53 protein-coding genes (2 of these 53 only partly in view) are annotated in these 56,922 nt (G+C 67.9%); 13 read left to right on the plus strand and 40 right to left on the minus strand.

Annotated features, from left to right (window positions below):
* The 3 genes from K9D12_RS03910 to K9D12_RS03920 all read left to right on the plus strand — a co-directional run.
* A protein-coding gene (locus K9D12_RS03910) for a hypothetical protein (RefSeq protein WP_223059544.1) crosses the window boundary here: on the plus strand, positions 1-201 show its end. 741 nt of this gene lie to the left of the window's left edge; 201 of the gene's 942 nt are visible here — the last part of the coding sequence; its start codon lies off the left edge, out of view; the stop codon is at positions 199-201.
* A 134-nt stretch (positions 202-335) separates the two neighbouring features.
* On the plus strand, positions 336-923 hold the full coding sequence (locus K9D12_RS03915; protein ID WP_223059545.1) for a hypothetical protein: 588 nt from the start codon (positions 336-338) through the stop codon (positions 921-923).
* Positions 924-1,021: 98 nt separating this feature from the next.
* Positions 1,022-1,240, plus strand: a complete 219-nt coding sequence (locus K9D12_RS03920; RefSeq protein ID WP_223059546.1) for a hypothetical protein — start codon at positions 1,022-1,024, stop codon at positions 1,238-1,240.
* 6 nt (positions 1,241-1,246) lie between these two features.
* Here the strand turns inward: K9D12_RS03920 and rdgB are convergent, their stop codons facing one another.
* From rdgB to K9D12_RS03955, 7 genes are all read right to left on the minus strand, one after another.
* A complete protein-coding gene (gene rdgB, locus K9D12_RS03925; protein ID WP_047311341.1) occupies positions 1,247-1,855 on the minus strand; it encodes an RdgB/HAM1 family non-canonical purine NTP pyrophosphatase in 609 nt (202 codons plus the stop codon).
* Positions 1,852-2,613, minus strand: coding sequence for a ribonuclease PH (gene rph, locus K9D12_RS03930; RefSeq protein ID WP_047311340.1), 762 nt, complete (start codon positions 2,611-2,613; stop codon positions 1,852-1,854). Before rph ends, rdgB begins: the two co-directional genes overlap by 4 nt.
* Positions 2,614-2,671: 58 nt before the next feature.
* Positions 2,672-3,703, minus strand: a complete 1,032-nt coding sequence (locus tag K9D12_RS03935) for a S66 peptidase family protein (protein ID WP_223059547.1) — start codon at positions 3,701-3,703, stop codon at positions 2,672-2,674.
* 52 nt (positions 3,704-3,755) lie between these two features.
* Positions 3,756-4,118: a gamma-glutamylcyclotransferase gene (locus K9D12_RS03940; RefSeq protein WP_047311338.1), complete on the minus strand. Its 363-nt coding sequence runs from the start codon at positions 4,116-4,118 to the stop codon at positions 3,756-3,758.
* Complete coding sequence (locus K9D12_RS03945) at positions 4,115-4,888, minus strand: MBL fold metallo-hydrolase (protein ID WP_129662823.1); 774 nt, start codon at positions 4,886-4,888, stop codon at positions 4,115-4,117. The genes K9D12_RS03940 and K9D12_RS03945 overlap by 4 nt, the downstream gene beginning before the upstream one ends.
* Positions 4,885-5,682, minus strand: a complete 798-nt coding sequence (gene murI, locus K9D12_RS03950; RefSeq protein WP_223059548.1) for a glutamate racemase — start codon at positions 5,680-5,682, stop codon at positions 4,885-4,887. The genes K9D12_RS03945 and murI overlap by 4 nt, the downstream gene beginning before the upstream one ends.
* A gap of 127 nt (positions 5,683-5,809) precedes the next feature.
* On the minus strand, positions 5,810-6,598 hold the full coding sequence (locus tag K9D12_RS03955) for a fumarylacetoacetate hydrolase family protein (RefSeq protein WP_223059549.1): 789 nt from the start codon (positions 6,596-6,598) through the stop codon (positions 5,810-5,812).
* A gap of 78 nt (positions 6,599-6,676) precedes the next feature.
* Between K9D12_RS03955 and K9D12_RS03960 the strand changes: the two genes are divergently transcribed.
* Positions 6,677-7,615, plus strand: a complete 939-nt coding sequence (locus K9D12_RS03960; protein ID WP_370633448.1) for a 3-methyladenine DNA glycosylase — start codon at positions 6,677-6,679, stop codon at positions 7,613-7,615.
* An 11-nt stretch (positions 7,616-7,626) separates the two neighbouring features.
* On the opposite strand, the gene K9D12_RS03965 is transcribed toward K9D12_RS03960, so the two are convergent.
* The 3 genes from K9D12_RS03965 to K9D12_RS03975 all read right to left on the minus strand — a co-directional run bounded on the left by K9D12_RS03965 (position 7,627) and on the right by K9D12_RS03975 (position 10,756).
* Complete coding sequence (locus K9D12_RS03965) at positions 7,627-8,472, minus strand: HAD family hydrolase (protein WP_223059550.1); 846 nt, start codon at positions 8,470-8,472, stop codon at positions 7,627-7,629.
* A 5-nt stretch (positions 8,473-8,477) separates the two neighbouring features.
* A complete protein-coding gene (locus K9D12_RS03970) occupies positions 8,478-9,572 on the minus strand; it encodes a branched-chain amino acid aminotransferase (RefSeq protein ID WP_223059551.1) in 1,095 nt (364 codons plus the stop codon).
* A 149-nt stretch (positions 9,573-9,721) separates the two neighbouring features.
* The gene (locus K9D12_RS03975) at positions 9,722-10,756 is read right to left on the minus strand and encodes a 3-isopropylmalate dehydrogenase (protein WP_047311332.1); all 1,035 of its coding nucleotides are present in this window, start codon (positions 10,754-10,756) and stop codon (positions 9,722-9,724) included.
* 197 nt (positions 10,757-10,953) lie between these two features.
* Here K9D12_RS03975 and K9D12_RS03980 point away from each other — a divergent pair, with 197 nt between their 5' ends.
* Positions 10,954-11,523 carry an acyltransferase gene (locus K9D12_RS03980; protein WP_223059552.1) on the plus strand — a complete coding sequence of 190 codons (570 nt, stop codon included), beginning with the start codon at positions 10,954-10,956 and terminating at the stop codon, positions 11,521-11,523.
* 24 nt (positions 11,524-11,547) lie between these two features.
* Positions 11,548-12,870 (plus strand): acyltransferase family protein, encoded by a 1,323-nt coding sequence (locus tag K9D12_RS03985; protein ID WP_223059553.1) that lies wholly within the window; start codon positions 11,548-11,550, stop codon positions 12,868-12,870.
* 84 nt (positions 12,871-12,954) lie between these two features.
* Here the strand turns inward: K9D12_RS03985 and ilvD are convergent, their stop codons facing one another.
* The 21 genes from ilvD to K9D12_RS04090 form a co-directional block, all read right to left on the minus strand.
* Positions 12,955-14,793, minus strand: coding sequence for a dihydroxy-acid dehydratase (ilvD, locus tag K9D12_RS03990; protein ID WP_129662804.1), 1,839 nt, complete (start codon positions 14,791-14,793; stop codon positions 12,955-12,957).
* 247 nt (positions 14,794-15,040) lie between these two features.
* Positions 15,041-16,075 (minus strand): ketol-acid reductoisomerase, encoded by a 1,035-nt coding sequence (ilvC, locus tag K9D12_RS03995; protein ID WP_047311330.1) that lies wholly within the window; start codon positions 16,073-16,075, stop codon positions 15,041-15,043.
* Positions 16,076-16,179: 104 nt separating this feature from the next.
* Complete coding sequence (gene ilvN / locus K9D12_RS04000) at positions 16,180-16,692, minus strand: acetolactate synthase small subunit (protein WP_047311329.1); 513 nt, start codon at positions 16,690-16,692, stop codon at positions 16,180-16,182.
* A complete protein-coding gene (locus K9D12_RS04005) occupies positions 16,689-18,542 on the minus strand; it encodes an acetolactate synthase large subunit (RefSeq protein ID WP_223059554.1) in 1,854 nt (617 codons plus the stop codon). The genes ilvN and K9D12_RS04005 overlap by 4 nt, the downstream gene beginning before the upstream one ends.
* A 239-nt stretch (positions 18,543-18,781) precedes the next feature.
* Entirely contained in the window at positions 18,782-19,309 is a 528-nt protein-coding gene (locus K9D12_RS04010; RefSeq protein ID WP_129662802.1) for a histidine phosphatase family protein, read from the minus strand.
* Positions 19,310-19,390: 81 nt separating this feature from the next.
* Positions 19,391-20,125, minus strand: coding sequence for a class F sortase (locus K9D12_RS04015; RefSeq protein ID WP_223059555.1), 735 nt, complete (start codon positions 20,123-20,125; stop codon positions 19,391-19,393).
* Between the two features lie 97 nt (positions 20,126-20,222).
* On the minus strand, positions 20,223-20,894 hold the full coding sequence (locus K9D12_RS04020; protein ID WP_165357826.1) for a hypothetical protein: 672 nt from the start codon (positions 20,892-20,894) through the stop codon (positions 20,223-20,225).
* A gap of 154 nt (positions 20,895-21,048) precedes the next feature.
* On the minus strand, positions 21,049-21,654 hold the full coding sequence (locus K9D12_RS04025; protein WP_129662797.1) for a class F sortase: 606 nt from the start codon (positions 21,652-21,654) through the stop codon (positions 21,049-21,051).
* Between the two features lie 2 nt (positions 21,655-21,656).
* A complete protein-coding gene (gene gatB / locus K9D12_RS04030) occupies positions 21,657-23,168 on the minus strand; it encodes an Asp-tRNA(Asn)/Glu-tRNA(Gln) amidotransferase subunit GatB (protein ID WP_223059556.1) in 1,512 nt (503 codons plus the stop codon).
* Positions 23,168-24,676, minus strand: a complete 1,509-nt coding sequence (gene gatA, locus K9D12_RS04035) for an Asp-tRNA(Asn)/Glu-tRNA(Gln) amidotransferase subunit GatA (protein ID WP_223059557.1) — start codon at positions 24,674-24,676, stop codon at positions 23,168-23,170. The genes gatB and gatA overlap by 1 nt, the downstream gene beginning before the upstream one ends.
* Before the next feature lie 22 nt (positions 24,677-24,698).
* Entirely contained in the window at positions 24,699-24,995 is a 297-nt protein-coding gene (gatC, locus tag K9D12_RS04040) for an Asp-tRNA(Asn)/Glu-tRNA(Gln) amidotransferase subunit GatC (RefSeq protein WP_223059558.1), read from the minus strand.
* Between the two features lie 102 nt (positions 24,996-25,097).
* Entirely contained in the window at positions 25,098-25,334 is a 237-nt protein-coding gene (locus tag K9D12_RS04045) for a glutaredoxin domain-containing protein (RefSeq protein WP_047311322.1), read from the minus strand.
* Complete coding sequence (ligA, locus tag K9D12_RS04050; RefSeq protein ID WP_223059559.1) at positions 25,331-27,550, minus strand: NAD-dependent DNA ligase LigA; 2,220 nt, start codon at positions 27,548-27,550, stop codon at positions 25,331-25,333. The genes K9D12_RS04045 and ligA overlap by 4 nt, the downstream gene beginning before the upstream one ends.
* Before the next feature lie 53 nt (positions 27,551-27,603).
* Positions 27,604-28,653, minus strand: coding sequence for a methionine synthase (locus K9D12_RS04055; protein ID WP_223059560.1), 1,050 nt, complete (start codon positions 28,651-28,653; stop codon positions 27,604-27,606).
* A 2-nt stretch (positions 28,654-28,655) separates the two neighbouring features.
* Complete coding sequence (mnmA, locus tag K9D12_RS04060; protein ID WP_047311319.1) at positions 28,656-29,738, minus strand: tRNA 2-thiouridine(34) synthase MnmA; 1,083 nt, start codon at positions 29,736-29,738, stop codon at positions 28,656-28,658.
* Positions 29,738-30,880 carry a cysteine desulfurase family protein gene (locus tag K9D12_RS04065; RefSeq protein ID WP_225910924.1) on the minus strand — a complete coding sequence of 381 codons (1,143 nt, stop codon included), beginning with the start codon at positions 30,878-30,880 and terminating at the stop codon, positions 29,738-29,740. The genes mnmA and K9D12_RS04065 overlap by 1 nt, the downstream gene beginning before the upstream one ends.
* A 167-nt stretch (positions 30,881-31,047) precedes the next feature.
* Entirely contained in the window at positions 31,048-32,004 is a 957-nt protein-coding gene (locus K9D12_RS04070) for an electron transfer flavoprotein subunit alpha/FixB family protein (protein ID WP_223059562.1), read from the minus strand.
* Between the two features lie 35 nt (positions 32,005-32,039).
* A complete protein-coding gene (locus K9D12_RS04075) occupies positions 32,040-32,819 on the minus strand; it encodes an electron transfer flavoprotein subunit beta/FixA family protein (RefSeq protein ID WP_129662780.1) in 780 nt (259 codons plus the stop codon).
* 113 nt (positions 32,820-32,932) lie between these two features.
* Positions 32,933-33,460, minus strand: coding sequence for a hypothetical protein (locus tag K9D12_RS04080; RefSeq protein ID WP_187035644.1), 528 nt, complete (start codon positions 33,458-33,460; stop codon positions 32,933-32,935).
* Positions 33,461-33,465: 5 nt separating this feature from the next.
* Positions 33,466-34,254 (minus strand): enoyl-CoA hydratase/isomerase family protein, encoded by a 789-nt coding sequence (locus K9D12_RS04085; protein WP_223059563.1) that lies wholly within the window; start codon positions 34,252-34,254, stop codon positions 33,466-33,468.
* A gap of 4 nt (positions 34,255-34,258) precedes the next feature.
* Entirely contained in the window at positions 34,259-34,786 is a 528-nt protein-coding gene (locus tag K9D12_RS04090) for a hypothetical protein (protein WP_047311314.1), read from the minus strand.
* 33 nt (positions 34,787-34,819) lie between these two features.
* Between K9D12_RS04090 and glgX the strand changes: the two genes are divergently transcribed.
* The gene (gene glgX / locus K9D12_RS04095; protein WP_223059564.1) at positions 34,820-36,946 is read left to right on the plus strand and encodes a glycogen debranching protein GlgX; all 2,127 of its coding nucleotides are present in this window, start codon (positions 34,820-34,822) and stop codon (positions 36,944-36,946) included.
* A gap of 61 nt (positions 36,947-37,007) precedes the next feature.
* Here glgX and K9D12_RS04100 read toward each other — a convergent pair whose 3' ends face one another.
* Both K9D12_RS04100 and K9D12_RS04105 read right to left on the minus strand, forming a co-directional pair.
* On the minus strand, positions 37,008-37,469 hold the full coding sequence (locus tag K9D12_RS04100) for a hypothetical protein (RefSeq protein WP_370633449.1): 462 nt from the start codon (positions 37,467-37,469) through the stop codon (positions 37,008-37,010).
* Positions 37,466-37,831 carry a hypothetical protein gene (locus K9D12_RS04105; protein WP_223059565.1) on the minus strand — a complete coding sequence of 122 codons (366 nt, stop codon included), beginning with the start codon at positions 37,829-37,831 and terminating at the stop codon, positions 37,466-37,468. The genes K9D12_RS04100 and K9D12_RS04105 overlap by 4 nt, the downstream gene beginning before the upstream one ends.
* 178 nt (positions 37,832-38,009) lie before the next feature.
* Here K9D12_RS04105 and K9D12_RS04110 point away from each other — a divergent pair, with 178 nt between their 5' ends.
* The 4 genes from K9D12_RS04110 (at position 38,010) to pgm (ending at position 48,188) form a co-directional block, all read left to right on the plus strand.
* The gene (locus K9D12_RS04110) at positions 38,010-40,187 is read left to right on the plus strand and encodes an alpha-1,4-glucan--maltose-1-phosphate maltosyltransferase (protein ID WP_223059574.1); all 2,178 of its coding nucleotides are present in this window, start codon (positions 38,010-38,012) and stop codon (positions 40,185-40,187) included.
* 4 nt (positions 40,188-40,191) lie between these two features.
* Positions 40,192-41,982 (plus strand): maltose alpha-D-glucosyltransferase, encoded by a 1,791-nt coding sequence (gene treS, locus K9D12_RS04115; RefSeq protein WP_047311311.1) that lies wholly within the window; start codon positions 40,192-40,194, stop codon positions 41,980-41,982.
* The gene (gene glgB / locus K9D12_RS04120) at positions 41,982-46,409 is read left to right on the plus strand and encodes a 1,4-alpha-glucan branching protein GlgB (protein WP_223059566.1); all 4,428 of its coding nucleotides are present in this window, start codon (positions 41,982-41,984) and stop codon (positions 46,407-46,409) included. Before treS ends, glgB begins: the two co-directional genes overlap by 1 nt.
* 135 nt (positions 46,410-46,544) lie before the next feature.
* Positions 46,545-48,188, plus strand: a complete 1,644-nt coding sequence (gene pgm, locus K9D12_RS04125; protein WP_223059567.1) for a phosphoglucomutase (alpha-D-glucose-1,6-bisphosphate-dependent) — start codon at positions 46,545-46,547, stop codon at positions 48,186-48,188.
* Between the two features lie 153 nt (positions 48,189-48,341).
* On the opposite strand, the gene K9D12_RS04130 is transcribed toward pgm, so the two are convergent.
* From K9D12_RS04130 to K9D12_RS04140, 3 genes are all read right to left on the minus strand, one after another.
* Positions 48,342-49,409, minus strand: a complete 1,068-nt coding sequence (locus K9D12_RS04130) for a co-chaperone YbbN (protein WP_129662762.1) — start codon at positions 49,407-49,409, stop codon at positions 48,342-48,344.
* A gap of 99 nt (positions 49,410-49,508) precedes the next feature.
* Positions 49,509-51,275, minus strand: a complete 1,767-nt coding sequence (locus tag K9D12_RS04135) for a methylmalonyl-CoA mutase (protein WP_129662760.1) — start codon at positions 51,273-51,275, stop codon at positions 49,509-49,511.
* A gap of 54 nt (positions 51,276-51,329) precedes the next feature.
* Positions 51,330-51,863: a GNAT family N-acetyltransferase gene (locus tag K9D12_RS04140; RefSeq protein WP_129662758.1), complete on the minus strand. Its 534-nt coding sequence runs from the start codon at positions 51,861-51,863 to the stop codon at positions 51,330-51,332.
* 79 nt (positions 51,864-51,942) lie between these two features.
* Between K9D12_RS04140 and K9D12_RS04145 the strand changes: the two genes are divergently transcribed.
* Complete coding sequence (locus tag K9D12_RS04145; RefSeq protein ID WP_129662756.1) at positions 51,943-52,293, plus strand: hypothetical protein; 351 nt, start codon at positions 51,943-51,945, stop codon at positions 52,291-52,293.
* A 15-nt stretch (positions 52,294-52,308) separates the two neighbouring features.
* Here K9D12_RS04145 and K9D12_RS04150 read toward each other — a convergent pair whose 3' ends face one another.
* The 3 genes from K9D12_RS04150 to K9D12_RS04160 form a co-directional block, all read right to left on the minus strand.
* Positions 52,309-52,614, minus strand: a complete 306-nt coding sequence (locus K9D12_RS04150; protein WP_129662754.1) for a thiamine-binding protein — start codon at positions 52,612-52,614, stop codon at positions 52,309-52,311.
* Between the two features lie 161 nt (positions 52,615-52,775).
* Complete coding sequence (locus K9D12_RS04155; RefSeq protein ID WP_129662752.1) at positions 52,776-53,426, minus strand: response regulator transcription factor; 651 nt, start codon at positions 53,424-53,426, stop codon at positions 52,776-52,778.
* Positions 53,423-54,613: a hypothetical protein gene (locus K9D12_RS04160; protein ID WP_129662750.1), complete on the minus strand. Its 1,191-nt coding sequence runs from the start codon at positions 54,611-54,613 to the stop codon at positions 53,423-53,425. The genes K9D12_RS04155 and K9D12_RS04160 overlap by 4 nt, the downstream gene beginning before the upstream one ends.
* A gap of 222 nt (positions 54,614-54,835) precedes the next feature.
* Here K9D12_RS04160 and K9D12_RS04165 point away from each other — a divergent pair, with 222 nt between their 5' ends.
* Positions 54,836-55,591: a CHAP domain-containing protein gene (locus tag K9D12_RS04165; RefSeq protein ID WP_129662748.1), complete on the plus strand. Its 756-nt coding sequence runs from the start codon at positions 54,836-54,838 to the stop codon at positions 55,589-55,591.
* 133 nt (positions 55,592-55,724) lie between these two features.
* On the opposite strand, the gene K9D12_RS04170 is transcribed toward K9D12_RS04165, so the two are convergent.
* A protein-coding gene (locus K9D12_RS04170; protein WP_370633450.1) for an NAD(P)/FAD-dependent oxidoreductase crosses the window boundary here: on the minus strand, positions 55,725-56,922 show its 3' portion. It continues 89 nt past the right edge of the window; only the last 1,198 of its 1,287 coding nucleotides appear in the window; its start codon lies beyond the right edge, outside the window — the gene reads right to left on this strand; it ends in the stop codon at positions 55,725-55,727.

Raw genomic sequence — 56,922 nt, forward strand, 5'->3', positions numbered from 1 at the left:
TCCCGAAAGCGCGCCGGGGCTCAGGAGAACCTCTACGAGATCGAGTGCTCCGCCGGGTACACACGCCTCGACCTCACCCTGACGGCGATGAGAACCAGGGCCAAGGTCGGGGAGCCTCCGAGCTACGAAGCCGCCCAGGTATCGCTGCCACCCGCCAAGGAAGGGAAGTCGACCGCTTCCTCGACGGCGTCGACGCGATAGGCCGGTCGTCGCGGGTGGACGGGCGCCGTCGCTGACAGGACCTTCCGAACGTGCCTACGCTGAGCGCATCGAGGCACCACGGTCACGCTCGAACCGTCGGCCCCTCGGGTGACACTTCGGCAGGCGGGGCGCGTATGACGTGGTCAGGGCACACGAAGCGCACGTTCCCGCGCACGGGAGTCTTCCTCGCCGCACTTGTCGGGCTCGTCGGCCTCGTGCCCCTTGTGGGCTGCACCTCTGCACCGAGCTTCCCCCGTTCGTCATCCAGCACCACTCGCATGGTCGTCCCGAGCGAGGTGCCGCGGTTGGACGAGGGCTTCCTCGAGCGCCCCGTCGCCGAACCGCGGACTCGCGCCGATCGTCGCACCGAGTTGTGGGTGCGGAGCGTGCACCTCACATCACGCGGCCGCGCCCACACGGTCACCGTCGCATCCGCTGCGAACGGATCGTTCTCCCTCACGGACGGGCGGCCGACGACAGCGACCACTCCCTTCGACACGCCGGGGCGACCATCCTGCCGGATCATGAGCGAACGTCCTCTCGCGGCTCCTGTCCGGGGTGCCGCCTCGACGACCGACACCCTCTACGTCCTGCACTGTGCCGGTGGCGCGATGAACCTGCCCATCCTCACCGGAACGTGGAGCGGTGGAGGCTCCACGCATCAGATCAGGCGGTCGTCGGAATCGGTGGCCCTGAGGCACAGGGACAGCCCACGCCCGTAGCAGGACCCGATTCGACCACCCGCCCGACGATCGAAGTTGTCACGGCCACGCACCAAGGCAACCGCGCCACACTCGTCGTGCGAGCCACGGAGGGATCGGTGCTCACACTCTCGAGCTACGCGACGCGCTGCACGACGCGCCTTTCTGGCCCGGCTCAGAAGGCTCCGGGGTCCGACATCCGCACCCTGCAGTACCGAATGGACTGCATGAAGGTGACCGGACTGGCCAACGCCCAGGTGATGGCCACACGGACCACCGGCGTACCCGGCGCCGAGCCCCGTGTCGACGCCGCCTTCGCGCCCGTTCCGAACCGGTGACGGCCGTCAGCCCAGCGCTGCCACCGCCGGAAGGATGGAACGGAACGCCACGCCGCGGTGACTGATGGCCGCCTTCTCCTCGGGGCTGTGCTCGGCCATGGTCCGCCCGCTGGGCAACTCGAAGATCGGGTCGTACCCGAAACCGCCCTCACCGCGACGATCACGCGTGAGGCGTCCCTCGACGGCGCCGTCGGCCACCTGCGTCGCCTGGCCGGGCACCGCGAGCGCAACGACGCAGTGGAAGCGCGCGGTCAGCCTCTCGAGGGGCACGTCGCCGGTCTGTGCGAGCAGGAGCTCCAGGTTCGCTTCGTCGTCACCGTGGCGTCCGGCCCAGCGCGCCGAGAACACCCCGGGTGAGCCGCCGAGCACATCGACGGAGAGCCCGGAGTCATCGGCGAGCGCCGGCAGCCCCGTGGCTCGACTGACGTCGTCGGCCTTGAGACGAGCGTTCTCCTCGAAGGTGACGCCGCTCTCCACGGTGTCCACGAGATCCGGAAACTCACTCACGCCGACGACGTCGATGGCCAGGCGGGCGTCGTCGAGCAGGTGCTGGAACTCGGCGATCTTGCCGACGTTGCGCGTCGCGAGAACAATGCGCGTGCGCTCCCCCGTCACTGGATGCGCTCCCGCGCGTCGGCCTCGAGGGCTTCGCTCTGCTTCTGTGTGAGCGTCGTGATGCCACCCGCCGCGAGGTCGAGGAGCGCGTTCAGCTCGTCACGGCTGAACGGTGCGCCCTCGGCAGTTCCCTGCACCTCGACGATGCCGCCCGAACCCGTCATGACGACGTTCATGTCCGTCTCGGCCGTCGAGTCCTCTGGGTAGTCGAGGTCGAGGACGGGGCGCCCTTCGACGATGCCGACGCTGATGGCCGCGACCGAGTCGGTGAGCGGCTTCGCGGAGCTCTTGATGAGACCGCGCTCCTGCGCGTCCCGAATGGCGTCCGCGAGCGCCACGTAAGCACCCGTGATCGACGCGGTACGGGTACCGCCGTCCGCCTGGAGCACGTCGCAGTCGATGACGATGGTGTTCTCGCCCAGGGCCTTCGTGTCGATGACGGCGCGCAGGCTTCTGCCGATGAGGCGCGAGATCTCGTGCGTGCGCCCGCCGACCTTGCCCTTGCGGGCCTCACGGTCGCTGCGCGTGTTCGTCGAGCGCGGCAGCATCTCGTACTCACTCGTCACCCAGCCGGTGCCCTGGCCCTTGAGCCAGCGCGGCACGCCCTCGGTGAACGAGGCGGCGCACAGCACGCGCGTGCGACCGAACTCGACGAGGCAGCTGCCTTCGGCGTGGTCGAGCCAGTTGCGGGTGATGCGCACCTCGCGCAGCTGGTCGGGGGTACGTCCGTCGTGGCGGGGTGAGCTGGCGTCAGTCATGGGCACCACCCTATCGAGAGGACGCGAAGCTGCCGACGCCCTCGACGGGCGGACGGGGTCAGACGAAGCTCTGCCGGATCTCGTGACGCGGGCCGTCCATCGTCACGCGGGCGAGTGCTCCGTTGACGAGGACGTTCCCGGGCGGCACGTGGCCGAAGTCGACGTCACGCACGACGGGAACGTCCAGCTGTCCCAGGGCGTCCTCCACGGCGTCGTCCTGGGTGAAGTCGCCACTCGCCTTCGCTCCCGTTAGGCCGAGCAGCACGGCACGAGCGCCGTCGAACCAGCCCGCCAGCCGCAGGCCGTGCAGCATGCGTGCCGCGTCGAGAGCGGGGGCCTCGCAGTTCTCGAGGTAGACGATCGTGCCTTCCGGGCACCGCTCGGCGAACCGTGGCACGTCGCCGAACGGCGAGCCGGCCAGGTGACACACGACGTCGAGGCACCCGCCGATGAGCCTTCCCGTGACGTCGAGGCTTCCGCCGTCATAGCGCCAGCTCGCGGGTTCGCTCAGGTCGACGCGGGTGACGGCGGGCAGCCTCGACCAGTCGTCCCAACCACCGCGACGGCGCACACCCGGGTCCTGCTGCACGAGCTCCTCGCCGCGCTCGCGTGCGACGACATCGAGCCAGTGCGCCGTTCCGCGCGGCAGGTCGTAGGGCGTGTCCATGAGGTTCTGGCCGTGGAGGGTCGCCACGCCCGAACGGAGCGTCAGCGGCAGAAGCAGCGTCGAGATGTCGCTCCACCCGACCACCCAGGTGGGGTCGGTTGCGAGCGCGTCGGCGTCGAGCAGATCGACGATGTCGATGGCTGTCTCCCCACCCCACGGTGGCACGACGGCGCGCACCGACGGATCGCGCACGAAGGCGTTGAACTCGTCCGCGCGATCCTGCGCGGGCGCACTCACGACGCTCTCGCCGCGCAGACACTCCCCTTCGACGACACGGTAGCCACGGTCACGAAGCCACCCGATGACGAAGTCGAGGCGCCCCTCGTGTTCGGGGCGCACGGGCGCGGACGATGCCGTCACCGCGATCGTGTCGCCGGGACGCAGGGGCCGCGGATAGGCGATGCCGGAAGGGGGACCGTTCATGCTTTCACCCTGTCAGAGGGGGCGGGCGCGGTCACCCGACTTTCCGGTCGGCTCAGAGGCCGGACAACTCGTAGACGTACGCCTCGACAACGCGCCCCTCGGCGCGTACCTCGACGACAACGCGGCGATACCCCGGCCCCTCGAAGTGATCGAGGCGCGGCCAGTGGCGCGGCAGCTCGGCCGACTCGAACAGGACACAGTTGACGTCGTCGGCGTCGTCGAGCGTCAGCCCCGGGTATCCGAACGCTGCGCCCCGGCCTGAGTCGACGCGCGTGCCGCGAACAACGGCGGGCGTCCATCTGCCGGGGATATCCGCCATGACGTGCTCGTTCGGCTCGCCGGGCGCGAGCGTCCCGTAGACGACGAGGCGGTGTTCGACGTCGAGTTCCTCTGGCGTCGCGGACGAACTCGTCATGCGCGCAGCTCGTAGCGCTGGCCCGCGCGAGCAACCTCGACCTCGCCCGCCCAGACGGTCTTGGCGTCGCGCACACAGTCCTCCACGGGCGTCCAGGCCGGAATGTGCGTGAGCACGAGTCGCTTCGCTCCGGCGTCCTGGGCGGCCTTCGCAGCGCGTGACCCGGTGAGGTGGACGTCCTTGAGGTCGTCGTCGCGTCCGTCGACGAAGGCGGAGTCCGTGAGCACGAGGTCGGCGTCGCGCTCGAGGTCGACGAGGGCGTCACACGCGTCGGTGTCGCCGGTGTAGGCGAGCACGGCTCCGTCGGCTTCGACGCGCAGGCCGTAGGCCTCGACGGGGTGGTTGACGAGGAACGGGGTGATGTTCAGCGGTCCGACCGAGAACGTGGCGCGGTCGGCGAGATCGACGAACTCGTACGCGCCCGAGAGGTCCTCGTACTTGTCCACCATGTAGGCGCGCGTGATGCGCTCCTCGGCGCCGGGCGGTGCGAACACGGGCAGACGCGAGTCGAAGCGGCCGTGCGGGTCGTAGTTGCGCACGACGAAGTAACTACACAGGTCGAGGCAGTGATCGGGGTGCAGATGGGAGATGACGACGGCATCGATGTCATCGACCTCGCGGTAGTTCTGCAAGGCGCCGAGCGAACCGTTGCCGAAGTCGAGCAACACCGACCAGGTACGGCCCTCGCTCTCGGCCTCGACGAGGTAGCAGGACGCGGGGGAATCGGGGCCCGGGAAGGAGCCCGAGCAGCCGACGACGGTCAGCTTCACAGCACCGCCCCGTGCGTCACGGCGCTCACCTCGGGGCCGAGGAAGCGTCGGGCGAGATTTTCGAAGACCTGCGGATCGCCCGTCGTCGTCCACTGGTGCTGCGGCGGAGTGTCGTCCTCACGCAACTGACCGATGTCGGCCAGCACGCGGTAGACGTCCTTCGCCGTCTCCTCGGCGGAGGAGACGAGCGTGACCGTCGAGCCCATGACGTAGCTGATGACACCGGTGAGCAGCGGGTAGTGGGTGCAACCGAGGATGAGAGTGTCGACGCCCTGGTCGACGAGACCGTCGAGGTACTTGTGCGCCACGGTGAGGAGTTCGGGCCCGGACGTCGTGCCGGCCTCGACGAACTCGACGAAGCGCGGGCAAGGAACGCTGGCAACGGTCACCTGCGGTGCCGCGGCGAAACTGTCGACGTAGGCCGCGCTCTGGTGAGTGGCCTGTGTCGAGATGACGCCGACGCGGTTGTTGCGCGTCGCAGCGGCGGCGCGGCGGGTGGCGGGGCGGATCACCTCGACCACGGGAACGTCGTAGCGTTCGCGAGCGTCGTGCAGGACGGCGGCGCTCGCCGAATTACACGCGATGACGAGGGCCTTGACGCCCTGCTCGACGAGCGAGTCGAGGCACTCGAGCGCGTACTGGCGAACCTCGGCGATGGGACGCGGACCGTAGGGCGCCCGGGCGGTGTCACCCAGGTAGATGATCTTCTCGTGCGGCAGCTGGTCGAGCACGGCGCGGGCAACCGTGAGGCCGCCGTAGCCGGAGTCGAAGATGCCGATCGGTGCGTCATTCACATCTTTCAGCGTAAGTCCAGAACGAGCGCCCAGCGAAAACCCAGGCATGTGACAACACTCATGTTCGCCGCCATAGCGCCGGACTTTCCTCCGTCACAGGCCGATTCGCGCCCGGCCAGCGGTTTCGTCAGGCTTCTTCCGACTCCTCGAGCGCGACGTAGGTGTTGGCCAGGACACCGATCTCCGGCACCTCGACCTCGACGCGCTGACCGGCCTTGACCGGACCGACACCCTCCGGCGTTCCGGTGAGGATGACGTCACCGGGCAGGAGGGTGAACGCGCGGCTCGCGTGCGAGATGAGTTCGGCGACGCCGAAGATCATGTCGGAGGTGGGGCCGTCCTGCACGACCTCGCCGTCGAGGCGGGTGGTGACTCGGCTGGCGGCCGGGTCGAGGTCGGTCTCGATCCACGGGCCGAGCGGGCAGAAGGTATCGAAGCCCTTGGCCCGTGACCACTGACCGTCGCTCTTCTGCAGGTCGCGCGCGGTGACGTCGTTGCTGATCGTGTAACCGAAAACGACCTTCTTCGCCTCCTCGGGCGAGACGTCCTTGCACATCCGGCCGATGACGACGGCAAGTTCGCCCTCGTAGTCGACGCGCTCGCTGATCTCCGGCATGACGACGGGGTCACCCGGGCCGATGACGGCGGTGTTCGGGATGAGGAACATGAGGGGTTCGGCGGGCACCTCGTTGCCCATTTCCTTGGCGTGGTCGGCGTAGTTGCGGCCGATGCCGATGATCTTGCTGCGCGGGATGACCGGTGCGAGCAGGCGAACGTCCTCGACCTGGTGCACAGTGCCGGTCAGCTCGATCTTCGTGTAGAGCGGATCTCCGGTGATCTCGGCGATCTTCTCGCCGGCCCCGTCGACCAGACCGAACATCGGGTCGTCGCCCGTGGTGAACCTCGCGATACGCATGCAGTCATCCTATCGACGCGGCGCCGGTTGCCCACGTCCGCCGTAGTCGCGCAACGGCGGCGTCCCTACGATGGTCCGGTGCAGGACTCAGCCACCACCCGCCCCACGCAAGTGGACTCCCAGGACGTGAGAGCTGTTCTCACCCCGGACGAATGGAGCGCCTCCGAAGCGGCCCACGTCGCGCGCGTCGAACCGCACATCGCCCCGCACCTGGGACGCCGCAAGGAGAACCGCAAACACCCGGTCGAGGACTTCCTCTTCGTCTACTACTCGCACTCGCCAGGCAAGCTGCGCCGCTGGCATCCCGGCGCCGGTGTTGCGCTCCTCGTCGACGACGCAGGACGCACCCCGATCACGGACGACAAGTACACCCGTCGTGTCGACCTGGCGAACGGCCCCGCCGAGATTCTCGACGTCGGTGCTTTCTCGCAGGCGCGCGACCGCACCATCGCGTTCGTCCGCTCACTGTTGACGGCCACCCTCGACCGCCCTGCGCACCTCGGCTGCTTCGGCATGCACGAGTGGGCGATGGTCTACAAGCTGCAGCCCGGCGAGCAGCGTCACGAACAGCTCCCCCTGCGTCTGAGCCAGGCCGCGACCGACGCTGTCGTCGACGCCGCCGACATCCGCTGCACCCATTTCGACGCCTACCGTTTCTTCACGCCGGACGCCGTGGACCTCAACCGCGAGCGCCCCACCCGCGAACGTCAGGTCGACTTCGAACAGCCCGCCTGTCTGCACGCCGGCATGGACGTCTACAAGTGGGCTCACAAGCTGTGGCCGCTCGTGCCGAGCGAACTCGTCGTCGATGCCTTCGAGTTGGCCAAGGAGATCCGCGCCCTCGACATGGAGGCGAGCCCGTACGACGTGCGCGACCTCGGCTATGGCGTCGTGCCGATCGAAACCCCTCGCGGTCGCGCCGAATACGTGCGTCGCCAGAGGGAGTTCGTCGACAGGTCACAAGCTCTGCGTCGTCGCTTGCGCGACGCCCTTCCCAGCGACCGCGCCCAAGCCTGATCTCGCGTCAGTCAGAGAAGGCGGCGGGCGAGGTACTCGGCCACGCCGTCCTCGTCGTTCGCAGCGCACCTGTCGTCGGCGGCCGCGAGCACGTCCTCGTGCGCGTTGGCCACGGCCACGCCGCGGCCCGCCCAGTCGAGCATCGGTAGGTCGTTGGGCATGTCGCCGAACGCCCAGACCGCCTCACGACCGATGCCGCGCTCGAGGCACCACGCCTCCAACCGGACGGCCTTCGTCACCCCGGGCGCCGAGATTTCTGCAAGCCCGCCCGCACCGGAGTAGGCCAGCACGCCACGCTCCCCCAGACACTGCGTGACGTCGGCGACGAACGCGTCGTCGCTCCAGGCCTCGTCGCGAATGAGGATCTTGCCGACGACGAGGTCGTCGGGCAGTTCCGCGAGCTCGCAGTCGGTGACGTCACCAACGGCTGTGTCATGGCCGGGCTCACCGACGTGCTGATCGGGATAGGCGCGCGTGCGATACATGCCCCGGTCGGTCTCCACGGCAGCACCCGCGTTCGGGAACTCCCGCAACAGATCACCGACGAGGCCGCGCGCCACGCCCGGTTCGAAGCCGTGCGACTCGAGCACGACGCGATCGGCGACGTCGTAGACGAAGGCGCCGTTGCCACAGATCGCGACGCTGTGCGCGTCACGCGTACCGCCGACGATGTCGCTCAGGTGATGGAGCCATCGCGGCGGGCGCGCGGTGACGACGACCGTCTCCACGCCCGCACCCGCGAGCGCCGACCACACCTCGCCGGTGCGCGCGCTGACGGAGCCGTCGCTGCGCAGCAACGTTCCGTCGAGATCGCTCGCGACGAGATGCGGTCGCTCGTCGTCGTGTGAACTTGCCATGCCGATCAGGCCAGGCGCGTCATCCAGCCGCGCTTGTCCTCGACCTTGCCCTTCTGGATGGCGAGCAACGCCTCACGGATCTTCGTGGCCATCGGGCCGGCTTCGCCCTCGGGGCCGGACGTCACCTCACCGTCGGCCCACACGAGGCGACCGACCGGCGTGACGACGGCCGCGGTGCCGCAGGCGAAGATCTCGGTGATCGTGTCGTCGTTGCAGCCGTCGATCCACTCGTCGATCTTGATGCGACGCTCGACCGGCTTAAGGCCGAGGTCGGTGGCGAGTTCGAGGATGGAGTCACGCGTGACGCCCTCGAGGATGGTGCCCGTGAGCGCCGGCGTGATGAGTTCGCCGTCCTTCGTCACGAGGAAGAGGTTCATGCCGCCGAGCTCTTCGATGTAGGTGCCCTCGACCGAGTCGAGGAAGACGCTCTGATCGCAGCCGCGCTCGTTCGCCTCGATCTGCGCCGCGAGGGAGCTGGCGTAGTTGCCACCGCACTTGGCAGCACCGGTGCCGCCGACGCCGGCGCGCGCGTAGTCACGCGAGAGCCACAGCGACACGGGCTTCACGCCGCCCTTGAAGTACGCACCGGCCGGCGAAGCGATGACCGAGTAGGTCACCTCCTTGCTCGGACGAACCCCGAGGAAGGCCTCGGACGCGAACATGAACGGACGCAGGTAGAGGCTCGCTTCGCCGTCCTCGAACGCGGGCACCCACGACTCGTCAGCCGCGACGATGGCCTTGAGCGACTCGACGAAGTCGGCCTCGTCGATCTTCGGCAGCGCGAGACGGTCGGCGCTGCGGTTGAAACGCTGAGCGTTCTTCTCGGGGCGGAAGGTCCAGACCGAACCGTCCTCGTGGCGGTAGGCCTTCATACCCTCGAAGATCTCCTGCGCGTAGTGCAGAACGGCCGCGGCCGGGTCGATCTGGAAGGGGCCGTACTCCTTGACCTTCCCATCCCCCCAGCCCGACTCCTCACGCCACGTCGCGACGACCATGTGGTCGGTGAAGGACTGCCCGAAACCCGGGTTGCCCAGGATCTCGGCCCGCTCCGCGTCAGCGCGCGGGCTTGGGTTGGGCGTCATCGAAAAGGTCAGAGCCATGGTTCCTCCAGAGAAAGTGGTCCGGGTCACTGCGGATCAGGATATCGCCGCACGGGAGGTGTGCGGACAACGGGCAACGCGTGAAACGGCGGGCGGGGCGCCTCGTCCGAGGTGCCCCGCCCGCCGCCGTCCGCGGATGGTGATGTCGCTCAGAGCCGCCCGGCGATCGCGTCGCCGATTTCGGTGGTCGAGCGCGGCTGCGAGCCGCGGGCTGCCAGGTCGGCGACGACGGCCTCCTCGATGCGTCGGGCCTCGTCCTCCCGGCCGAGGTGAGCCAGGAGCAACGACGTGGACAGGATGGTGGCCGTCGGGTCGGCCTTGCCCTGACCCGCGATGTCGGGGGCCGAGCCGTGCACGGGCTCGAACATGCTCGGCGCCGCGCCCTCGGGATTGATGTTTCCCGAGGCCGCAAGGCCGATGCCGCCGGTGACCGCGGCCGCCAGGTCCGTGACGATGTCGCCGAACAGGTTGTCCGTGACGATGACGTCGAAGCGCGACGGGTCGGTGACCATGTAGATCATCGCCGCGTCGATGTGCGCGTAGTCGTGCGTGACGTCGGGGTACTCGCGCCCGACCTCCTCGACCGTACGGCGCCACAGGTGGCCCGCGTAGGAGAGCACGTTGTGCTTGTGCAGGAGCGTGACCTTCTTGCGCTCACGCTTGTTCGCGCGCTCGAACGCGTCACGAACCGTGCGCTCGATGCCGAATCGGCTGTTGACGCTCACCTCCGTCGCCATCTCGTGCGGGGTGCCCACACGCAGGGCGCCGCCGTTGCCGGTGTACGGACCCTCGGTGCCTTCGCGCACGACGACGAAGTCGATTCCCTTGGCTGTGACGCTCTCGGCGAGCGGCGTCGTCACGCCCGGCAACAACTTGGACGGACGCAGGTTGATGTAGTGGTCGAGTTCGAAGCGGATGCGCAGCAACAGCTCGCGCTCGAGCAGGCCGCTGGGGGCGCTCGGGTCGCCGATGGCGCCGAGGAGGATGACGTCGTGGCCGCGCAGCTCCTCGAGGACGGAATCCGGGAGCGTTTCACCGGTGGCGTTCCACCGACGGGCTCCGAGGTCGTACTCGGTTCGCTCGACGTCACCGTTCGTCACGGCGTCGAGCACCTTCAGCCCTTCGGCCACCACCTCGGGGCCGATTCCGTCACCTGCAATGACTGCCAGATCGATCGCGCTCATACGAGCAGAGTAGCGGACGTCTTGCAGTGTGAAACGCAAATCTCGCAATATGAGCAGACAGGGCGGGAGTGGCGCCTCGCGAAACGACGAACGGCCCCGCCGAGCCCGCCTGCGCACCTATGCTGACGTAGCTCTTCCCCTTACTTCGAGGTAACCGCGTGACCCAGCCGACCACCACCGGGTAACAGCACCACGAGGTGCCCGCTCTGGCGCGCAGCAAGCGACGTCCCGCGCTGGACGGTATCCGCGCGCTGTCCGTCGTGGCCGTGATGATCTATCACGCCAACCCGGAGTGGATTCCGGGCGGCTACCTCTCGGTCAACGTCTTCTTCGTGCTCTCCGGCTACCTCATCACCGGGCTGCTGCTCAAGGAGGCGTCGCGCTGGGGCTCGATCGACCTCGTGAGCTTCTACAAGAACCGCGCACGACGCCTCCTTGCGGCGCTGTTCGTCGTCGTGGCCGTCGTGACGCTCATCGGGGCGCGAATCCTCACCGAGAGCGCCAAGGCGAACCTGCGCGGCGACGGTCTCGCGACCCTCTTCTACGTCGCCAACTGGCGCTTCATTCTCGAGGGCGAGTCCTACTTCGCGAGCACCGGCGACCCCAGCCCGTTCCGCCACATGTGGACGCTGGCCATCGAGGAGCAGTTCTACCTCGTCTTCCCGATCCTCCTTCTCGGCCTCATGACGATGGCAAACGGGCGCCGGCAGCGCATCGCGCAGGGGCTCGTCGTCCTCATCGTGCTGTCGGCCATCGTCCAGGCCTGAATCTACACCTCGCAGATCAAGCCGATGCCGACGCCCGACCCGTCGCGCATCTACTACGGCACCGACACCCGCGCCAACGAGTTGCTGCTCGGCGCAGCGCTCGCCGTGGCCATGACGTACTGGCGCAAGCGCACCTTGCGCGCGAACGCCGAGAAGCTGACGTGGATCGGCATCGCCTCGTTCGGCGGCATGCTGGCCTTCTTCTTCGGCCCCAACGAGACGTCCGCCTGGGTCTTCCTCGGCGGCAGCGTGCTCTTCTCGATCCTCATCTGCCTCATCATCGTGGCCATCGAGGTCTGGCCCGGGTCGGTCTTCGCCGAGTTCCTCAGCTGGAAGCCCATCGTGTGGATCGGTGAGCTGTCGTACGGCATCTACCTGTGGCACTCGCCGATCTTCGTCTTCCTCAACGAGGAGCGAACGGGCTGGAACGAGCTCGTCCTGCTCGTGGTCCGCCTAACGCTGACCGTCGGGCTCGCGACGATCTCCTACTACTTCATCGAGCAGCCGATCCGCACGCAGAAGCTGCAGAAGCGCCTCGGCCACACGAAGTCGATCGCGGCGTGGAGCCTCGCCCTGCCGGTGACGGTCGCCGTCGTCGTCCTCGCCACGCTCGGCATCAAGCCGGTGACCGACGCCAAGTCGGGTTCGCAGCTCGACACGACGACGGGTTCGGGCGACAAGAAGATCGCGGTTGTCGGTGACTCGGTCGGCTACGGCCTCGCCTTCCAGTTCCCCGCCGGTTCCTACCCGGGTGTCTCCGTCACGGGTAGCGCGAAAATCGGGTGTGGTACCGCCGAGCAGTGGCTCGTCGTCAACGGCGTGCGTCAATCGCAGGACAACCCCGAGTGCCGCGACGTGTTCTCCGGGTGGGAGAACGCCGTGAAGAGTTCGAACGCGAAGGTCGTCGTCTGGTCGATGGGCGGCTGGGACGTCTACGACCACTACGTCGACGGCAAGGTGCTCAAGGAGCAGTCGCCCGAGTACGCGCGCTACTACCGTTCGCGCCTCGAGAAGGGCCTCGCGGCGTTCGGCCCGAAGACGCAGGTCTTCATCCCGAAGGTCGCCTGCTACGACCAGCCGAAGTTCGAGGTCGAAGGCCAGGATCTGGCGCTCGACCGCAACGACCCGGCGCGCGCCAAGGCGCTCAACGCCATTATCGACGACTTCGCGAAGGCGCACCCCGATCGCGTCCACGCCGTCGACCCGTCGTCGTGGCTGTGCAAGGACGGCAAGCCGATCGAGAAGATCGACGGCAAGGTCATGCGCGAGGACGGCGTCCACTACACCTCGGACGGCGCGAAGAAGTTCTGGGCGTGGCTCATGCCGCAGCTCAAGAGCCATCTGTGACGCTGACGCCCATACACGCCGCTGCCCGCCCCGACCGATCAAAGGTTGAGGCGGGCAGCAGCTTACGGAGGGCGCTCCGGGGTGTCAGTCGACGACTCGTGCGGCGCCCTTGTCAGCGCTCTGCGCGAAGCGCGCGAAGATCTTGAGCGCAGCCGAGACGGGGCGGTGACGGCTCACCGGCTCCCAGCCCTTTTCGTCCTGCTCCGCGCGACGGCGCACGAGTTCCTCGTCGTCGACGAGCAGGTTGACGCGACGGTTCGGGATGTCGAACTCGATGACGTCACCCGTGCGCACGAGACCGATGGCGCCGCCCGCGGCTGCCTCGGGCGACACGTGGCCGACCGACAGACCCGACGAACCGCCGGAGAAGCGACCGTCGGTGATGAGCGCACACTTCGGTCCGAGGCCGACGCCCTTGAGGTAACTCGTCGGATACAGCATCTCCTGCATGCCTGGGCCACCCTTGGGGCCCTCGTAACGGACGACGACGACGTCACCGGCGTCGATCTCGCCCTTGAGGATCATCTCGACCGCCTCCTCCTGACTCTCGGCCACCTTGGCCGGGCCGGAGAAGTTCCACTGGTGCTCGGGCACGCCCGCGGTCTTGACGATGCAGCCGTCGGGCGCGAGGTTGCCCGTGAGCACCGCAAGGCCGCCCTCGCTCGTGTACGCGTGCTCGACGGAGTGGATGCAGCCGTTCTCGCTGTCCTCGTCGAGCGACTTCCACCGGTTCGTCGAGCTGAACGCCTCCGTGGTGCGCACGCCACCGGGCGCCGCGAGGAAGAGCTCACGTGCCACCTCGGTGGCCTTGCCACCGCGGATGTCCCAGTCGGCGAGCCACTGCTCGAGCGACGGGCTGTGCACCGCGCGCACGTCACGGTTGAGCATGCCACCGCGGTCGAGCTCACCGAGGATGGCAGCGATACCGCCGGCCCGGTGCACGTCCTCCATGTAGAACTGCGCACTGTTCGGCGCCACCTTGACGAGGCACGGCGTCTCCCGCGACAGGGCGTCGATGTCGTGCTGATCGAAGTCGACCCCGGCCTCGTGGGCCGCGGCGAGCAGGTGCAGGATCGTGTTCGTCGAGCCACCCATCGCGATGTCGAGGCGCATGGCGTTCTCGAAGGCCGGCTTGCCGGCGATGGCGCGCGGCAACACCGAGTCGTCGTCGCCCTCGTAGTACGTCTTGCACAGCTCGACGACGAGCTTGCCCGCGTTGAGGAACAGGTCGCGGCGAGCCGACGCCGTCGCGAGCGTCGAACCGTTGCCGGGCAGCGAGAGGCCGAGCGCCTCCGTGAGGCAGTTCATCGAGTTGGCCGTGAACATGCCCGAGCACGAACCACACGTGGGGCACGCGCTCTGCTCGATCTTGGTGATCTCCTCGTCGGAGACGTTGTCGTCGACCGACTTGATCATGGCGTCGATGAGGTCGAGGCGTGACTCGGCCTCGCCGTCCTTGATGACGGCCTTGCCGGCCTCCATCGGCCCACCGGAGACGAACACCGTCGGGATGTTGAGGCGCAACGCGGCCAGCAGCATGCCGGGCGTGATCTTGTCGCAGTTGCTGATGCACACGAGGGCGTCGGCCTGATGGGCGTTGACCATATACTCGACCGAGTCGGCGATGATCTCGCGGCTCGGCAGCGAGTAGAGCATGCCGTGGTGACCCATGGCGATGCCGTCGTCAACCGCAATCGTGTTGAACTCGCGGCCGACACCGCCGGCCTCGGCGATCGCGCCGGCGACGAGCTGACCCATGTCCTTGAGGTGGACGTGGCCGGGCACGAACTGGGTGAAGCTGTTCGCGATGGCGACGATCGGCTTGCCGAAGTCGCCCTCCCCCATTCCGGTGGCGCGCCAGAGGGCGCGAGCGCCGGCCATGTTGCGTCCGTGGGTTGTTGTGCGTGAGCGAAGTTCGGGCATGTCCCTATTCTCCCAGTCTTCGTCGTGTCGCCGAAGCGGCGTTCGTCAGATGAAAGCGACGTGCCCGGCTCCCCAAGGAGAGCCGGGCATCGAACGTGAAGTCTGTGTACCAGCGTGACCCCGGAATCACGCTCCTACACCAACATCGGGTGGATCCTCAGCGGCACTGTTGTCTCGGCCGCTTCGTCAACGCTTACTTCGGCAGGATCCTCACTACGTTGCGGTCCTACCTCCGTGCGCTTGATCCTCAGCGGCCGGCAGAGCCCTCGACGTAGTCACTGTCCGTGTCCGCGTCCTTGAGCCAGCTCATGAGGCCGCGCAGTTCCTTGCCCGTCTTCTCGATCGGGTGCGAGGCACCCTTCTCGCGCAGACGCTTGAACTCCGGCGCACCGGCGTCCTGGTCCTCGATGAAACGCTTGGCGAACGCACCGCTCTGGATGTCGGCGAGAACGCCCTTCATGTTCTCCTTGACACGCTCGTCGATGACGCGCGGGCCCGAGACGTAGTCACCGAACTCGGCCGTGTCGGAGACCGACCAGCGCTGCTTGGCGATACCGCCCTCGACCATGAGGTCGACGATGAGCTTGAGCTCGTGGAGGCACTCGAAGTAGGCGACCTCCGGCTGGTAGCCGGCCTCGGTCAGCGTCTCGAAGCCGTACATGACGAGCTGCGACGCGCCACCGCAGAGGACGGCCTGCTCACCGAACAGGTCGGTCTCGGTCTCCTCGGTGAACGTCGTCTTGATGCCGCCCGCGCGCAGACCACCGATGGCCTTGGCGTAGGAGGCTGCAAGGTCCCAGGCGTTGCCCGAGGCGTCCTGCTCGACGGCGACGATGACCGGCACTCCACGGCCGTCGACGTACTCGCGACGCACGAGGTGACCCGGGCCCTTCGGGGCGACCATGACGACGTCCGCGTCCGACTCGGGCGTGATGTAGCCGAAGCGGATGTTGAAGCCGTGACCGAACAGCAGGGTCGTGCCCGGCTTGAGGTTCGGCTTGATGTCGTTGGAGTAGACGGTGCGCTGCACCTGGTCCGGCGTGAGGATGACGACGACGTCGGCCTCGGCGACGGCCTCGGCGACCGAGAGAACCTTGAGGCCCTCGTTCTCCGCCTTCTCCTTGGACTTGCTGCCCTCGGCGAGGCCGACGCGCACGTCGACACCGGAGTCGCGCAGGTTGAGCGCGTGGGCGTGACCCTGCGAGCCGTAGCCGATGACGGCCACCTTCTTGCCCTGGATCACCGAAAGGTCGGCGTTGTCGTCGTAGAACATTTCAGCCACGGGATCGCTCCTATTCATCGTGGTCGTCACCTCGCGGGGTGACGTCTGTTGGTTCGATTCTGCCCGCACGCGCCTTCGGCCCGGGCAGTGGGTTGAGGGAAGGCTCAGGCCTTCTTCTTGTCACGGGCGGCGATCGCCTTGGGCCCACGGCCCAGGGCGACGACACCCGACTGCACGAGTTCACGAATGCCGAACGGCTCCAGCGTCGCGAGCAATGCCTCGAGCTTCTCGAGCGTGCCGGTGGCTTCGATGACGACCGATTCGTTCGTCACGTCGATGATGTTCGCGCGGAACATCGTCACGAGGTCGATGATCTGCGAACGGGTGGCCGCATCGGCGCGCACCTTGAACAGCACGAGCTGACGTTCCACCGCAGAGCTGCGGTCGAGTTCGACGACCTTGAGCACCTCGACGAGCTTGTTGAGCTGCTTCGTGACCTGCTCGAGCACCTCGTCGTCGACGTCGACGACGACCGTCATGCGCGAGATCTCCTCGGACTCCGTCTCACCGACGGCGAGCGAGTAGATGTTGAAGCCGCGTCGGGAGATGAGGCCGGAGATGCGGGCGAGCACACCGGGCCGGTTCTCCACGAGCACGGACAGTGTGTGGCGGCTCATGCCTGCTCCTCCTCGTTGGGAATCTGCTCGTCGTCGGCGTCGTCGTCGTCGCGGTCCCACACCGGCGTGATGTCCCGCGCCATGGTGATGAGGTCGTTGCTCACGCCGGCGGGCACCATCGGCCACACCATGGCGTCACGCTCGACGACGAAGTCGATGACGACGGGGCGGTCGTTGATCTCGAGCGCCTTCTTGATCGTGTCGTCGACGTCGTCCGGGTGCTCGCAGCGCAACCCCACGCAGCCGTAGGCGTCGGCGAGCTTGACGAAGTCGGGCACCCGGCTACCGCCGTGACTGGTGTGCAGGTCGGTGTTCGAGTAGCGCTCGTTGTAGAAGAGCGTCTGCCACTGACGCACCATGCCGAGGCTCGAGTTGTTGATGATCGCGACCTTGATCGGGATGTTGTTGATGACGCAGGTGGCGAGCTCCTGGTTCGTCATCTGGAAGCAGCCGTCGCCGTCGATGGCCCACACGGTGCGCTCCGGCTCGGCGGCCTTGGCGCCCATGGCCGCCGGCACCGAGTAACCCATCGTGCCGAGGCCACCGGAGTTGAGCCAGCTGTTGGGACGCTCGTACTGCACGAACTGCGCGGCCCACATCTGGTGCTGACCGACGCCGGCCACGTAGACACCCTCGGGGCCGGTCAGGGCCGACAGGCGTTCGATGACGTACTGGGGCGCGAGGAGCGACTCGTCCTCCGGCGGCGTGTAACCGAGGGGGAACTTGTCCTTCCACTCCGCCGTCGTCGCGTGCCAGGCGTCGTAGTTGCCCAGCTCGACGTTCTCGAGCGCCTTCGCGAGATCGACGACGACCTCCTTGGCGTCCCCCACGATCGGCACGTCGGCGACACGGTTCTTGCCGATCTCCGCAGGGTCGACATCCGCGTGGATGACCTTGGCGAACGGGGCGAAGCTGTCGAGTGCGCCGGTGACGCGGTCGTCGAAGCGGGCACCGATCGTGATGAGCAGGTCCGCGCGCTGCAGCGCCGTCACGGCCGGCACGCTGCCGTGCATTCCAGGCATACCGAGGTGCAGCTCATGGCTGTCCGGGAAGGCGCCGCGCGCCATGAGCGTCGTCACGACGGGGATCTGCGTCTGCTCGACGAGGGCGCGCAGTTCCTCGTGGGCACCGGCACGGATGACACCGCCGCCGATGTAGAACACGGGACGCTCGGCCTCGCGGATGAGCTCGGCCGCAGCCTTGATCTGCTTCGCGTGCGGCTTCGTCACCGGGCGGTAGCCCGGCAGATCGATCGCCGGGGGCCAGGAGAACGTCGTCTTCGCCGTCAGTGCGTCCTTCGTGATGTCGACGAGCACGGGGCCCGGTCGGCCGGTGGAGGCGATGTGGAACGCCTCGGCGATGGCGCGCGGGATGTCATCGGCGCAGGTGACGAGGTAGTTGTGCTTCGTGATCGGCATCGTGATGCCGCGGATGTCCGCTTCCTGGAAGGCGTCCGTACCGATGGTCTTGGAGTTGACCTGTCCGGTGATGGCGACGATCGGCACCGAGTCCATGTAGGCATCGGCCAGCGGAGTGACCAGGTTCGTGGCGCCCGGCCCAGAGGTCGCCATGCACACGCCCACCTTGCCGGTGGCCGCGGCGTACCCCTGGGCGGCGTGGCCGGCGCCCTGCTCGTGGCGAACGAGGACGTGACGAACCTTGACGGAGTCGAGCAGCGGGTCGTACGCGGGAAGGATGGCCCCGCCCGGCAAGCCGAAGACCGTCTCGACACCCTGCGCCTCGAGCGCGAGGACGAGTGACTGAGCACCGGTCACGCTGGGCTTCTGGGGCTCTCGCCGCGCCAGATCACCCGGCGAAGGCGTGCGATCGGTCGTTGCCGCGTCGCTCATCTGTTGTCACCACTTTCGGCTGTTGGTAGCTGCACCGGTCTCGAACATCAAAAAATCCCTCAGCTCTGTGGGAGCGATGAGGGATCAGCGTGCGTCGTGAGTCGTGTTCGACTGCTCAGGACGCACGCTGCGTGAGTACGAGAATCTGTGCCATGCGGAACATTTTGTCGAGGTGAGCAGAGCGAGTCAACGATGTGAGACACCGATCTCACTAAGTGAGATCGGTGTCTCACATCTGGTCACAGGCCACCGGCTCGCACATCGAGGAGATCGCCTGCGCCCCGCGCGACGTCCCCCCAGCCGCCCTCGAACGCGACAACGGCAGCCGACGCCGGGACGAACCCACGCGTCAACGTTTCGAGATCACCGGCGTCACCAGCACCGGCCACCAGCTCGTACGCCAGCGCGGGGATCCCGGGTGCATGGCCGACGATGACCGCAGTCTGCGCCTCGGGGGCCGTCGCGTCGAGGTCGCGCACGACGCTCAGAAGCGAATCGACATCCGCCTCGTAGATCGCCGGCTCCATGGTGATGAGGACGCCATGTCCGGTGGCTTCCTGGATGGCGGCCCAAGTCTGACGGGTTCGCGCGGCCGGCGAACAGAGAACGGCTTCGCCGAGCAGGTCGTTCTCGCGTAGCCACTCCCCTGCTCGGGCAGCCTCGTCGAGGCCGTGGGCCGTGAGCTCTCGGGATTCGTCGCCTTCCCGGCCGTCGGGTTCGGCGGTGGCGTGACGCAGGAGGACGAGTCGGCGCACATTCTCGGACATGCGCCCATCATCGCCCCTTCTACTGCCCGAGTGGAAACCGGAACCCTAACGCGACACCGCCGATGTCGGCCGACGCGTCGATCAGACGGGCTTCGCCCATACGACGTAGTTGTTCGACCGGTGTTGCGCGTTGACCCACTGGCTGTCGGCGTCGCAGGTCACGAGGGCCACCACGGGAGTCGAGCTCCCACCCCACACGCGCATGTCGTTCTGCAGAGCCGTCTTGCCGACGCTCGCCTTGTTCGTGACGACGAAATCCTTGTGGGTGCCGTCGGCGTAGCTGATCGTCACCTTGCCGCCCACGGGGGTGCGGTGCAGGGAGTAGAAGATGTCCGGACCGTTGAGCGTCACGTGCCCGGCGAGCACGGCGATGCCCGGCATGCCCGGCTTGACGCGCCCGTATCCCGTGAACTGTTGGATGACGCCCCCGGGCGGATTGAGAACACCGTTGTTGAGGCCTCCGGGTGTGATCGCGTTGTTGAGGCCGATGCTCGGAATGGAGATGCGAACGGCCGCGGCTCGCGGCACACCGACAGACTTTCCGTTCGGCGTCTGAGTGCCGGAGGCCTTCGGCGCAGTGGCCGAGGTGGAAGCAGCCTTCTTCGATGCGGGACTCGAGGCGGAGCGCGATCCGGACGACGATGACGATGACGTTTTCGCAGACGGCCCGCTCCTCGTCGACGAACTGGACGCACTGGACGAGGTGGACGCCGCCACGGGCTCGGACGACGAGTCGTCACTGCCGCCACAGCCGGAAAGGCCGACAGCGCAGACAAGGGCGAGCGAGGCGAGGAACTTCCCCCGAGAGTTCTTCATGGCGATCATCCTACGGGTGAGCGGGACGCGTGATGCCCCACCGGAGCGAACTCCGGTGGGGCATCACGAGCGTCCGGTTCGGGACGATGTCAGCGGGTCACTTACGGCCGCGGCGAACGGCGATCGTGCCGCCGGCGGCGACGATCGCGAACGCACCGAGACCCGCGGCCAGAGCGGCCGTGTTGTCCGACTGCGGTGCGACGCGGTCGGTCTCGACCTTCGGGCCGGCCGTCGAGGTCGGGGCCGACGAGGTCGGCATCGGCGACGTGGTCGTCGAGGTCGGAGCCGGGGTCGTCGTCGTGCTCGTCGGGGACGGCGACGTCGACGTCGGAACGGGCTCAGCCGTCGGCGTACCGGCCGAAGCCCAGTTCATGACGGGCTGCGTCGTCGGCAGACCGGCGCAGGACGTGGGGACCTTGCCCGAGACGTTGAACGACGAGCCCGTGGTCGAGCCGGCGGCGTGGACCGTGATCGAGCGACCCGGAACGCGCGTCAGCGACTTGATCGAGCCACCCGAGGTGTAGGGGCTGACGTTCGTGCGCTCGAGCGGGCGGTAGCCCGACGCGGTGAACGTGACCTTGGCCTCGGTCTTGTTCAGCGTGCGGTAGCTGAACGAGAAGTTGGGGGTGCCGTTGTCGCACCAGTACTGCATGTTCGTGTACTGGAAGTTGCCGCTGATGCTCGTCCGGAACGCCGCCTGCGACGGGGCTGCGGTCGTGGCGACCATGGCGCCGACTCCGACCAGAGCAAGGCCTGCGAACTTCTTCATCGTGTCGTCCCTCTCGTGTGATTTCCCCGATCGGCGGAAAGCCCTGGTCGGGGCTTCACACCCACACGACCGAGACTCCCTCCCCGCCTCACATCGAGGCTAGAGCACATTCAGGGATCACACAGCAATACCCGGGGGTAATTTTAAGGAACGGTCAGTTAACAGGTTTCGTCCACACGACGAAGTTGTTGACGTGGTGCACTCCGACGAGTTCGGAGGCCGAATCGCAGGTGATGAGGGCGAGCACCGGCGTCTTCGAGGAGCCCCACACACTCTGGTCGTGGCGCAGTTCCTCCTTGTCGACCGACTTGACTCGGGTGACCTGGAACTTCTGCGACGACGTGTCGGCAAAGCGGACGGTGAGGCGTTGCCCCACTTTGACCTCGGGCAGTTTGGCGAAGACGTCGGGCCCGTTGAACGTCACGTGCCCCGCGATGACCGAGATGCCGACCTGCCCTGGGCTGACCGTGGCGTTGTACCACTGCGTCACACCCGGGGGCGGCGAGATCTCGCCGCTCTTGGTCAGGCCCATACCCGTGACCTTGCGGTCGAAGCCGATGGACGGGATCGCGAGCGACACGGGCACGCTGCCGCCCCCCTTGGGTGCAGTCGCCGTCGGAGCAGGTGTCGTTGTCGGCGCCTGTGCCGTTTCGACGTCGCTCGCTTCGTCGTCGAAGTCACGTTTGCGTGAACAACCGGCCACGCCGAGCAGACCGACCCCGGCCAACGTCAGCGCGCTGCGGCGGCCCACCTCGTTCATCGTCAGGCCTGGCCCAGCTGTTCGAGGATGATGGAACGCGCCTTGGCCGCGTCGGCCTGGCCCTTCATCTCCTTCATCACCTGACCGATGAGCGCACCAGCGGCCTGAACCTTGCCGTCGCGGACCTTCTGTGCGACGTCCGGGTTGGCCTCGATGACCTTCGTCACTGCGGCCTCCAGCGCACCGTCGTCCTGCACGAGTTCGAGACCGCGGGCGTCCGCAACCTCGGTCGGAGTACCTTCGCCGGTGAGGACGCCCTCGAGCGTCTGACGCGCCATCGAGTCGTTGAGACGACCGGACTTCACGAGCCCGTCGAGCTCAGCGATCGTCTTCGGCGTGACGTGACGCTGAACAGCGAACTCGACAAAGGGTTCACCGGCCTTGTTGGCCAGGCGGGCGATCTCGCCCGTCCACCACTTGCGCGCGCCCGCGGCACTCGCACCCGCCGCGATGGTCTCCTCGATCGTCTCGACCGCGCCCGCGTTGTAGACGTCGCGCATCTCGAGGTCGGAGAAGCCCCACTCGCCCTGTAGACGCTTGCGGCGCTCGGCGGGCGGCTCAGGCAGTGTGGCGCGCAGCTGCTCGACGAGCTCACGGCTCGGAGCGACCGGCACGAGATCGGGCTCCGGGAAGTAGCGGTAGTCGTCGGCGTCCGACTTCGGGCGACCGGAGGTCGTGACGCCGGTGTCCTCGTGCCAGTGGCGCGTCTCCTGCAGAATGGATCCGCCCTCGTTGAGGACGGCCGCGTGGCGCGTGATCTCGTACCGCACCGCTCGCTCGACCGAGCGCAGCGAGTTGACGTTCTTGGTCTCCGTGCGGGTACCGAACTTCTCGGCGCCCTTCGGCATGAGCGAGACGTTCGCGTCGCAACGCATCGAGCCCTGCTCCATGCGGGCGTCGGACACGTCGAGCGCACGCATCAGTTCGCGCAGCGCACCGACGTAGGCCTTCGCGATCTCGGGCGCGCGCCCCCCCGCACCCACGAGCGGCTTAGTGACGATCTCGATGAGCGGGATGCCGGCACGGTTGTAGTCGAGCAGCGAGTGATCGGCGCCGTGGATGCGACCCGTGGCACCGCCGACGTGCAGCGACTTACCCGTGTCCTCCTCCATGTGCGCACGCTCGATCTCGACACGCCACGGCGTACCGTCCTCGAGTTCGACGTCGAGGTAACCCTCGAAGGCGATGGGCTCGTCGTACTGCGAGGTCTGGAAGTTCTTGGGCATGTCCGGGTAGAAGTAGTTCTTCCGGGCGAAGCGGCACCACTCGGCGATCTCGCAGTTGAGCGCGAGGCCGATGCGGATGGCGGACTCCACGCCCTTCGCGTTGACCACCGGCAGCGCGCCGGGCAGGCCCAGGCAGACCGGGCAGGTCTGAGTGTTCGGCTCGGCGCCGAACTCGGTGGCACAGCCGCAGAACATCTTCGTCTCGGTGTTCAGCTCGACGTGCACCTCGAGACCCATGACGGGGTCGTACGTGGCAATCGCCTCGTCGTAGTCGACAACGGCATCCATCAGTTGTTCTCCTTCAGTGCCGGTGCCTGCGCGAGGAGCGGTGCGCCCCACTTCTCTTCGAGTGCGCGCTCGAGCGCGGCACCGACGCCGTACATGCGCTCGTCCTTCGTTGCCGGGGCGAGAATCTGGAAGCCGACCGGAAGGCCGTCGTCCGAGAGGCCCGCAGGCAGCGACATACCGGGCAGACCGGCGAGGTTGGCCGGGATGGTGGCGACGTCGTTGAGGTACATCGCCATCGGGTCCTCGAGCTTCTCGCCCAGCTTGAACGCGGTGGTGGGGCTCGTCGGGCTGACGAGCACGTCGGCCGACTCGAAGGCACGGGCGAAGTCGCGCGCGATGAGCGTGCGCACCTTCTGCGCCTGCCCGTAGTACGCGTCGTAGTAGCCGCTCGAGAGGGCGTAGGTGCCCAGGATGATGCGGCGCTTGACCTCGTTGCCGAAGCCCGCCTCACGCGAAGCGGCCATGACCTGCTCGGCCGACGGCGCGTCGACCCCCTCAGGCGCGACGCGCAGGCCGTAGCGCATGGCGTCGAACTTGGCCAGGTTCGAACTGACTTCCGACGGCATGACGAGGTAGTAGGCAGCGAGCGCCTGCTCGAAGCTCGGGCAGGAGACGGTGACGACCTCGGCGCCGGCGTCGGTGAGCGCGGCGACGGCCTCGTCGAAGCGGGCCTTGACGCCAGGCTGGTACCCCTCGCCGTCGAGCTGGGAGATGATTCCGATCTTCATGCCCTTGACGTCACCGCGACGGGCCGCGTCGACGACCGGCGGCACCGGAGCATCGATCGAGGTGGAGTCCATGGGGTCGTGACCGGCCATGACCTCGTGGAAGAGCGCTGCGTCGAGGACGGAGCGCGTGCACGGGCCCGCCTGGTCGAGCGAGCTCGCCATCGCGATGAGGCCGTAGCGGCTGATGCCGCCGTACGTCGGCTTCGAGCCGACGGTGCCCGTCACCGAAGCGGGCTGACGGATCGAACCACCGGTGTCGGTACCGACGGCCAGCGGCGCCTCGAAGGCGGCGACAGCCGCGGCGGAGCCACCGCCGGAACCACCCGGGATGCGCTCGAGATCCCACGGGTTGTGCGTGGGGCCGTAGGCGCTGTGCTCGGTGGAACTGCCCATCGCGAACTCGTCCATGTTCGTCTTTCCGAGCAGCGGCATACCCGCTGCACGAAGGCGCGTGACGAGGGTGGCGTCGTACGGGGGCACCCAGCCCTCGAGGATCTTCGAACCGGCCGTCGTGGGCTGGCCCTTCGTCGTGACGACGTCCTTGACGGCCACCGGCACGCCGGCAAGTGCGTGCACCGGCTTGCCCGCGCTGCGGTCTTCGTCGACCTGCTTCGCCGCGGCGAGCGCCCCGGAGGTGTTGACGTGGAGGAAGGCGTGCACGTCACCGTCGACGGCAGCGATGCGGTCGAGGTGGGCCTGCGTCAGCTCCACGGCGCTGACGGAACCGTCGGCGAGCCGGGCCGCCATGTCGGCGGCGCTGAGGCGGATGATGTCGCTCAAAATCGAACCTTTGCTCGTCGTGTCAGTCTTCGCTGAGGATGCGCGGCACCAAGAAGCGCTGCTGCTCGTTCGCGGGGGCGCCCGACAGCGCCTCGTCCGCGGTGAGCGACGGGCGCACCTCGTCCGGTCGCGTCACGTTCGTCAGGGGCAACGGGTGCGACATGGGCGGGATGTCGTCGGCCGCGGCCTCATTGACACTGGCCACGAAGCCGACGATGGAGTCGAGCTGCCCGGCGAAGGTGTCGAGTTCCTCGTCCGACAGATGGATGCGCGCCAGGCCTGCGACGTGCGCGACCTCGTCACGGGAGAGAGAAGACATGAGCCTCATTCTAGGTGGTTGTCGTGCGTGGAATCGGCCCGGTGCCGCCGGGCGTTCGGCTCGTGAAGCCAGGCGCCGACGGCGGGCCGAGCCGGGCGGTCGTCAGCCCTTGAGAGCACGCGCCACGAGCGCGGGGTCGGGGTTGGTGTGGGGGCGGCCGTCGATGACGACGGTGGGCACGACCTCGTTGCCGTCGTTGACCATGGCGACGAACTCGCGGGCCTCGTCGTCCTCCCAGATGTTGCGCCAGGTGGCCTTGTTCCTGCTCGCGCCGAGGGCGTTCTCCAGGCGCATGCAGAACACGCAGCCGGGGCGCCAGTAGATCGTCACGTCACTCATGCGTCGTCCTTCTCGTCGGTCGTGTTGTCGTTGTCGGCGATGGGCTGCGCGGTGGCGGCGTCCACATCGTCATCGGTGTCGTCGGCGCCATCACCCAGAGCTGCGGGACCGCCCTCGAGCAGAATCTTGAACTGCTCCTCGTCGAGGATGCGCAGGCCCAGCTCCTCCGCCTTCGTCGCCTTGGAGCCGGCGTTGGCTCCGAGAACGACGTAGTCGGTCTTCTTGCTCACGCTTCCGGAGGCCTTGCCGCCGCGCGCGATGATGGCCTCCTTGACGCCGTCACGCGTGAAGTCGTCGAGGGAACCGGTGGCGACGATGGTGAGACCGTCGAGCGTCTTCGTGATCGACGCGTCGGTCTCGTCCTCCATGCGCACGCCGCTCGTCGCCCACGACGCGACGATGTTCTCGTGCCAGTCGACGCCGAACCATTCCTTCACGGAGCGGGCGATGACGGAGCCCACGCCGTCGGTAGCTGCGAGCGCCTCCTCGTCGGCCCCACGGATGGCGTCGATCGAGCCGAACTGCGTAGCCAGTGCGCGGGCGGCCGTCGGGCCGACGTGCCGGATCGACAGGGCGACGATGACCCGCCAGAGCGGCTGGCTCTTCGCCTTCTCGAGGTTGTCGAGGAGCTTGAGCCCCGTGGCGGAGACGACGCGCCCGTCGCGCACCTTCTCCTCGGGGTCGTTCTTCTTCGCGGCCCGCGTGTAGATGCCTACCCGCGCAATGTCGTCGTAGGTGAGGTCGAAGAGGGTGGACTCGTCGGTGAGCACGCCCGACTCGAGCAGCGCGATGGAGCCCTCCCACCCGAGCGCCTCGATGTCGAACGCACCGCGACCGGCGAGGGAGAAGAGCCGCTCGCGCAACTGCGACGGGCAGGTGCGCGCGTTCGGGCAGCGGATGTCCTTGTTGCCCTCCCGCTCGTAGGCGAGCTCCGTGCCGCACGACGGGCAGTGCGTGGGCATGACGAATTCACGCTCGTCACCGGTACGCGCTTCGACGACCGGCCCGACGATTTCGGGGATGACGTCCCCTGCCTTGCGCAGGACGACCGTGTCGCCGATGAGAACCCCCTTGCGCTTCACCTCGAACGCGTTGTGGAGGGTGGCCATCTCGACGGTCGAGCCCGCCACGGTGACCGGCTCCATGACGCCGAACGGCGTGACGCGACCGGTGCGCCCGACGTTGACGGCGATGTCGAGGAGTTTCGTGTTGACCTCCTCGGGCGGGTACTTGTACGCGATGGCCCAGCGCGGCGCACGCGAGGTGTTGCCCAGCTGACGCTGCACGGCGACCTCGTCGACCTTGACGACGACTCCGTCGATCTCGTGCTCGACGGAGTGACGCTGCTCGCCGCCGTAAGCCGCGACGAACTCCTGCACCTGCTTCATCGTGTCGAGCACCTTGGCGTAGGGCGACGTCGGCAGACCCCATGCGGCGAGCAGTTCGTAGGCTTCGCTCTGACGTGTGATGTCGAAACCGGTGCGTGCGCCGATGCCGTGCACGAGCATCCGCAGCGGCCGTCGTGCCGTCTTCGCCGGATCCTTCTGCCGCAGGGATCCGGCAGCCGCGTTTCGCGGGTTCGCGAACGGCGACTTCCCCTCCTCGACGAGGCCCTCGTTGAGCTTTTCGAATGCCGCGACGGGGAAGAACACCTCACCGCGGATCTCGACGAGCGCCGGCACGTCCTCACCCTTGAGTTCGTGCGGGATGCCGTCGATCGTACGGACGTTGAGCGTGACGTCCTCACCGGTGCGTCCGTCACCGCGGGTCACGCCGCGCACGAGCTTGCCGTTCTCGTAGAGCAGGTTGATGGCGAGGCCGTCGATCTTGAGTTCACACAGGTAGTGGTAGGTGGTGTTCGCCTCTCGGGCGACGCGCTCACCCCACTCGGCCAGTTCCTCGGGGCTGAATGCGTTGTCGAGCGAGAGCATCCGTTCGACGTGGTCGACGGGGGTGAACTCCGTGGAGTAGGTGCCCCCGACACGCTGGGTCGGGCTCTGCGGTGAACGCAGTTCGGGGTGTTCGTCCTCGATCTGCTGCAGCTCACGAAGGAGCGTGTCGTAGGCGCCGTCGCTGACGGTCGGAGCGTCCTTGACGTAGTACGCGAACTGGTGGGCGTCGATCTGCTCGGTCAGCTCGGCTGCGCGCCGACGCACCTCGTCGGGCACCTCACTGCGCAGGGCGTCGGGAGCCTGTTTCGTCGTCTTCTCGCTCACGGGTCAATCCTGCCTCATGTCACCGACAGGGCCGGAACCGCGGGGCGTGAAGCTCAGTCGGACGTGTCGGCGAGCATCTGGACCGCCTCGACGGCGAGGCGCTGCACCGTGACGGCCTGCTTTGGCGCCAAGCCGGCGAGGCCGCACGCAGGGGTGACGACGATGCGGTCGTACTCGCCCGCGCCGAAGCCAATGCGGCGCCACATCCGCTCGAAGGCCTCGACATGGGCGCGCGGGTGGCGCTCGGCCGTCGACGTCGGAACGAGCCCGGCCCAGAGCGTCAGACCGGAGTCGATCGCCTCGCCCAGCGGCTCGAAGGCCGCCTCCGTGAGCAACGACGTGTCGAGGGACACTCCGTCGACACCGAGGCGGTGCAGCAGCGACACCGGTACGTCCGGCGCGCACGAGTGCACGACCACCTGAGCGCCCGCTGCTTTCACCGTGTCAACGACGTGGCCGAGAACATCACGCGCTTCACCGTCGTCGATGCGCCGCAAGCGCCCCACGCCCGACAGTGTCTTGAGTCCGCCGGACAACACGGCAGGAAGGGACGGTTCGTCGAGCTGGGCGATCGGCGACGCACCGGGCACGAGTGTTCGAACGTGCTCGAGGTGAGCAGCGAGTCCCGCCGCCAGAGACTGCCCGAGATCGCGGGTCGCCCCGTGGTCGCTGAGAACGCGGTCACCGCGCGGCAGCCACAGCGAAGCGGCGAGCGTCCACGGTCCGACCACCTGAGTCTTGAGCGGTCCGGTGTAACCGTCGTAGGCCTCGGCCACCTCGTCGAGGTCTTCGCCCAGGTATCCCCCGGCGCGGCGCAGGTCGCGGCTGCGCGACGATCCGGGAGGCGTCAGTCGCCACCCGCTCGGCTGGAGGTCGGCGGACATCTCGACGAGCAGATCGGCGCCGCGCCCGATCATGTCCGCGCCGGGCCCACGGGCGGGCTGCTCGGGAACGTACGGGATGCCGGCGCCGTCGGGCACGTCGCCGACGAGAAGATCACGCACGACGCGTACCGCGTCACGTGCACCCATCTCGGGCAACGAACCGACACCGCTCGCGCGGGGCCCCACCGTCTCGCGCGCGCTGCCCTGCGTCGCACTCATCGTCATCGAGGCGCTCGGGAAGTCGCCGTGATCGTGGCCGACCCGACGACGCGCGTGCCCTCGTAGAGCACGACCGACTGCCCCGGAGCCACACCACGGGTGCGCTCGTCGAGGCGGACGGTGACGCGCTCCCCATCAGCGCTGACCCACGCGGGAAACTCCTCGCCGTGGGCGCGCAACTGCGCTCCGAGGCGCACCTCACCGCTGGGCGGCGGGCCCGGCCAGCGCGCGTGCTCGGCCTCGATGACGTCGACGCCGAGCAGGTCGGCCGTGCCGACCACGACCGTGTTCGTCTTCGGCTGAACATCGACGACGTACCGCTTGGCGTGGTCCTCACGCGGCACCTTGAGGCCGAGGCCACGACGCTGACCGACGGTGAAGCCGTAGGCACCGTCGTGCCGGCCGACCACCTCGCCGTCGCTGTCGACGATGTCGCCGGGCTGCTTGCCGAGACGCTTCGCGAGGTAACCCTGTGTGTCGCCATCGGCGATGAAGCAGATGTCGTGGCTGTCCGGCTTGTTGGCGACGTAGAAGCCCTTGGAGGCGGCTTCCTCGCGGATCTGCGGCTTCGTCGTGTCACCGAGCGGGAAGAACGAGTGCGCGAGTTGATCGGCATCGAGCACACCCAGCACGTACGACTGGTCCTTCGCCATGTCGACGGCGCGGTGCAGTTCGCGACCGTTCGGACCCTCGACGATCTGGGCGTAGTGGCCCGTCGCGACGGCGTCGAAGCCAAGAGCCAAAGCCTTGTCGAGCAGGGCGGCGAACTTGATCTTCTCGTTGCAGCGCAGGCACGGGTTGGGGGTGCGGCCCGCCTCGTACTCGGCGACGAAGTCCTCGACGACGTCGGCCTTGAACCGCTCGGCCATGTCCCACACGTAGAACGGGATGCCGAGCTTGTCGGCGACGCGGCGCGCGTCACCGGCATCCTCGATCGTGCAGCAGCCTCGCGCACTCTCACGGAGCGTCGCGGCGGACTGGGAGAGAGCGAGGTGTACCCCGACGACCTCGTGTCCGGCCTCGAGCATGCGCGAGGCGGCGACGGCCGAGTCGACTCCCCCGCTCATTGCAGCGACGACGCGCATCACGACACCTTCCGGGTTGCTTCCTGGGCACGGCGGGCACGCTCGGCGACCGCCGGCAACTCCCGCAGGAAGGCGTCAACGTCGTCATCGGTCGATGTATGCCCGAGCGTGAGTCGCAGGGCGCCGCGAGCCTGCTCCTCGGGGATACCCATGGCCAGCAGGACGTGGCTCGGGCGCGGCACGCCGGCCTGGCAGGCCGAACCGGTGGAGCACTCAACGCCCGCCGCGTCGAGGAGGTAGAGCATCGAGTCGCCGTCGCAGCCGGGCACGCGCAAGTGGGCGTTGCCCGGCAGGCGACGCTCCACGTCGCCCGCCTCGTAGAAGCCGCTCACCGAGACGCCAAGGTCGAGTGCGAGCGCACCCTCGACGAGTCGATCACGCAGCTTCGCGAGGCGCGCGGCCTCACCCTCACGCGTGGCGCAGGACTTCTCGACGGCCTCGGCGAGGCCGAGGATGCCTGCGACGTCCAGGGTGCCGCTGCGCACCTGACGCTCCTGCCCGCCGCCGTGCGTCAACGGATCGAGCCGTGCGTCGCGCGCCAGGAGTAGCGCGCCGACGCCCTGGGGACCGCCGACCTTGTGACCGCTCAGGGCGAGCATCGTGGCACCGGAGGCGCCGAAGTCGACGCCGAGGTGACCTACGGCCTGCACCGCGTCGGTGTGGAACGGGATGCCGAACTCCGCACAGACGGCGCCGATCTCGGCGATGGGCTGCACCGTGCCGACCTCGTTGTTCGCCCACATGACGCTGACGAGGGCGACCGTGCGCGCTCCCCCGTCGGCTTCGAGCGCCGTGCGGACGGCATGCGCTGTGACGACCCCGTCAGCGTCGGGCTCCACCCACGTGACGCGGGCGTCCTCGGTCGCGACGAGTGCCTCGACAGCGTCGAGCACGGCATGGTGTTCGATGCCGCTCACAATGAGTCGGTCACGGGCGGCGTCGATGCGGCGCGTGGCGCGGTAGGTGCCCTTGATGGCGAGATTGTCGCCCTCGGTGCCACCGGAGGTGAAGATCACCTCGGACGGACGAGCTCCGAGGGCAGCTGCGATGCGCTCCCGCGATTCCTCGACGACGCTGCGGGCGTTGCGGCCACTCGTGTGCAGGCTCGAGGCGTTGCCCACGACGGCCATCTGCTTCGCCATCGCTTCGATGACCTCGGCGTAGATCGGCGAGGTGGCGGCATGGTCGAGGTAGACGCGGTTCGGCACCGTACAAGTTTAGGCCTCGGTGCAAATGGGCCCAATCACGCGAGAGCGCCCGGCTCCCTTTCGAGGGGAACCGGGCGCTCTCGGTGAGAACGATCAGACGATCAGTTCTTGGCTTCCTTGACCGCGTCCGTGGCCTGCGGGAGCACGTTGAACAGGTCGCCGACGACGCCGAAGTCGACGAGCTCGAAGATCGGCGCCTCCTCGTCCTTGTTGATGGCGACGATCGTCTTCGACGTCTGCATACCGGCGCGGTGCTGGATGGCACCGGAGATACCCGCCGCGACGTACAGCTGCGGCGAGACCTGCTTACCGGTCTGACCGACCTGGTTCGTGTGCGGGTACCAGCCGGCGTCGACGGCGGCGCGGGAGGCACCGACAGCAGCACCGAGAACGTCGGCGAGCGCCTCGACCGGCGAGAAGTCACCGTTCGTACCGCGACCACCGGAGACGACGATCGGAGCCTCGGTGAGCTCGGGGCGACCCGACTTCTCCTTCTCCTTGCGCTCGGTGATCTTGGCGCCCTTGGCGGCGTCGGAGACCGAGACGTCGACCGTGACCGGTGCGGCCTGGGCCTGCGAGGCCTGCGGCGGCGTCGAGTTCGGCTTGACCGTGATGATCGACAGGCCGGTCGTGGCCTGCGCCTTCAGGGTCCAGGAACCGGCGAAGACCGACTGCGTCGTGACCGGGGCGTCACCGTCGCCGGCCTCGACGTTTGCGGCATCCGTCGTCAGACCGGAGTTGGTCTTGACGGCGAGGCGCGCGGCGGCCTCGTTGTTCGTGCCCGAGGAGGGCAGGAGGATCGCGGACGGCGAGGCCTGCTCGACGACGGCGGCGAGCGCCTCGGCGAGCGGAGCCGGGTGACCGTCGAGGTCACCGTTGTCGACGACGTAGACCTTCTCGGCGCCGAACTGGGCCAGACGCGGACGAGCGGCGTCGACGTTCGAGCCGACGAAGACGGCGGACGGCGTGCCGATGCGACGAGCGAGCGTCAGCAGTTCGGCGGTCACCTTGCGGACCTGGCCATCGACGTGGTCGACCAGGACGAGAACTTCAGCCATGGTGTGTGTTTCTCCTAAGTCAGTGGGGTCGATGATCAGATGAGCTTCTGACCGGCGAGGAACTCGACGAGCTTCTTGCCGCCGTCGCCCTCATCGGTGATGACCTCGCCCTGCTCACGCGGCGGGCGCTTGGTCGTGTCGAGCACCTTCGTCGAGGCGTTGTCGAGACCGACCTGGCCGGCGTCGACACCGAGGTCGCCGAGGCTCATCTCCTCGACCGGCTTCTTCTTCGCGGCCATGATGCCCTTGAAGGACGGGTAGCGCGGCTCGTTGATCTGGTCGGTGACCGAGACGATGGCCGGGAGCGAGGCGACGAGCGTCTCGGAGGCGACGTCCGAGTCACGGCGACCGGTGACGTTGCCGTCGGCGACCTCGAGGGTGGAGACCTGCGTGACCTGCGGCAAGCCGAGGCGCTCGGCGACCATGGCCGGAACAACGCTCATGCCACCGTCGGTGGAGGCCAGACCGAACAGGACGATGTCGGGCTGACCGACCTTCTTGATGGCCTCGGCGAGGATGAGTGACGTCGCGAGGGCGTCGGAGCCGGCGATGGCGTCGTCGCTGACGTGGACGGCCTTGTCGGCGCCCATCTGCAGAGCCTTCTTCACGGCGTCCACGGCATCGGCCGGGCCGACGGTGAGCGCGGTGACCTCGCCGCCCTCGGCCTCGGTGATCTTCAGCGCAGCTTCGACCGCGTACTCGTCGAGCTCCGAGAGGAGACCGTCGACGTTCTCGCGGTCGGTGGTGTTGTCATCGGAGAACCCGCGCTCGCCCTGAGCGTCGGGAACGTGCTTGACACAGACGACGATGTTCATGCGTCTACCGTCCTTTTCGTAGGAGCTTGGTCCGTCTCGCGACACGTTACCCATCAGTAACGTGATCGTCGAGTCCTGGGTTGAGGTGATTTTGGTGACTGAGACCTGTGGCCTCAGCCGTGCGTCAGCTTCACGACGAGCATGCCGACGAGGGTGAGCGCGACGATGATCCACGGCAGGAGCCGGTTGAGCAGAGTCGAGCCCGCGTCGGCCCGGCCCTGCGTGAAGTCGGCGTGACGCCCGAGAACGGTGTCACCGACCGCCGCGGCAACCGCGATGATGAGGCCGAGAACGAACCAGATCGTGGGGTTCGCGCCCCAGACCTTCGTCGCGTCGGTCACCATGCCGGTCCAGCCGAGCAGAGCGAAGAACATGCCGACGAGGCCGGCGATCGCCAGCAGCAGCGCGCGGGTGCGGGAAAGGCCCGCCTCGCGTGCCGTCATGGGCTCGGACACAGGGATTTCCTTTCCGTAGGCGACCGGGTCTCCGAAGAGCTCCTTCGCCGTGGCGTTCTCACGGATGCAGGCCTCGTCCACCTCGCCGAGCGCGGCGTCGCAGGCCTGCGGGGAGGCGCCGCGAGCGCGCAGGGCCTCGAGAAAAGGCTCCTGCCACTCACGCTCGACCTTCCATTGCTTGATCATCGCCGTCAGCGACCCTCGAAGCGGGCCTTGCCCGGCCCGTGCTCGACGAACGACGCCATACCGATTTCGCGGTCCTTCGTGGCGAAGAGACCGGCGAAGAGCTGCGACTCCGTGGCTAGGCCCGTGGCGAGGTCGACGTCGGCGCTGCGGTTGATCAGTTCCTTCGCGAAGCGCAGCGCGATCCGCGGCATCTTCGCGTAGGCACGAGCACGCTCGAGGGCCGCCTCGTACGCCGTGCCGGCGTCGACGAGCTCGTCCACGAGGCCGATCTCGAGGGCCTCGTCTGCCTTGACGAAGCGGCCGCTGAAGACGAGGTCCTTCGCCTTGGACTGCCCGACGAGCCGGACGAGGCGCTGCGTACCGCCGGCACCCGGGATGAGGCCGAGGAGGATCTCGGGCTGGCCGAGCGTGGCCTCCTTGGAGGCGACGCGGAAGTCGCACGTCATGGCCAGTTCGCAGCCGCCGCCGAGGGCGTACCCCTCGATGGCGGCGATCGTCGGGATCGGCAGTTCCGCCAGGGCGCGGTAGGCGTCCTGGATGAGGTGCGCGCGCTCGACCATGTCGACGTAGTCGAATGCCTGCATCTCCTTGATGTCGGCGCCGGCTGCGAAGACCTTGTCGCCGCCGGTGATGATCGCGGCGCGCACGCTCTCGTCGGCACCGATGTCGGCCGCGGCGCGCCCCAGGCTCTCCTGGACGTCAGCATCGATCGGGTTCATCTTCGGTCGGTCGAGGCGGATCGTGGCGATGCCGTCCTCGATCGTGACCTTGATCCACTGGCCGTACTCGCTCATGCGATCAGGCCTCCGGCGTGGGCTGCTCGCCGTCCGTCTGCGCGAACGCGGGCACGCCACCCTCGGCCGCGTGCGGGCCGTCGGAGTTGACGCTCTGGTGCCACAGCTGGGTGGCCTGCAGGATCATCTGCGTCGTCGAGGGAAGAACCATCTGCAGGTCGAGGTCCGGCGTGACGAGGTGCTCACCGGAGACAACGACCATGTCGCGGGCGATGCCGACCTTGACGATGTTGAGGCTGAGCGTGACGTCGTTGGCCGCGTTGAGGCGCTTGGCGAGGTCGGACGTGATGTCGTCCGTGATCTGCCACTGGCCGAAGAGGCGGACGAGGTCGATCTCGCCCTCCATGACGCGCACGAAGAGGTTTTGGTCCTCGACCGTGTACATGACGTCGCCGTCGGAGTCGATCTGCGGGTTGAAGCCGAAGCCGTTCAGCACACCGACGACCTTGTCGGTGAGGGATGCGGACGCGCCGTCACCACCGGCTGCGGGGGTGGGCTGGCCGAAGTTCGGAAGCGCTGTGGGATCAGTCATACGGCAAACCTACCCACTCTTATCCTTGTTCGCATGACTGCCCCGCCACGAGTCTTCGCTCATCCCCCCAAGCCCGGCGTCACACTCGAGCGCGGCGGCGTCACATTTTGCGTCTACGCAGGCCACGCCGAGCGGGTCTGGCTGTGTCTCTTCGACGGCGAGAACGAGACGCGTCACGCGATGAGCGACGTCGGCGGTGGCCTGTGGGCGATCTTCCGCGACGACGCGGGCTTGGGCACCCGCTACGGCTACCGCGTTCGCGGTCGCTGGGCCCCCGATCAGGGCTATCGCCACAACGAGGCCAAGCTGTTGCTCGACCCCTATGCGCAGGCGGTCGACGGTGAGGTCACCTGGCGCCCCGAGGTTTTCGGCCACGTCGTCGACGAGGCGTTCCACGGCGACGACGCCGTGCGCGACGAACGGGATTCGGCGCCCTACGTGCCGCGCTCGGTCGTCGTCGACGAGACCTATGACTGGGGTGACGATGCGTCCGGCCCCCGTGTGCCGATGGCCGACACGGTCTTCTACGAAACCCATGTGGCCGGGTTCTCACGCCTCAACCCCGAGGTGCCCGAGCACCTGCGTGGCACCTACGCCGGTTTGGCTCACCCCGCCTCGATCGCACACCTGCGCTCGCTCGGCGTCACGTCGGTGGAGCTGCTGCCCGTGCACGCATTCACGGACGAACCGCACCTCGTGAAGCTCGGTCTGACGAACTACTGGGGCTACAACACGCTGGGATTCCTCGCCCCGCACGCGGCGTACGCGTCAGCAACCGATCCCCAGGCCGTGACTCGCGAGTTCAAGGACATGGTCAAGGCCCTGCACGCCGCGGGTCTCGAGGTGATCCTCGACGTCGTCTACAACCACACCGCCGAGCAGGGCGGGCACGAGGGCGCCACGTTCTCACTGCGCGGCCTCGACAACCGTGCGTACTACCGCCTCGACGAGCACGGGCGCGACATCGACGTCACCGGCTGCGGCAACAGCGTCGACGTCCGACACCCGGCCGCGATGCGGCTCGTGCTCGATTCGCTGCGCCACTGGGTGACGACCTACCACGTCGACGGCTTCCGCTTCGACCTCGCCGTGACCCTGGGTCGCGCGCCCGGGGACGACTTCGATCCGAACGCTGCCCTGCTCATGGCGATGCGCACCGACCCCGTCCTTTCGCAGGTCAAGCTCGTGGCAGAGCCGTGGGACATCGGCCCGAACGGTTGGCGGACCGGCCAGTTCCCCCCCGGCTTCAGCGAGTGGAACGACCGGTTCCGCAACACGGTGCGTGACTTCTGGCTCGGGGACGTGGCGCGCGCCGGCGCCGGGCAACCCGGCCAAGGCATCGCCGATCTCGCGACGCGCCTCGCCGGATCACGCGACCTGTTCGCCGGCCCGCTACGCCGCTCGCAGGCCGGGGTCAACTACGTCACGGCACACGACGGCTTCCCGATGGCCGACCTCACGGCGTACGACTCGAAGCACAACGAGGCCAACGGCGAGCACAACCACGACGGCACGAGCGACAACCGTTCGTGGAACCACGGCGTCGAGGGCCAGAGCGACGACCCGTCGATACGGGCTGCGCGCCTGCGGACGGTGCGCAACCTGCTCGGCACTCTGTTGCTGTCGGCCGGCGTCCCGATGATGACGGCCGGCGACGAGTTCGCCCGCACCCAGGGCGGTAATAACAATGCGTACTGCCAGGACAACGAAACCAGTTGGCTCTCCTGGGATCACGACGCCGACCAGCGTCAGCTCGTGGCAACGACCCGTCATCTCACAAGCCTGCGCGAACGCTTCTCCGTCCTGCGGCACACGACGTTCTTCCCCGGCGCGAGCGATGCCAGTGACGTGGCGGACCTGCGGTGGTTCGGAGCGCACGGCCGCACGCTCACCGCGGACGAGTGGAACGACCCGAGTGTCCACACGGTGCAGGCGCACTTCGACGGCTCACGCGAGCACGAGGAGTCGCTCCTACTGGTGCTGCACAACGGGCGGGGGGACGAGATCACCCTGCCCGAATCGGCGGGAGTGAACGCGTGGGAGGTGCTGTGGGATTCGAGTGTGCCCGACCCCGCCCAGCTCGCACCCGAGACGATCCCAGCTGGTTCTGCCAGGCCGGTGAACGGGCCGACGATGCTGGTCCTCACTCCGACGAGCTGACCGCTCGGCCGCGGACTGGCGAGCCCTCGCGACTCGATTGAGACGAGCGCCGGACGTCAGGTCAGCGGGTCGGCGCGCTCCGGCGCAGCCAGAGCAGACCGATGATCGGCAACAGAAGGGGCACGAACCCGTAACCCTGGCCGAAGTGCGACCACACGGTCTTGTCGTGGAACGCGTCGGGCTGGAGCACACTCCACAGCCCGACGATCAGGACACCGGCGAGTTCGAAACCGATCGTCGCCCGGGCGAGACGCACCGACGTCCGGTCACCGCGTGCCAGGGCCACTGTCGCGACGATGTAGACGATCGCCGCGAGCGCCGAGAGGAGGTAGGCGGCCGGCGCTTTCGAGAAGCTCTGGGACAACTGCATGATCGAGCGCCCCGTCGCGGCGAGCGCGAACAGGCCGTACACGGCCACGAGCATTCGTCCCGGTCCCGAGTTCACCGTTCGGGTGTTCCGGCTGGTCACGTCGCGCGCGTCCTTCGTCTCGTTCGGTGCGGGGTCGTTGTCGCTCGGGGTCACGGGTGACCGTTCCACAGCTGCAGAATGCGGCCGACCATGATGCCCAGGCCGACAGCGGCGAGCAGCAGCACCGCCGTCCCCCAGCGCGATTCCCGCTCGGCGATGGCCCAGAATCCTGCGACGGGCAGGACGATGAGCAGCCCGACGAGGTAGGCGATGAAGATTCCGGTGTTCATCCGCGGATCGGCCGAACCCGACGTCGCGATGCCGGCGACGAGCTGCAGCACGAGCAGCACCTCGACCGCGATCATGAGATAGAAGATCGGGTTGTCGATGGGACGCCCGCGAACCGTCGCGACTGCGGCGAGCAGCGCGAGCAGGGTGGTGGCGCCGAGGACGACGACAGTCAGGGGGACGAACACCCCGTCATCGTAGGCGGGCCTCATCTCGGCCCGCGAACCGGGCGCAAGCTCCGCTAATGCCCATGTGAGGCCGGTCTCACGCGGCTGGCCGTCTCGCCGCCACTCGCGCGAGAAGCGGTTGTCAGTGGTATTGGGTAGCGTGACGCACGTGACTGTTTCTCAGCCGGGCCGATCGCCCATGCCGAAACCGACCCCCGACACCACTGGCGCGTCGAACGCCGCCACGCGCGACGACGTCGACCTCGCCGCCAACCCGGCGAGCGCCGAGCCGGAAACCGGCCGGTACACGCCCGACACCGCCGAGCACCGCCCCGAACCGGCCGCGAACGCCCCCACCACCGCGCACGTCGAGGTCGGTGGAGTGCGAGGCATTGGCCGCATCCCGGTCACCGACGTCATGCCGATCGTCGACGGCGGCAACCTGCCGACCAAGTCGGTCGTCGACGAGCCGTTCACCGTGCGCGCAACCGTCTTCCGTGAAGGTCACGACGCCGTCAACGCCTCGCTCGTCATGGTCTCGCCGCACGGCGCCGAGCGCATCGTCACCATGACCTGCGTCAACCCGGGCCTCGACCTGTGGGCCGCCGAGGCCGAAGCCGACCACGAGGGGGTGTGGCACTTCCGTGTGGAGGGCTGGAGCGACCCGTACGGCACGTGGGAGCACGACGCCACGATCAAGGTGCCCGCCGGCATCGACGTCGAGGTGATGTTCGAGGAGGGCGCCCGCGTTCTCGACCGCTCGCTCGCCACGAACGACCACCCGGACGACGATGCCCGCGTGCTCGAGCACGCGGCCGCCACGATGCGCGACACGAGCCTGCCGCAGGACGAGCGCCTCGCCGCGGGCACGTCGCTCAGCGTCAAGGAGGTCATGGAGCGCCTGCCGCTGCGTGACTTCGTCTCTCCCAGCCCCGACTACCCGTGGCTGGTGGAGCGCAAGCTCGCCCTGTCCGGCGCGTGGTACGAGTTCTTCCCGCGCTCCGAGGGCGCCTACTTCGACGAGGCCACGGGCAAGTGGGTCTCCGGAACGCTGCGTACGGCCGCCGAGCGCCTTCCGGCCGCCGCCGACATGGGCTTCGACGTCGTCTACCTCACGCCGATCCACCCGATCGGCGCGATCAACCGCAAGGGTCCGAACAACTCGCTGACGGCCGGCCCCGAGGATCCGGGTTCGCCGTACGCCATCGGCAGCAAGGACGGTGGCCACGACGCCATCGAGCCGTCGCTGGGCACCTTCGACGATCTCGACGCCTTCGTCGCCCGCGCCGAGGAGCTCGGCCTGGAGGTCGCGCTCGACATCGCGCTGCAGTGCGCGCCTGACCACCCGTGGGTCACCGAGCACCCCGAGTGGTTCACGACGCGTAGCGACGGCACGATCGCCTACGCCGAGAACCCTCCGAAGAAGTACCAGGACATCTACCCCCTGAACTTCGACAACGACCCGGCCGGCATCTACGCCGAGATGCGCCGCGTCATGCAGGTGTGGATCGACCACGGCATCAAGATCTTCCGGGTCGACAACCCGCACACAAAGCCGGTCGAGTTCTGGCAGTGGCTCATCGCCGACGTCGCGAAGAACCACCCGGACGTCATCTGGCTCGCCGAGGCGTTCACGAAGCCCGCCATGATGCACAACCTCGGGCGCATCGGCTTCCAGCAGAGCTACACGTATTACGCGTGGCGCCACCAGCCGTGGGAGATCCGCGAGTACCTCGACGAGCTCATCGGCGACACGGCGAGCTACATGCGTCCGAGCTTCTGGCCGACGACGCACGACATCCTCACGCCGTACATGCAGTTCGGCGGCCCGGCAGCGTGGAAGCTGCGCGCCGCTCTCGCCGCGACGCTCGTGCCCACCTACGGCATCTACGCCGGCTACGAGCTCATGGAAAGCGTCGCCCGGCCGGGTGCCCAAGAGCAGATCGACAACGAGAAGTACCAGTTCAAGAACCGCGGGTGGGACGACTACCTGCCAGGCGGGCCCAAGGAAGGGCAGTCGATCGACTGGTACCTGCGCCGGATCAATGAGATCCGCCGCGCGCACCCGGCCCTCGAACACCTGCGTAACCTGCGCTGGCACGGCGTCGACGACGAGAACTTCCTTGTCTTCTCCAAGCGCCGTGTGCTGACCGACGGCAGCGAGGACACGATCCTCGTCGTGGCCAACACCGACCCGCACGCCACGCGTGAGACCTGGGTGCACCTCGACATGGGAGCGCTCGGCCTGCGCGGCGACGAGGGCTTCGTGGCCCACGACCTCCTCAGCGATGCCACCTGGCACTGGGGCGAGCACAACTTCGTCCGGCTCGGACCGGACGCCGAAAACGTTCACATCATCCACGTAAGGCGGTTCTGAAGACATGCAGGGACTTGGACTCCACCAGCCCGGGCTCAAGCACGACCCCCAGTGGTTCCGTAAGGCCGTCTTCTACGAAGCGCTCGTGCGCGGTTTCAGCGACTCCACCGGCAACGGTTCTGGCGACTTCTCCGGCCTCATGGGCAAGCTCGACTACCTGCAGTGGCTGGGCGTCGACTGCCTGTGGCTGCCCCCGTTCTACGCCTCGCCGCTGCGCGACGGCGGCTACGACATCAGTGACTACAAGCAGGTGCTGCCCGAGTTCGGCACGCTGCCCGAGTTCCAGGAGCTCGTGGCGCAGGCCCACGCTCGCGGCATCCGCATCATCACCGACTTCGTCATGAACCACACGAGCGACCAGCACGCGTGGTTCCAGGCGAGCCGCGAGGACCCGGAAGGTCCGTACGGCGACTACTACGTGTGGTCGGACACGGACGAGAAGTACTCCGAGGCGCGCATCATCTTCGTCGACACCGAAGAGTCCAACTGGACCTTCGACTCCGTGCGCCGCCAGTTCTTCTGGCACCGCTTCTTCTCCCACCAGCCGGACCTCAACTTCGAGAACCCGGCCGTTCAGGAGGAGATGTTCGACATCGTCCGCTACTGGATGGACATGGGCATCGACGGTTTCCGTCTCGACGCCGTGCCGTACCTCTTCGAGGAGGAGGGCCACAACGGCGAGAATCACCCGAAGACGCACGAGTTCCTCGCGCGCCTTCGTCGGATGGTCGACGAGGAGTACCCCGGACGCGTTCTGCTCGCCGAGGCCAACCAGATGCCGCACGAGGTCGTCGACTACTTCGGCACCGAGGAAGACCCGGAGTGCCACATGTGCTTCCACTTCCCCGTCATGCCGCGCCTGTACTACTCGCTGCGCGAGGAGAAGGCCGCGCCGATCATCGACGTGCTCGCCGACACCCCGCCGATCCCCAAGGGCACGCAGTGGGGCACCTTCCTGCGCAACCACGACGAGTTGACCCTCGAGATGGTGACGAACGAGGAGCGCGCCGCCATGTACGGCTGGTACGCACCGGACCCGCGCATGCGCGCGAACGTCGGTATCCGCCGCCGTCTCGCTCCCCTGCTCGACAACAGCCGCGCCGAGATCGAACTCATCAACGCGCTCCTGCTGTCGCTGCCGGGCTCGCCGTGCCTGTACTACGGCGACGAGATCGGCATGGGCGACAACATCTGGCTCGACGACCGTGATGCCGTCCGCACGCCGATGCAGTGGACGCCGGACCGCAACGCGGGTTTCTCGACGGCCGACCCGGGAAAGCTGTACCTGCCCGTCATCCAGAACCTCGTGCACAACTACTCCACGGTGAACGTCGAGGCGCAGATGGCCAGCAACTCCTCGCTGCTGCACTGGACGCGCGGCATGCTCGCCGTACGCTCGCGCCACGCGGCGTTCGGCATGGGCGACTTCGTCGTCACGCCGGCCGACAACGAGGCCGTGCTCGCCTACACCCGCTCGATGTCGGACGACGACGCGAAGTCCGAGGACTCGGCCAAGCACCTGCTGTGCGTCAACAACCTGTCGTCGCGCCCGCAGGGTGCTCGCATCACGGTCGGTGAGAAGTTCGCCGGCGCCGAGCTCACCGACATCTTCGGCGGTCAGGGCTTCGGCGCGGTCCGCGAGGACGGCACGCTCGAGGTCATGCTCGGTTCGCGCGGCTTCTACTGGCTCGCCATCGAGTCCGACGTGAGCGCGGACGCCGAGCTGCCCGCCGCCAAGGGCAGCGCCGAGGCCGACGCCTCCGAACTGCTCGACGTGCTCAAGGAGGACGGCTGATGGTTGCCGAGATCCACTCGAACGCTTCGATGGAGCCCGGCAAGATCGACCTCGTCGGCCCCTGGGTGGCGAAGCAGCGCTGGTTCCAGGGCAAGGGGCGCACGCCGCAGTTCCACCGGACCAGCGCCTTCCGGCTGGCCGACCCTAGCGGTCAGGTCGGCGTCGAGATCATGTTCCTGCGGGACGTCACGTCCGGCGAGAACACGACCTACCAGATCCCCGTCACCTACCGCGGCGAGCGGGTACCGGAGTTGGAGCACGCCCTCATCGGCACGTCCGAGCACTCCGTCCTCGGCACGCGGTACTTCTACGACGGCCCGCACGACCCGGTGTTCGCGGCAGCCTTGCTCGACGTCATGGTCAACGCTGGCACGGAGGAGGAGCGCAGCGACGGCGTCGTCGAGATGACCGTCAAGGGCCGCCCCAGCCCCCGCGGCGCGGGGCTGCCCCGCATGCGCAGCGCGAAGGTGCTCAGCGGCGAGCAGTCGAACACGTCGATCATCTACACGCTCGACGACGACTCGCAGCTCATCGCCAAGGTCTTCCGCGTGCTCCACGTCGGCTCCAACCCCGACATCGAGATCACGAACGCCCTCACCGCGGCGGGTAACCAGCACGTGCCGGCCCTCTACGCGTCGCTGGCCGGCTCGTACAGCGAGGGTCGCCACAGCCGCGAGCGCGTGACGGCCGACCTCGCGTTCGCGCAGGAGTTCCTGCCGAACGTGCGTGACGCATGGCGCGAGGCCCTCGAGGCCGCTCGTGACAACCGTGACTTCACCGAGGGAGCCCGCGCCCTGGGCCGCACGACGGCTGAGGTCCACCGCACCCTTGCCGAGGTTCTGCCGACGGCCGAGCCCGACGCGAACCGCATCAGCGACCTCGTCGACGAGATGCACGAGCGCGCGGCCGCGGCCTTCCACGAGGCCGAGCACCTGGCACAGCACACGACGGCCGTCTCCGCCCGCATCGAGGCGAGCCGCGGCGCGACGTGGCCGGCGTTCCAGCGCATCCACGGCGACTACCACCTCGGTCAGGTGCTCGACGTGCCCGAGCGCGGGTGGGTGCTCCTCGACTTCGAGGGCGAGCCGCTGCGTCCGCTCGGCGAACGAACGAACCCCGACGTCACCGTGCGCGACGTCGCGGGCATGCTGCGTTCCTTCGACTACGCCGGAGGAACAATCGAGAACGAGCAGCCCGGCGCCGACGGCGACCGCCGCGCCTGGGTCGACGCGACGCAGGCGGCGTTCCTCGAAGGCTACGAGCGTGAGGCCGGCGCCGCCGTCCCCCGCGACCTGCTCGATCTGTTCGTGCTCGACAAGGCGCTCTACGAGATCTCCTACGAAGCCCGCAACCGTCCGGAATGGCTCAGCATCCCAGCGAACGCCGTCGTCCGGATCCTCGAGGCCGCACCGCAGGCCTCCGAAGTGCACGCCATGAGCGCGCACCCCGTCACGCCGCTCGCCCACACCGGCGACGCGGCTGCGGGCACCGACGAAAGGAGCACCATGAACTCCGAGAACACTCCCCCGCCCGTCACGACGCGCGGTGTCCCCGCAACCGATGACGCCACCGTCGCCGAGCCGGGCAGCAAGCCCGACGCCGCAGGAACCGGGGTCGTGAGCAGCGTCGTCGGTGCAACCAAGGAGCTGGCGACTCAGGCCGGTTCGGCTCTCGGGATGGACACCGCACGCTCCGGTGGCGAGGTGCGTCCCGCATCGGTCGACACGAACGAGTTGAACGCCGTCCTCGCCGGTGAACACCGCGACCCGCACCGCGTTCTCGGTGCTCACGTCGCCGACGGCGTCATCACGTTCCGTGTCGTGCGTCCGATGGCACGCACGGTCGCCGTCGAGATGGGCGATCAGCGCGTCGAGCTCACACACGAGCACGAGGGCATCTGGGTGGGCGCCACCGCGGGCGAGCACATGCCGGACTACCGCATCCTCACAACCTACGAGGACGGCGCGGAGCAGCGCGGGGACGACCCGTACCGCTTCATGCCGTCGCTCGGCGAGATCGACCTCCACCTCATCGGCGAGGGTCGTCACGAGGAGTTGTGGAACGTGCTCGGTGCGCACGTGCGCACCTACCCGAGCGTCATGGGTGACGTCACCGGCACGTCGTTCGCGGTCTGGGCGCCCAACGCCAAGGCCGTGCGCGTCGTCGGCGACTTCAACCACTGGGACGGTGTCGGCCACGGCATGCGCACGCTCTCCGATTCCGGTGTGTGGGAGCTCTTCGTGCCCGACGTGCACGAGGGCACCGCCTACAAGTTCGAGATCCTGTGCAGCGACGGCGTCCGTCGCGCCAAGGCCGACCCGATGGCGCGCCTCGCCGAGACGGCGCCCGCCACCGCCTCGAAGGTGACGAGTTCGCGCTACGAGTGGAACGACTCGGCCTGGATGACGAAGCGCGCGGAGACCGACCCGCACCACGGCCCGATGTCGACCTACGAGGTCCACCTCGGCTCCTGGCGTCAGGGGCAGAGCTATCGTGACCTCGCCGAACACCTGGTGAACTACGTCAAGGATCTTGGCTTCACGCACGTGGAGTTCATGCCCGTCATGGAGCACCCCTACCCGCCGAGCTGGGGCTACCACGTCACGAGCTACTACGCGCCCAACAGTCGCTTCGGCGACCCGGACGACTTCAAGTTCCTCGTCGACCGCCTCCACCAGGAGGGCATCGGGGTCATCCTCGACTGGGTGCCAGGTCACTTCGCCACCGACGAGTGGGCGCTCGCCCGTTTCGACGGCCAGGCGCTCTACGAGCACCCGGACCCGCGCAAGGGCTGGCACCCCGAGTGGGGTTCGAACATCTTCGACTACGGCCGCCCGCAGGTGCGCAACTTCCTCGTCGCCAACGCGCTGTACTGGCTCGAGGAGTTCCACGCCGACGGTCTGCGCGTCGACGGTGTCGCCTCGATGCTGTACCTCAACTACGCCCGCAAGGACGGCGAATGGGTGCCGAACAAGTTCGGCGGCCAGGAGAACCTCGAAGCCGTGCAGCTGCTGCAGGAGACGAACGCGACGGCGTACAAGCGCACGCCGGGAGCCGTCATCATCGCCGAGGAGTCGACGTCGTGGCCGGGCATCACCCGCTCGACCGATTCGGGCGGCCTGGGCTTCGGCCTGAAGTGGAACATGGGCTGGATGCACGACTCGCTCGACTACGTCGCGCGCGAGCCGATCTATCGCCAGCACCACCACCACGACCTCACGTTCGCGCTCGTCTACGCGTTCAGCGAGCAGTTCGTCCTTCCCATCAGTCACGACGAGGTCGTGCACGGCAAGGGCAGCCTGCTGCGCAAGATGCCCGGCGACCGTTGGCAGCAGCTCGCCGGTGTGCGCGCCTACCTCGCGTACATGTGGGCGCACCCGGGCAAGCCGCTGCTCTTCATGGGTTCGGAGTTCGCCCAGGAGGCCGAGTGGGCCGACGGGCGCAGCCTCGACTGGTGGCTCCTCGACCAGCCGGCACACTACGGCGTCCACGCGATGATGAAGGATCTCAACCGGGCCTACCGTGAGCGCCCGGCGATGTGGGCTCTCGACCACTCGGGTGAGGGCTTCCGCTGGATCAACGCCGACGACGCCGACCGCAACGCCTACACGTGGCTCCGCTTCGCCGAGGCGGAGTCCGACGGCTACCGCCCCGTCGTCGCCGTGGCGGCCAACTTTGCCGGATCGCCGCACGAGAACGTGCGCGTCGGTCTGCCACACGCGGGCACCTGGAACGAGATCCTCAACACCGATGCCCAGGCGTACGGTGGTTCCGGAGTCGGAAACCTCGGTTCCGTCGTCGCGGAGGAAATTCCGTGGGACGGGCAGCCGTACTCGGCCGAGATCACCATGCCGCCGCTCGGCGTGGTGTGGTTCGAGCCGGCAACGCGCCCCGACATGACGCAGGTGGCTGCGCACACCGCTACCGAGCAGGCCAGTGGCGCCGATTCATCGTCCACCGCAACGGCACGACAGGAGAACACGATGAGTGACCAGAACGCAGCGACGAGTTCGTCCGACAAGCAGCCGTCCGAGGCCCTCATCGCGGGCGCGCCGCTCGAGGACGCCGCAGGCAACCCGGGCGCACTCGATCAGCCGCTCGACGGTTCGCGTGGCGGCGCGCAGGCCGAGGGCGCTCAGGGAGCGGGCGGCGACCAGCAGGCGCGTTCGCGTACCGGCGTCCCGGCGACGCACCCCGTCGACCACGCGGACGAGGGTGGTTTCGACGTCGAGCAGACCGAGTCGAAGGCGCACGAGCGTGCCTTCACGCCGGCCGGCGAGGACGAGACGGGTGACGAGCCCGTCGAGCACCTCAAGGACATCACCGGCACGCCCGGTGGCGGCCTCGACGAGGACGTCGAGGGTGGCCGCTGGGGCCCCGACGACGAGGCTCGCGACGCCGCCGCCCAGACGCGTCAGCGCCACTGACGACCCGCTCGATCGAGCGCATGAGGCCGGCCGTACCCGCCAGGGGTGCGGCCGGCCTCATCGCGTCCGCCCCGCCTCGCTCGGGGCATTGGTTCGGGCGTTTACGTCGCCGCTCACAGAGGGCAGGATGAAGGCATGAGCAACCGCGCGGGCCAGTTGGCCGAACCTCGTGACCTGATCGACGTCCCCCACCTCGTCACGGCGTACTACACGCTGACGCCCGACCCTGAGAACGTCGACCAGCAGGTGGCGTTCGGCACGTCGGGGCACCGCGGTTCGAGCCTCAAGACCGCGTTCAACGAGGCGCACATCCTCGCGACGACGCAGGCGATCGTCGACTACCGCTGCTCGCAGGGCTTCGACGGCCCGTTGTTCCTCGGCCGCGACACCCACGCGCTGTCCGAGCCTGCGTGGGCGAGTGCGCTCGAGGTGCTCGTCGCGAACGACGTCACGGTGCTCGTCGACGACCGTGACGGCTACACGCCGACGCCCGCCGTCAGCCACGCCATCCTGCGCGCGAACAAGGGCAAGGATCTGACGAACGGATCCGGCCTGGCCGACGGCATCGTCGTCACGCCGTCACACAACCCGCCGGCCGACGGCGGCTTCAAGTACAACCCGCCGCACGGTGGGCCGGCCGACTCGGATGCCACGAAGGTCATCGCGACACGCGCCAACGAGTACATCCGTGGTGGGCTCTCCGGTGTCAAGCGGGTGGCCTTCTCGAAGGCGTCGGAGAAGGCGCAGAAGTACGACTTCCTCGGCACGTACGTCGACGACCTGCCCAACGTCGTCGATCTGGCGGCGATCAAGAACGCCGGCGTGAGGATCGGCGCCGACCCGCTCGGCGGCGCTGCCGTCGCCTACTGGGGCGAGATCGCCGAACGCCACGGCCTCGATCTCACGGTAGTCAATCCTCTCGTGGACCCGACGTGGCGCTTCATGACGCTCGACTGGGACGAGAAGATCCGCATGGACTGCTCCTCCCCCAACGCCATGGCCTCCCTCATCGCCCAGCGCGAGAAGTACGACATCGCAACCGGCAACGATGCCGACTCCGACCGCCACGGCATCGTCACGCCCGACGCCGGCCTGATGAACCCGAACCACTACCTCGCCGTCGCGATCCAGTACCTCTACGGCGGCGCGCGCCCGCAGTGGGGCGACGGATTCATCGGCAAGACGCTCGTGAGCAGCTCGATGATCGACCGTGTGGCCGACGACCTCGGCCGCAAGCTCGTCGAGGTGCCCGTCGGCTTCAAGTGGTTCGTGCCCGGCCTGCTCGACGGCTCGGGCCCCTTCGGCGGCGAGGAGTCGGCCGGGGCGTCGTTCGTCCGCTTCGACGGCTCCGTGTGGACCACGGACAAGGACGGCATCCTGCTCGCCCTGCTCGCGTCGGAGATCAAGGCGACAACGGGCAAGTCCCCGTCGGAGCTCTACGGCGAACTGACAGCGAAGCACGGCGCCCCCGCCTACGCCCGCGTGGACGCGCCCGCCTCGCGTGAGGAAAAGGCAAAGCTCGGCGCACTAACGCCCGACGCCGTCGCCGCGGACACGCTCGCCGGCGAGTCGATCACGGCGAAGCTGACGGAGGCGCCGGGCAACGGTGCGAAGATCGGGGGCCTCAAGGTCGTCACCGACAGCGCCTGGTTCGCGGCGCGCCCCTCGGGCACCGAGGACGTGTACAAGATCTACGCCGAGTCGTTCAAGGGCGAGGAGCACCTCGCCCAGGTGCAGGCCGAAGCCCGCGACGTGGTGTCAGCAGCGCTCGGAAGCTGACTCTCGCGGATTCATATGTCGCACCTGGCATGACCGCACGAATGGTGGGTGTGTGGTGATCTCCTTCACCAGACCCCCACCATTCGTGCATTACAGGACCGGTCTACGAATAGTGCCGCTGTTTCCCTCTATGCAAGCGCAATTCCGCTGTCGTCAGTACAGCGCAGACATCAGCGCGGTGCGGGCCTTGTTGACGCGCGGATCGGTCGACCCGACGACGTCGAAAAGCTCGATGAGGTGCTCGCGCACCGTGGTGCGCTCGTTGTCACGCGTGGCTTTGACGACATCGATGAGGCGCGCGAAAGCGTCCTCGACGTGCCCGCCGAGCAGGTCGAGGTCCGCGACGGTCATCTGCGCTTCGATGTCGGCCGGATTCGACGCCGCGGCTTCGCGCGCAGCGTTGAGATCGGCACCCTGGGTGCGCTGCATGAGCTTGACCTGGCCACGCGCGAGGCGGGCCTCCTCGTCCTTGGGGTTCTGCTCGAGCGCCTGGTCGAACGCGGCAAGCGCCCCTTCGTAGTCGCCCTTCTCAATAGCGTCGTACGCCAACTGGTGAAGCGGCGGCAGTTCCGCCTCGGCTTCGTCCGCGCCCTCGTCGCTACCTCCGTTCGCCGGGGCAGCGTTCGGGTCGTACCCCTGCACGCGTCCCGTGACACCGTTCTGCACGGCGATCTGCACGATCTGGCCGAGAATCTCGTCAGCCATGGCGTCCTCGACGACGGGTGGAATCGGTATCGGCTGACCCTGCACGAAGGCCGCCGCCAGGATCTGACCGGGCTGTCCCTGTTGCGCAGCCTGCTGCGACAGCTGCGCGAAGACCTGCCCGATCTCGGGGCTGTCGTCGAGATCCGCCACACCGAGGAGGACACGTCCCTCCTGCTTGCGGACGGCGCGGGCAAGCACGTCGATCGGCTGCTGCGACGCAGGCTGCGAGCGCGCCCAGATCGCCACGATGACGGGGTGCGCAACCGATTGCTGCGCGAGGGCCTGGAAGTTGTCCGCCGTGACGTCGACGACGAGACCGTCGTGACGGAACGTGTCCGCAGCCTCGGGGTCAGGCGCCGCTGCAGGCGCCTCAGCGGTGCCCGGCAGAGGCGCCGACGGAGCACCGGAGGTGCCGCTCGTCCGAGCGGCACCCGCAGGAGCGCCCTGCGGCTTCTTCAGGGAGGAGAGGTCGACGGCACCGCGCAGTGACGCGGCGTTCAGCGGCTGATTCGTCATACCGGCATTCTTGCAGGAACACGTGGTTCGCACCTACCTCGGGCGCACCAGCGACGGAGGTCCGTTCGGTGTGCCACAGTGCCACCGTGGGCGGCTCGGCTAGAACGCGGCAGGCTCTCGGTACTCGCCCCACAGCTCCTTGAGAGCCCCACAGATCTCGCCGAGGGTCGCCTCGGCGCGGGCCGCCTCGAGCATCGGCTCGATGAGGTTGGCGTCGGTCTTCGCCGCCGCCACGAGGGCGTCGAGCTTCTCCTGCACGACGGCGCCGTCGCGTCCGGCCTTGCACTCCTTGAGTGACGCGACCTGGTCGCGCTCGACCTCGTGGCTGATGCGCAGGATCTCCAGCGGCTTGGCGTTCGTCTCCATGTGAGCGTTGACGCCGACGATGCGCTTGTCGCCCTTCTCCAGCGCCTGCTGGTAGCGGAAGGACGAATCGGCGATGTTGCCGGTGAACCACGCCTCCTCGATACCGCGCAGCAGACCACTTGTCATCGGCCCCACCTCGTGGCGAACCGCGCCGTCCTCGTCACGCGGTGCACCTGCCTCCCCGAGGTCACGGATCTGAGCGAAGATCTTCTCGGCCTCGGCCTCGATCTTGTCGGTGAGTGCCTCGACGTACCACGAGCCGCCGAGCGGGTCGGCGACGTTCGTGATGCCGGTCTCCTCCATGAGCACCTGTTGCGTACGCAGCGCGATCTCGGCCGACTCGTCCGTCGGCAGCGCCAGCGTCTCGTCGAGGGCATTCGTGTGGAGCGAGTTCGTTCCGCCGAGCACGGCGGAAAGCGCCTCCACCGCGGTGCGGACGACGTTGTTGATCGGCTGCTGCGCCGTGAGGGAGACACCCGCCGTCTGCGTGTGGAACCGCATCCACATCGCCTTCTCGGACGTGGCGCCGTACTCCTCCTTCATCCAACGCGCCCAGATACGGCGGGCCGCACGGAACTTCGCGATCTCCTCGAAGAAGTCGACGTGGGCATCGAAGAAGAACGACAGGCCGGGAGCGAACGTGTTGACGTCGAGACCACGCGAGAGACCGAGCTCGACGTAGCCGAAGCCGTCGGCCAGCGTGTACGCCAGCTCCTGCGCGGCCGTCGCCCCCGCCTCACGGATGTGGTACCCGGACACCGAGAGCGGCTTGTAGGCCGGCATCTTCTCGGTGGTGTACTCGATGAGGTCACCGATGAGGCGCAGGTGCGGCTCCGGAGCGAAGAGCCACTCCTTCTGCGCGATGTACTCCTTGAAGATGTCCGTCTGCAGCGTGCCGTTGAGCGTGCCAACGTCCACTCCCTGGCGCTCGGCCGCGACGACGTACATGCAGAACACCGGCACCGCAGGGCCGGAGATGGTCATCGACGTCGTGACGTCGCCGAGCGGAATGGAATCGAAGAGGATCTCCATGTCGGCGACGGAGTCGATGGCGACACCGCAGTGGCCGACCTCGCCGAGGGAGAGTTCCTCGTCCGAGTCGCGCCCCATGAGCGTCGGCATGTCGAATGCGACGGAGAGACCGCCACCGCCGCGGCCGAGGATCATTCGGTAGCGCTCGTTGGTCTGCTTCGCGTTGCCGAAGCCGGCGAACTGACGGATCGTCCAGGGGCGCCCGCGGTACCCGGTCGAGTGCAGACCACGCGTGTACGGGTACTCACCCGGCCACCCGATCCGTGGGTCGACCTCACCGTCGGTGGGGCCGTAGACGGGGTCGACCTCCTCGCCCGAGAGGGTCGTGAAGTCGGCGTCGCGCACGAGACCCTTCGCGACGGCGTCGTCATAACGCTTCTGCCAGGCGCTGCGTCCGGTGCTCGGGGTGGTGGCACCGCCGTCCGCGCCGCTACCGCGGGGTGAGTCGGCATCGATGTAGGCGTTCATGCCCACCACGGTACGCGAGCCATGTGACCTACTTCACAGTAGAGTTAAAATTCATTAACTGAAAGCGTCCGTGCGCACCATGCGCAGGTCGCGATTGCCTTCGTCTTCCTGGGCCTTCGCCTGACCGTCGAGTTCGAAGCCGTGCTTGCGGTAGAACGCGACTGCCCGCTCGTTCCCCTCGACCACCCACAGGTACGCCGGCCGGTTCGCCAGCTCGCTCCGCATGAACTCGTGGGCGAGCCCGGTGCCGTGATGTCCAGTGACGACGTTCAGCACCCACAGTTCGGTGGCGGTCGGCGCGTCCTCGTCACGTGCAGCACCGACACAGATCCACCCGGCGAAAGTGCCCGTCCCGCGCTCGAAGGCCCCGAGAACGCGAGGTGGCTCATCGGATCCGAGCCACTCGCGCCACCGCCGAGCGGTCTCCCCGACGTCGAGGCCATCGAGCACCGAACGCGCGAGAAGACCGTCGTAGGTGTCGCGCCAGATCTGCACGTGCGCCTGCGCGATGACGTCGGCGTCATCGGGTGTCAGCAATCGCAGTTCGTAGCGTTCGGTCACGGCCGGGTCGGTGTCTGGCGCACTCATGCGGACAATCTAGGGGACCTGCCGCAGGGCGGACGCGAATGTCCTTGCGGGATCCGCCCTGTGCCGGTTCGCTGGGTTCATGAGCATCCGGACGATCCTGCATCAGGCCCTGCGCACGTCGAGGCAGATGCGTGATCGTGATGCCACGAGCGCCCTCCGATCCGCGCTCGCTGCGATCGACAACGCCGAGGCCGTGCACGTCGACGGCCCCGGCGCCGGTTCCATCGAGGCCTCGGCCGTCGGCGCCGGCGCGACGGACGTGCCACGCCGTGAGCTGAGCGAGGCCGAGATGGTCGACATCGTCGGGACGGAGATCGATGAACTCGCTCGTGCAGCCACGCTCGTCGCGACATCCGCGCCCGACGAAGCCGCGCGCCTGCGTGGGCAGGCCGAGGTGCTCACCGTGGTCCTGGCTCGCGCCGGGCAGTGACCTCGCGAGAAGGGGTCAGCCGTCGCGCAGGCGATCCTCCACCCGCTGCACCTTGGCATCGAGCTGACCGGTGAAACCAGGCCGGATGTCGGCCTTGAGCACGAGCGAGACACGCGGCGAGACGGCGCCGACGGCCTCGCAGGCACGCTTGACAACGTCCATGCACTCGTCCCACTCCCCTTCGAGGGTCGTGAACATCGCATCGGTGCGGTTGGGCAGACCCGACTCGCGCACGATACGCACGGCGGCAGCGACGGCGTCGCTCACCGATCCGTCCTCGTCCTCGCTCGTGGTGGGGGCAACAGAGAAGGCGACAAGCATGGTTCGACACTAGCCGCCTGCGGTTAGCGGGCGGCGGTCTCGAGGGTCTCGATCCACTGGTGCACCAGCGGCACCCTCACCGGAGGCGGATACCACCCCTGCGGACACACGTCGGCCTCTCACCGCGTCTCTCGCGAAGGCGGCCAACGCCCGGATCCCCGTCAGTCGTCGAGGAGGTCTCCAGGCCCCAGGCCGAACTGCCGTTCGATGTCAGCCGGCGTTGCTGACTGCAAGTAGCGCGCAAACTTCTCGTTGACCGCGTCCATCCGGTCACGCGCGGAACCGATATTGATGTAGAGCTGGCTGGCGATGTCGGCCCACCCGATGCCGCGAGCGCGCAGACGGAGCACCTGTCGCTGCTTGTCAGTAATGTCCGGCAGCTCACCGTGCCGCTGGAGCACCTCAGCAACCCCGACAAGCGAGCGGCTGATCACGAAACCCCCGGCTGCCACCCGGTCGACGTTCTCCGTTGTTTCGGCGGGCGTGTCATATTTGTGCGTGATTCCATGCGCACCCGCACGCAGGCACAGGGCGAGCACCAGGTCGCGTGTCTCCTCGGTGTAGATACATGTAACGAACCTGCGAGCAGCCAGGGCACGAATAGCTTTTCGCCCCTGCTGCACCCCAACCGACGCCCCGGTGGCGAGCTTCAGATCGACCAAGACGACATCGACATCCACCGGGTCGTGCAGAAAGCTCTCGGTGTCCGAAAACGTCCGCACGACGTCGAGCCCGGGGTGCGCGATAGCGAACCCGGAACGGACGACCGGCAGATCGTCGATGAGGGCGACGCGCGTGCGGGATGCGCTCATCGGCTTTTCCCTGCGATTGTGACAAGCGTTCCTCGCCCGGGCCGAGACGTCAGTCGGACCCTGATGTCGCACGACGCCAACGCAGCGAACACCTGCTCCTGAAGACCGTATCCAAAGATCGAAGGCCTGGGTTCGAAGCCGACGCCGTCATCGTGCACCGTGAGTTCCCAACCGTAGTCGTCCTGCTCCGCATGCAGTGTCACGTGGCGCGCGTTCGCATGAATCCGAACGTTGTACAGCAGCGTTGTGATCGCCCTCTGCAGTAACAACGCCGATTGCTCGGACAGAGTGACCTCTTCTGCCAGCGCCGTATGAACCACGAGAGGGAGATCCGTGAAGTCGTCAGTGGCCGCCAGCACTACATCCGCCAACGTAGCCGGCACGTCCACGGCCTCGTGAGCGGCGTCTCGGATCAGGTACGCGCGCAACCGCAGCGACTCCTTGCGCGCCTGCCGTCGCAGTGCCGGAAGCGCCGACTCCGGCGTGTCCTCATCCGCGAGCATCCGCAGCACACCGCATGCGTCGTGAACCTGCAACCGATAGCGCTCCAACTCCAACCTCTTGGTCGCGTCCACCATTTGCTGATGGAGCGTGTCGAAACTGGCGCCGAGGCGGCGAAGATAGGCGGCGCCCATCGCCGAGGCCACTCCGAACAGCACCACATTGGCCGCCGAACTCACCGCTACCGCCAAGGTTTTGGTATCGGTCAGAGCGGCTGCCAGCACCAGGGCAGCTGCAATTGTGCTCGAGACGAGGAGGGAGCGCTTGAGAGAACGGAGCCACCCGGCTGCCACAGACGACGCGTTGATCGCGTACGGAAGGTCGAAATGGCCCAGAACCCACGACGAGTTTCGTGACGACACGGAGGTGCACACGACTATGGCCAGGAAGCACGTGAACAGATCTGCGATGCCCCACGGCCTGGAACGTAATCGTGCCGTCACCACCGTCTTCGCGCACAGTCCCATCGACACGACCACGGCCAGCATTGCGGCGCCGAGATAAGGAAACGATAGGGCGCCGTTTGCATTGCTGAACGTGATTGGGGCGATGATCAGCGCGGTGATCAACACCACGCCCCGCACGCCCACGGCCACGACCGCAATGGTCGCCTCAGCCGCGGCCCTGGCTCGGCCATCAGTCCATGTTCCCGCGAGTTGGACCGGTCGCAGGAGGGATGTCAGCACCCGCCCATTGTGCTGTCCTCCGTGATTCATGGGAACCCCCGATTTCGCTGGTATCACCACCAGGCGACTCGTCAGGTAGTCGCTACCGCGACCAATGCCAGGTCGCGGCACCCACGGTTCGTCCGGTTTTCAGGGCGCGCCACGCGGGAGATTCTGAATTCGCAGCCCCTCCCCCGAACGGGGGTTCCGAGACGCGGACGGGGTAACGAGAAGGAGACAGCCATGAAGACGATCCGGATTGGGCAGGGCAAGGCACGGACGGCAGCGTTGCTGGCCACCTCCTCGCTCGTGATGGCCGGCGCGCAGATCGGGGTGGCAGCGGCGGCCCACGCGTCGACCACCAACGACACGGTGATGACGAACACTCAGAGGATGACCGGCCCCACGCTGAACACGACACAGGCCGGTTGGTACAGCGCGGGCAGCCACCTGAACCTGCAGTGCTACACCCGCGGCCAGGCGGTCAAGGGCTACTACAGCAAGTACATCCCCGGTGGGTGGGACAACCTTTGGTACAAGGTCAGCGATGGGTACTGGGTCGCCGACGTCGACATCAACACTGGCTCGAACAATCCGGTCACTCCCGCGTGCCCGACTTCCGGACGTGCGATGGGTCAGAGGATGAACTCCAACACGGGCGTGGCAGGCCAGTGCACATGGGGTGCGTTCGAGCAGTGGCGTGCGGCGACCGGCTACTACCCCTACATTTCTGGTAACGCGAAGGACTGGGCGAACAGTGCTCGCTCCCGCGGGTGGACTGTGGTTGCCGACGCGCAACCGCGTTCCATCGTTGTCTTTCAGCCCTACGTTCAGGGCGCGTCATCATACGGACACGTCGCCTGGGTCACCGGAACGCAGCGTCGCGCCGACGGCCTCTACGTCACGTTCACCGAGATGAATGGCACGGCTGGTCCCTTCCGTTGGGTCACGCGAACCGTCAAGGACGTTGTGGGTATGTCCTACATCCTTGCGCCTTAGTCTCCCTGCGGCCCGGCGCCCTCAAGCGTCATCCCGAGACGTGCGCCCTTCCGCTGAGGCAGGGCGCACGTCTCGGCGCCGCGATTTCTGTGCTTTCACGAGGCCCCAGCGCGGGTCTCAGACCAGGAAACGACTACACCCCCGAACTCCCGAGAGCTGTCCCAAGCGCCTCGATCCATTGGTGCACGAGCGGCACCGCGGCCGCACCCTCACCGGAGGCGGAGGCCACGCGCTTCATCGACCCGGCGCGGATGTCACCCGCGGCGAAGACGCCCGGCACGCTCGTCGCCTGCGGTAAGGGCGGCAGGCCTTCGCTCCAGAACTCGGCCGGCACATCGCGGCCGGTGAGCACGAAGCCCCGCTCGTCGCGCGCGACGGTGCCGTCGAGCCAGTCGACGCACGGGTGCGCGCCGAGCAGGAGGAACAGCCCGCAGGCGGGAACCGTCAGCTCCTGGTCCTTCTCGTTGAAGCGGATCGTCACGTGCTGCAGCCGATCGGTGCCGCTCGCCCCGACGATCTCCGCATTGGTCTTGACGACGATTCGCGGGTTCGCCTCGATCTCGCGGATGAGGTAGTCAGACATCGTCTCCGCGAGCCCGTCGCGACGCACGACGATGCTGACGGAGCGCGCGAAGCGTGAGAGGTGGATGGCGGCCTGGCCCGCCGAGTTGCCGCCGCCGACGACGAGGACGTGCCCACCCTCGCACTCGCGGGCAGCCGACGACGCCGCGCCGTAGTACACGCCGCGTCCGACGAAGCCTTCGACCTCCTCGACGCCGAGGCGACGGTAGGCCACGCCCGTCGAGATGAGAACGGCGCGGGCGCAGACCGGCCCGTCGTCGGTCTGGAGCACGTGCGGTTCGCCGCGATAGCCGGGCGTGAAACCGGTGACCTCGGTGGCCGAGTAGATGCCCGCGCCGAACCGGGTGGCCTGGAACCGCGCGCGCTGCGCGAGGCGCATGCCCGAGATGCCGCGGGGAAAGCCCAGGTAGTTGCGGATCATCGAGCTCGTGCCGGCCTGGCCGCCCACGGCGTCGGCCTCGATGACGGCTGTGCTCAGCCCCTCGCTCGCGCCGTACACCGCGGCAGCGAGGCCGGCCGGGCCCGCCCCGACGATCGCAAGGTCGACGACGTGGCCCTCGCCCAACTCGTCGACGGTGGCGCCGAAGGCGCGCCCGAGCACACGGACGTCAGGGTTGGCGTGAACCTCGCGCTCGGCGATGCGCACGAGCGGATAGGCGATCTCGATGCCCTGCGAACGCGCCATCTCGAGCGTCTTGGCTGCGTGCGGAGCGTCCGGCGGCCAGACCCCCATCGGGATGCCCTGGCGG

Origin of the sequence: Dermacoccus sp. Tok2021, from assembly GCF_019895135.1 — a bacterium.
GTDB classification, from domain to species: domain Bacteria; phylum Actinomycetota; class Actinomycetes; order Actinomycetales; family Dermatophilaceae; genus Dermacoccus; species Dermacoccus abyssi.

Excerpts from the sequence above, each read along its gene's own strand:
- K9D12_RS03915 (WP_223059545.1), top strand. The coding sequence starts at position 336 with ATGACGTGGTCAGGGCACACGAAGCGCACGTTCCCGCGCACGGGAGTC.
- rph (WP_047311340.1), bottom strand. The coding sequence starts at position 2,613 with ATGACTGACGCCAGCTCACCCCGCCACGACGGACGTACCCCCGACCAG.
- K9D12_RS03935 (WP_223059547.1), bottom strand. The coding sequence starts at position 3,703 with ATGAACGGTCCCCCTTCCGGCATCGCCTATCCGCGGCCCCTGCGTCCC.
- K9D12_RS03940 (WP_047311338.1), bottom strand. The coding sequence starts at position 4,118 with ATGACGAGTTCGTCCGCGACGCCAGAGGAACTCGACGTCGAACACCGC.
- K9D12_RS03955 (WP_223059549.1), bottom strand. The coding sequence starts at position 6,598 with ATGCGTATCGCGAGGTTCACCACGGGCGACGACCCGATGTTCGGTCTG.
- K9D12_RS03965 (WP_223059550.1), bottom strand. The coding sequence starts at position 8,472 with ATGGCAAGTTCACACGACGACGAGCGACCGCATCTCGTCGCGAGCGAT.
- K9D12_RS03970 (WP_223059551.1), bottom strand. The coding sequence starts at position 9,572 with ATGGCTCTGACCTTTTCGATGACGCCCAACCCAAGCCCGCGCGCTGAC.
- K9D12_RS03975 (WP_047311332.1), bottom strand. The coding sequence starts at position 10,756 with ATGAGCGCGATCGATCTGGCAGTCATTGCAGGTGACGGAATCGGCCCC.
- K9D12_RS03985 (WP_223059553.1), top strand. The coding sequence starts at position 11,548 with ATGCCGACGCCCGACCCGTCGCGCATCTACTACGGCACCGACACCCGC.
- ilvD (WP_129662804.1), bottom strand. The coding sequence starts at position 14,793 with ATGCCCGAACTTCGCTCACGCACAACAACCCACGGACGCAACATGGCC.
- ilvN (WP_047311329.1), bottom strand. The coding sequence starts at position 16,692 with ATGAGCCGCCACACACTGTCCGTGCTCGTGGAGAACCGGCCCGGTGTG.
- K9D12_RS04005 (WP_223059554.1), bottom strand. The coding sequence starts at position 18,542 with ATGAGCGACGCGGCAACGACCGATCGCACGCCTTCGCCGGGTGATCTG.
- K9D12_RS04010 (WP_129662802.1), bottom strand. The coding sequence starts at position 19,309 with ATGTCCGAGAATGTGCGCCGACTCGTCCTCCTGCGTCACGCCACCGCC.
- K9D12_RS04015 (WP_223059555.1), bottom strand. The coding sequence starts at position 20,125 with ATGAAGAACTCTCGGGGGAAGTTCCTCGCCTCGCTCGCCCTTGTCTGC.
- K9D12_RS04020 (WP_165357826.1), bottom strand. The coding sequence starts at position 20,894 with ATGAAGAAGTTCGCAGGCCTTGCTCTGGTCGGAGTCGGCGCCATGGTC.
- K9D12_RS04025 (WP_129662797.1), bottom strand. The coding sequence starts at position 21,654 with ATGAACGAGGTGGGCCGCCGCAGCGCGCTGACGTTGGCCGGGGTCGGT.
- gatB (WP_223059556.1), bottom strand. The coding sequence starts at position 23,168 with ATGGATGCCGTTGTCGACTACGACGAGGCGATTGCCACGTACGACCCC.
- gatC (WP_223059558.1), bottom strand. The coding sequence starts at position 24,995 with ATGTCTTCTCTCTCCCGTGACGAGGTCGCGCACGTCGCAGGCCTGGCG.
- K9D12_RS04045 (WP_047311322.1), bottom strand. The coding sequence starts at position 25,334 with ATGAGTGACGTGACGATCTACTGGCGCCCCGGCTGCGTGTTCTGCATG.
- K9D12_RS04055 (WP_223059560.1), bottom strand. The coding sequence starts at position 28,653 with ATGAGTGCGACGCAGGGCAGCGCGCGCGAGACGGTGGGGCCCCGCGCG.
- mnmA (WP_047311319.1), bottom strand. The coding sequence starts at position 29,738 with ATGCGCGTCGTCGCTGCAATGAGCGGGGGAGTCGACTCGGCCGTCGCC.
- K9D12_RS04065 (WP_225910924.1), bottom strand. The coding sequence starts at position 30,880 with ATGGCGAAGCAGATGGCCGTCGTGGGCAACGCCTCGAGCCTGCACACG.
- K9D12_RS04070 (WP_223059562.1), bottom strand. The coding sequence starts at position 32,004 with ATGGCTGAAGTTCTCGTCCTGGTCGACCACGTCGATGGCCAGGTCCGC.
- K9D12_RS04075 (WP_129662780.1), bottom strand. The coding sequence starts at position 32,819 with ATGAACATCGTCGTCTGTGTCAAGCACGTTCCCGACGCTCAGGGCGAG.
- K9D12_RS04080 (WP_187035644.1), bottom strand. The coding sequence starts at position 33,460 with ATGATCAAGCAATGGAAGGTCGAGCGTGAGTGGCAGGAGCCTTTTCTC.
- K9D12_RS04085 (WP_223059563.1), bottom strand. The coding sequence starts at position 34,254 with ATGAGCGAGTACGGCCAGTGGATCAAGGTCACGATCGAGGACGGCATC.
- K9D12_RS04090 (WP_047311314.1), bottom strand. The coding sequence starts at position 34,786 with ATGACTGATCCCACAGCGCTTCCGAACTTCGGCCAGCCCACCCCCGCA.
- glgX (WP_223059564.1), top strand. The coding sequence starts at position 34,820 with ATGACTGCCCCGCCACGAGTCTTCGCTCATCCCCCCAAGCCCGGCGTC.
- K9D12_RS04110 (WP_223059574.1), top strand. The coding sequence starts at position 38,010 with ATGCCGAAACCGACCCCCGACACCACTGGCGCGTCGAACGCCGCCACG.
- treS (WP_047311311.1), top strand. The coding sequence starts at position 40,192 with ATGCAGGGACTTGGACTCCACCAGCCCGGGCTCAAGCACGACCCCCAG.
- glgB (WP_223059566.1), top strand. The coding sequence starts at position 41,982 with ATGGTTGCCGAGATCCACTCGAACGCTTCGATGGAGCCCGGCAAGATC.
- pgm (WP_223059567.1), top strand. The coding sequence starts at position 46,545 with ATGAGCAACCGCGCGGGCCAGTTGGCCGAACCTCGTGACCTGATCGAC.
- K9D12_RS04130 (WP_129662762.1), bottom strand. The coding sequence starts at position 49,409 with ATGACGAATCAGCCGCTGAACGCCGCGTCACTGCGCGGTGCCGTCGAC.
- K9D12_RS04135 (WP_129662760.1), bottom strand. The coding sequence starts at position 51,275 with ATGAACGCCTACATCGATGCCGACTCACCCCGCGGTAGCGGCGCGGAC.
- K9D12_RS04140 (WP_129662758.1), bottom strand. The coding sequence starts at position 51,863 with ATGAGTGCGCCAGACACCGACCCGGCCGTGACCGAACGCTACGAACTG.
- K9D12_RS04145 (WP_129662756.1), top strand. The coding sequence starts at position 51,943 with ATGAGCATCCGGACGATCCTGCATCAGGCCCTGCGCACGTCGAGGCAG.
- K9D12_RS04150 (WP_129662754.1), bottom strand. The coding sequence starts at position 52,614 with ATGCTTGTCGCCTTCTCTGTTGCCCCCACCACGAGCGAGGACGAGGAC.
- K9D12_RS04155 (WP_129662752.1), bottom strand. The coding sequence starts at position 53,426 with ATGAGCGCATCCCGCACGCGCGTCGCCCTCATCGACGATCTGCCGGTC.
- K9D12_RS04165 (WP_129662748.1), top strand. The coding sequence starts at position 54,836 with ATGAAGACGATCCGGATTGGGCAGGGCAAGGCACGGACGGCAGCGTTG.